Source organism: Gluconobacter vitians, from assembly GCF_015244565.1.
GTDB lineage: Bacteria > Pseudomonadota > Alphaproteobacteria > Acetobacterales > Acetobacteraceae > Gluconobacter > Gluconobacter vitians.
This window is the reverse complement of record NZ_JABCQG010000008.1, coordinates 57,040-114,710: the sequence shown is the minus strand read 5'-3', so window position 1 is coordinate 114,710 and position 57,671 is coordinate 57,040. Positions and strand designations below refer to the sequence as shown.

Sequence of the window (57,671 nt, the reverse complement as noted above, 5' to 3'; positions counted from 1 at the left end):
CGAATGTTCTGAGCGGCAATTATAATACCGGTATCGTAACTTAGTAACGGTTTGTCATGGTATTTTTCCGGGTTTTGTAACTGACCCGGCGAAGCTGAAATCCGAAAAAATGCTCCCCGACCTTTTCGCGGATTATTCACGATATGGAGGAGCGGGCAGCAGCTTCAGGAGAGGGTGGTATGCCATCCGAGCGTGGCGATCTGTCAGAACGGGTCTTCCGGAACGCCGAATCCGGGCGGTCGATCCGGATTCGGCTTGTTCCGATCGGACACCGATCACCAGAAGCCCTTTAGTGGAAACGGCAGGGCTGATCCACGGTCGGCTGTTCATCGGTCTGTATGACCATCAGGGTAACGGGGCCGTCTCCGACATTGCCAGCAAAATGCCCGACATGGCCCTTGGCGTCCTTGCGGCTCATCTGGTCCTCACCAAGGGAGACCTCTCCCGGACCCATGACAACCTTCTTTCCGTCCATGGCTGTCACATACCATGAACCCTGCAGCGGGATGATCCACTGCACTTTCGGGTCCGGATGCCAGCTTCCATCCCAGTGTGCGGGCTGCACGGTGGAGATGATCTGCGCGTTGCCTTCATGAACATGGTCCTGCCATTGCGGCCCTGCCGGCTTGGACATGGATTTCAGGTCATAGTTGTGAAACGGACAGCGGGTCATGTGGCTGATGCCGTCATGGTCCGTCCAGTTATGCCAGTACCAGGCGGTTGGCGGGGTCGGATCGGCCGCGTGTACCGGCCCGAAAGTTGCTGCTGCCAGAAGGGCTGCGGCGAATGGGAGGAAGCGGGTCATGCATCAGATCCTTCGCGCGGGGGTGGCTGGTAGCGGTCCATGGGGGCGATGTCGTTGAAGCGTTCCTGATGGGGGGTGGAAAGCAGCTCCACGATCATGCCCCAGGGGGTGCGGCCGTAGCAGAACATGTTCCCCGGCGCGGCTTCGAGGGAGGGCTGACCCTGCGGTTCGGTCAGGAGCGCGCCGCCGGCTTCCCGGAAACGGTGACAGGCGGCGTGGATGTCATCGACATAGACCGCGAAATGCTGGAGGCCCCAGTCGCAGAGGCGGGCGGCCTCGCGCTGGTCGGGGCCTTTCATTTCAAACAGCTCGATGCCCGGGCCATGTCCCAGCGCCATCATGCACATTTCGACCACGACGGTACCTGCGGGCAGGCCGAGGATCTTTTCCGTCTGCGGGCCTTTCTGTGGCTCGGTGCGGGTAACGTTGCGATAGAGCGCAACCGCGCCAAAGGCTTCTTCCAGAAAGCGGATGGCAGCTTCGATGTCCGGGACGGTGACGCCGACATGGTCAATGCCGCGCGGCAATCCTGAATGATCTGTGCTCAAGATGAGATCCTCCGTTGTGGAAGATCTCAACCCTTGAGGAAACGCACGGTTGCCATAATGCCTGTCACATTGCTGCAAACCGTGTCAGGGCGGTTCAGGCCTCGTCGATCGGGCGTTTGGGCAGCAGGGCCGGCACGAAGACCAGCGTGCAGAGCAGCGTACAGCCGAGCGACATCAGAAGCAGACGCCCCATGCTGGCCGTACCCGGATGGCCGGAGCGGGCGAGCGAGCCGAACGCCGTGGCGGTCGTCAGGGCGGAGAACAGCACCGCCCGCGCCGTGGGAGAGGTGAGCGGACCCTTCACACCCTCGCGCCAGTTCATGACGAAATAGATGTTGAACGACACACCCACGCCCAGCAGCAGCGGCAGGGCGATGATGTTGGCGTAGTTCAACGTCTCCGGCACCGTGACGACCAGAATGACCGTCAGCAGGGCGGACATCAGCAGCGGCGCCATGACAAGAGCCGCATCCAGCAGACGGCGCAGGACGACCAGCAGGATGATGGCGATCATGATGAGCGCGCAGATGGCCGCGACCGTGAAGGCATGGACGATCGTGTTGGCGCTCTCCGTGATTTCCATCGCAGGGCCGGCCACGTCCGGGTTAACGGAACGCAGCTCCCTGACGAAGCGGTGCAGCACCGGCGTCTCGGACATCTGGCCCTTGGGATGGATGGTCAGGCGGGCGCGGCCGTCAGGCAGGACATAGTCCTGACGCACATCCTGTGGGATGCTCTCCATCGTGACCGGCGTGGGCTGGAGCGCCGTGCGCAGCATCGATAGCTCGTCCGGCAGGAAGCGCGTCAGGGACGTGCTGGCCTGAAGCAGCGTGTTGTCCTGAGCCGTCGAGAGCGTGTGCAGGGCCTGACGGATCTTTTCCAGCGGGGCGGGCAGCTGATCCTTCACGGCATCCAGTTTCTGCGCGGCCGTGACGGCGGCAGCGCGGATGGCCGCAGCGTCCGGTGCCGGTGCCGGATTGGCGACCGTGATGGTCGGCAGCAGGATGGAGGCTGTGTCCTCGATCATGGCCAGCTTGGTCTTCTGATCATCGGGGACCAGAGCGCCGAGCCAAAGCACGTCATGCACGCTCGGCAGCTTCGAGAACGCTGCGGCCTGTCGGGCGGCTTCCGTCAGGTTCGGGGTCAGGACCTGTGCGCTGTAGGGCGTGGTGAGCGGGTTGGCTTCCAGCAGATGCAGCGCGCGCATGCCCTCGGTGTTGGGATCCTTGGTATGCAGCGGATCAGCATCGAACTTCAGGAGCGGCATGAGAGCCAGCCCCACAACTCCCAGAAGCGCGAAAACGCCGACGACCTGGCGGCGCTTGTGTCGCAGAAACGCGTCAGCGGGCGCCATGAACGCAAAGCCCGGCGTGCCATTGCCCAGTTTCGCATGGAAAATAGACAGCAGTGCCGGCAACAGCGTCATGGTGCAGAAAAAGGCGATCAGCATGCCGAAGCCTGCGATCAGGCCGAGCTGTGCCACACCGATGAAGCTCGTGGGATAGAATGCCAGAAAGCCCGCGGCTGTTGCGAGGGCAGCGACAAGGATCTGCGCACCGCTTTCCTGACCCGTCAGGATGATGGCGTCATGCAGGGACGGGTGCGAGCCGTCCGGGTTGCGCTGTCCACGCAGGCGCACACTGTACTGGATGGCGAAATCGACCGCGATGCCGACGAAGAGGATCGCGAAGGCTACCGAGATCAGGTTCAGCTCGCCGACCGCCAGAGCCGCAAAGCCTGTCGTCAGGAGCAGGCCGCTGATGAGGGTCAGCAGGATGGGGATGATGACGCGCGGGGAATGGACCGCAAGGATCAGCCAGACTGCGACGAGAACAAGCGAGATGATGAGGCCGAGCACCATGCCGTGTGCGACAGTGGAGAACTCTTCGTCAGACAGCTTCACTTCGCCAGTGATGATGCCCGAAGCTTCCTTCGTCTTCACGAATTCGAGATTGTTGATCGCCTGGCGCATGGCGGTCGTGGCGCTCTCGCCGGGCTGGAAGGAGCTGTAATCGAGCTTCGGCTGGGTGACGACGAACTCGTATTGCGAGCCCAGTTCGGCGAGCTTGCCGATCAGCAGGTTCTGCCAGGACATGTCCTGCGGGTGGCCGTTTGCCGCTGCGGTCAGGGAATTGGCGAAACCGTCCAGCGCGCCGTTGAAGCCGCTCGGGATGCCCTGTCCGGCCTTGATGCCTTCACCGATCAGCCCCAGCGCGCCGAACAGCCCGCGGGCAGACGGATCAGCCGCCAGCGTGCCCAGGAAGGGCTGTGCGGAGACGATCGAATCCAGCAGGGGCTCCAGATCCTTCGTATCAAGGAACAGGAAGCCGTGACTGTTATAGAAGGCATTGTCGCCGGGCAGACTGACCGTCTTGAAATGGGTATGATCCTGCGAGAGCGTCGCGGCAAGCTGTCGTGCGGCCAGCCGGCCCTGTTCGGGGATACGGCTGTCGATGATGGCGACAAGCTGGTTGCTGTCCTGCGGGAACAGGCGCGTCAGCTCCATGCTCCGCTTTTTCCACGGCAGGCTGTTGGCAAACATCTTGCTCGTGTCAGTGGTCACGCTGATCCGCGTGATACTTAACGCAACGCAGCCGGCACAGAGCAGTGCGAACAGGGCCAGAACGAGGGGCGCACGACGCGCGCAGACGGCATTCAGCCGACCGGTCAGATCCGAAAACATGGGGCCTACCCTTAACAGAACGGGCAGCGTTTCCCTACCCCATCCTGACATTTCAGCGATCCTGAGGCAGAAGGAAAGCCATGACATGGACTCTTCCCGGCCTCGCGACCTATGAAAGTGTGATTCGTAACAGTGTTTTCCGCGCTTCCGCGGCCCCCGTGGAAGACGAAGCTGCCGCCATGACCTTCTTTCGCGAGGTCGCCGTCCCGGACGCCACCCATAACTGCTGGGCCTTCAAAACGGGCCAGCGCTTCCGTTCCAGCGATGATGGAGAGCCCGGAGGCACGGCAGGGCGTCCGATTCTGTCTGCCATTGAAGGGCAGGATTTCGACAACGTGATGATCGTCGTCACGCGCTGGTATGGCGGTGTGCAGCTCGGGGCTGGGGGGCTCGTGCGGGCCTATGGCGGGGCGGCGTCGGCGTGTCTGCGCGAGGCGGAGCGGATCGAGCGGATCGAAACCGTGCCCCTGAGGTTTCACTGTCCGTTTTCGAGCTTTGCCATGGTGGAATCGAAAATCGAGGGCTGGCGGGCAAGCCGGACGGAATGTGAGTTCGATGGGGAAGGGGCCTGGATGACGCTGGCTGTCCCTGTGGAAGAGGCCGATGCCATCATGGACTGGCTGCGGGATCGGACGCGGGGGCAGATGGACATCACGCGGCTGGATTAAAACTAAATAGAATAGTTTTTATTATTTAAAACTATGACGATTGATGTTTTTGCAGCTCTGCATAATGTTCTGCGAACCCCGTCTGGAGTTCTCAGGCTATGTCGCGTCATCATTCGTACAGGAACCGCTCTCTCTTTGCCCTGATGGCGCTGGATATCTGCATGCCCCGGCTGTCCGTGGCAGCCGGAACGCCGGTATCGGCCACGCCGACTACGCAGACGGAAGAGTGGATTCACGTCCCGTCCACGGAACGGCCACCCATCCAGAACTATCCCCATGCCGGTGTCGTGGCACAGCCGCGTCGTGTCGTGGCCAGTCAGAACCATGCGCCGCAGGGGCGTCAGGGTCCGTGGGGCGCGTTCAGTTACGGCAACGGCGAGTCCGCTGGGTTTGGGCCGGTTGGCCGTTATGGTGTGGCGCCCTGGGCGGAAGACTGGAGCTTCCTGCGGGATAAAAGCCGCCGGGACGATCCGTTCGATCCGCTCAAGTTCATCGCTCTGAATGATGCAAAGACGATCTGGCTGTCCTTTTCCGGCGAGACGCGGCTGCGCAACTGGTACGAGGAGACGCCCTTTCTGGGAAAGAAGGGCGGCAGCAATTCCGGCCGTTTTGGCGTGCGGAACCTGTATGGCGCGGATCTGCATTTAGGTGAGCATGTCCGGCTGTTTGGTCAGCTCATCAACGCGGATGCCGCGGGCTGGAAGGGCTTTGGCTACAACACGACGTATCGCAAGCGGCTGGACCTTCAGCAGGCTTTCATCGAATTTAAAGGCAAATTGGCGGGCGCGCAGACCGGCTTCATGTTCGGCCGTCAGCAGTTCCTCGATGCGCCGTCCTATGTCCTATATAACCGCGAGACGCCCAACGTGCCGCTGTCGTGGAACGGTGGCCGTATCTATGCGATCTGGCCGAATATCCGGGTCGATGCGTTCGATTTCGTCCAGACCAAGACGGATGCGACCCTGATGTTCCACGACAAGGAAGATTACGGTACGCGCCTGTATGGCGGTGACATTACGGCTCTCGTGCCGCAGTTCTCCATTGGCGGGGAAACGGTCCATTCATTTCTGGACATCTTCTATTACGGGTACCGCTATGGTGGCAGCCTGTCGGTCGTGCCACTCGTCTCAGGTTCAATGAAAGGCACGTCCTCACGCGGGAATGTGGGATTCCGCTGGTATGGCACCGCCGCGTCCTTCGAATATTCGTTCGGTGGTCTCTATCAGGACGGGACGTTCCAGAAATCTGGCAGCGAGCACAAGAGTTCCGTTCAGGCCTATTCGGTCAATACGATCGTGGGATACCGCCATACGCCGTCGCCGCTCCACCCCTTCATCGGCGTGCAGGCGGATCTGTATTCCGGCGGGGCCGATGGAACGAACGGACCGGTCCGGACCTATATGGCGCCCTTCAATCCGCAGACGAACTATCTGGACACCACGACCTATATCCAGCCGTCAAATCTCGTCAGCCTCTCGCCGGTTTTCAGCGTCACGCCCTGGAAAGGCTTTGCGAGCATTCAGTTCAAGGTGCCGTTCATGTGGCGGGAAAATGCGGATGGTGCGATCTGGAATTCGTCCGGCCCGTACACATTCTCGAAAACCTATCACGGCGGCTATATCGGCGTGGTGCCGCAGGCGTCGCTCAAGCTCCAGCTGAACCGGCACCTGACCTGGCAGATCTATGGGGCACGGTTCATGGCCTCAAACGGGCTGCATGCGGCGGGTGGCAAAAGCGGAAGCTATGCCCAGTCCAATGTCGTGTTCCGGTTCTGAAAGCAGTTTTTCAGTTCAGGACCATGGGGCCTATGTCGTCCATCTCCTGAGGCACTGGAGGGAAAAGCGGGGAGAGGGCATTGAAAACAGCCCGTTCCGAGAAACGGGTTTTCAGAAGGTTCTGCCCCGCCGTAACCTGCTCCTGGCCCGTGGCAGGGTCCAGAAATGCGATGATCCGCTCTGCGAACGTGGAGGGTGTATCGGCGATGGAGTTTCGCCATATCGGGTCGGCAGGGTCTACCAGACCTTCGGCTGCGATCGGAGTCATGACGATCGGCAGACCGACCGCCCAGGCTTCGAGCACCTTGCCCTTGATCCCGGCCCCGAAGCGGAGCGGCGCAACACACAGGGAGACGTCTGCCAGAGCCTCTTCCAGATCCGGCACGGCCCCCATAATTTCCACGTCTTCTGCCGCCAGCATATGGACGGCATGCGGCATGGCGCTTCCGATCAGGCGGCACCGGATGCCCGGGACGGCCTCACGCAGAAGCGACATAATGGTCAGAACGAGCCATTTCGCCGCATCGAGATTGGGGTCATGGGCGAAATGCCCCACGAAGGCGATGACGGGAGTATCCGGGGACCGTCCTTTGCGGGGAAATACCGGCACGGTCCAGGGGGCGACATGCACGTTGGCTGTGGGGACGGTGCGTGACAGGCGCCCGGCTTCGACGGGTGAATGTGTCAGCACGAAATCCGCCAGCCAGGCACACATGTTTTCCCGGACCTCGAGACGGCTGGCGAACCGTTCGAGTTCGGGACGGGATTCCACGGCTGCCTGACGGGGGAGGCGCAGGGACGTCAGATCGGCCACGCTCCAGATCATCGTGGCGGTGGGCGCAAAGGCCCTCACCAAGGCGGAATAGCTCTCCGCATTGTTGAGCCGGTGCAGATAGACCACTTCAAGCCCGGCTCCCAGTTGCCTGAGCGCTTCTTCAGGGCAGGTGAAGACAGGCGGCATCAGACATTCGATCCCCTGCTGCTCCAGACGCAGGCGGTCCTCTTCGCCGGGAGGAAAGCGGGATGCCATGAAGCAGCATCGGTAGCCGAGGCTTTGGGCGGTATGAACATGCGACAGGAACGCGACCGAACCGGCATCCCGTTGGGGATCAGGAGCGCGGTCATCAATGAACAGGGCAACAGGCCGCAGCGAAGCAACATCGGCGAGGGCGTCACTGTCCTCAAGCCGGAGGCGCTGCATGCGCCGGGCCTGTGCACGCTCGTGCAATGCCGTCAGATCCGCACTTTCCCGTGCCCTGAGGCGGTCCGCCTCACTCACGAGAAATGCCAGAGCCCCGGCCCGTGCAACGGGTGTATCCAGTCCGTGCAGAATGCTGGAGACATGGGTCTTCAGCTCTGCGGACAGGACGTTGCCGGTTCCGGAAATCGTGCAGGGTGTGCCGAAGCGCTCATCGCCATGCCGGAGTTCGATCACATGATCCGTCAGGGGGGCGATCGCGGAAGAAAAGGCATAATGAAAGCCATGCCGTCCCGTGCCAAAGCCGGCATCGCGCAGATCGGCGCGGAAGCGGTTGGCAGGAACCCGTCCTGCAGGTTGGCCATCCACCCAGACTGTCAGCCACACTGTCCGGTCGGGGTTGAGCTGATCCCGGACCCAGCCTGCAATGTGATAGCGGTCCGCAAGATCGATCGACCCCATAAGGGATGCGGGCAGGGGCGGGATCCGGACCGGAGAGCCGGCCAGAGGACGGTCATCGCGGGCGTCAGTAAGTTCGATCAACGCCCCTTCATGCGGCAGGGGAACCGGCCAGGTTTTCTGAAAGGCGCAGTATCCGCCCCGTGCCGCGCCCTGAAGATCGGCCCTGAAACCGTCGGCGTCCGTTTCGTCCACCAGTTCGCCGTTGACGCGCACCTGAATCCGCACCGGAGTGTCCGGCGTGGCCAGATCAACGGCCCATCCGGCAAACTGTTCGCGGTCACAGAGATCGACATAGCCGACAAGAGGGGCAGTCAAAGTCGGGAAGTCCCTCAGGTTCAGGCGGCGCTGTCAGTCTGTGCCCTGTCCTGACGATTCAGGGCACGGGTGCGGAGACGATGGTGGATGACTGCCAGTTCGGCGCCGCCTTCAAGGCGGGGTGCGCAGTATTGCGGCGGCCGCTGGGTCTGGTCGGGATAGAGGATTTGGTATTCGTCGGCGTTATGGAACATCCCGCGCGAGCCGTCATCGAGAAAGCTTTCCGACGGTGCTCCCTCGGCCAGCAGAAGATCATGGCTTTCGAGCTCGACATGCACGTAGCGGATCGTCTCCGGCCGTTTGATCTGGATGATGGAAATCCCGTTTACGAGATGCAGGGCCGGGATGAGAAAACCGTCGATGAACATGGCATGCAGCGGTGAAATCACGAGATCGCGTTGCGGCAGTCCCTCCGCCAGCGCTCCGGCCTGGATCAGGACCGGCAGGATATCCCGGTTGCCGTAAGCAAACAGGGGATCATAGGCGCGCCGTCCGATCCAGTGAACCGGCCGGACTTTACCTGTCGCAGTGAGAATGGGATCTCCGATTTTCAGGTCCTCGACCGGCCGCTCTCCGCCGGGCGTCGCAATCAGGGTGCCCGGGCAGTAGCAGGGCGTGCCGAACCCCATTTCAAGGTAATTCCCGGCTGCGGCCTGGGTGAAATAGAGCGGCGATGTGAAGTCACCCTGAACGGCAATGTCCTTGACCATCGTCGTTCCGGAAAACACTTCCAGATTTCCGGTAGCACCGTCTTCGTCAGGAACAACCACGGCACTGAATGTTCCGTTCGTAGCGCTGACATCAGAAAAGATGAACGCGGCGGACGTGTGAACTGTAATGGGGTCGGAAAGCACGACATCAGCATCGTTCAGTTCAAGGACGCCTCCACTGTCGATGGAAATGTCAGAGAGGGTTGCGCTACCACGAGCGACAACGGTGCCCCCATTTGAAACCGTGACATTCCGGACGGTCCCGTCCACCATCAGCAGTCCGTCGGACTGGACGGTCACATTTTCGCTCGTTCCCTCAACATCCTGTTCGGCCTTGAAGCGAAGGGTTTCATAGTGCCAGGAATTTGCATCACTCCCGAGGAAGAAAAGTGCGGATGAGCCCTGAAGAACCGTATCGTTGGCCGAGGCTCCTGCGGCAATCGTGGAAATGGCATCCCCGTTAACCTGAACGCCGCTGACATATCCGCCGCTTTCAACGGTCTGATACGCTTCCAGTTCTTCGTCATAGTCCCGGCCGACGCCAACATAGGCATCGACGGCCGTCCCCTGGACGGTCGTATCAAAAGCGGTGCCACCGTTCTGAATGACCTGGCTGGCAGGAGCTTCTTCCGTCAGGATATAGCTGTCGTCACTATAGATTTCAGACAGGATTTGGGTGTGATCCGCGACGCCACCGGATTCTACAATCTGGGTCCCTGTCGTGACGGGGACATATGGGCCGACCATGGAATGCTCATATCCGTGCACGATCGTCGATACCGCAGATCCGAGCACATATTCCGTCACACCATTGATGGTCAGTCCCGAGACGGTAGCGCCCCCAACTACAGTAACAGAGCCATCAGCTCCCGTTTCGGTGCCTGACGAGGACTGGGCGGACGTTGATGACATGGTGTGTGCATTCCTTGCGTGGGAAGGACAATACTCACGCCGCGTCAGGTGCGGCCGGATGTCCGGATTTCAAGACTGTTGCTGTACCAGCCATAAACAGTCCGGTCCGGGATGTGTTGCAAATAAATCGTTAAAAACGATCAGCACAGCTCTGTGAAAACTAAGCGCTGTCCTTCTCCATTTACTTCGCCCCCGTTCTGAATATTCACGTTTCCGCTGTATCAGTTAACAGTCCGACCAGATCCGTCAGATGTCCGATCTCACGCAGCTTCAGTCCAGCGGGCGGCTTGACCCGCGCGGATGCTGCCGAAACACGCCGAGGCAGGATCGCCTCGCCGAAGCCCAGCTTGGCCACTTCTTTCAGGCGCAGATCGGACTGATTGACCTGCCGGATTTCACCCGACAGCCCGACTTCGCCAAAATAAGCGGCATTGGGGGATGTCGGTGTGCCTGTCGCAGCAGAGACGAGTGCGGCCGCCACAGCCAGATCGGCGGCCGGTTCATTTACGCGCAGACCGCCGGCGATGTTCAGATAGACGTCCATATTGGCGAGCTTGAGTCCGCAGCGGGCGTCCAGAACGGCCAGCAGCATATTCAGCCGGGACGTGTCCCAGCCCACGACCGCACGGCGTGGGGTGCCATCGCCAGCTTTGGGTGACAGCAGGGCCTGGATTTCCAGCAGGACGGGGCGCGTCCCCTCCAGTCCGGCAAAGACGGCTGATCCTGCGATATTGCCGCGTCGTTCCGCAAGGAACAGCGCGGACGGGTTGGGGACTTCGGTCAGCCCGATATCGGTCATGGCGAAGACGCCGATTTCGTCCGTCGCGCCAAAGCGGTTCTTGGCCGCACGCAGGATGCGGAACTGGTGCCCGCGGTCGCCTTCGAAATACATGACGGCATCGACCATGTGTTCCAGAACACGCGGTCCGGCGAGAGACCCTTCCTTTGTGACATGCCCGATCAGGATCAGTGCAAAGCCAAGCGTTTTGGCGAGACGGATCAGTTCAAATGCACTGGCCCGGACCTGTGAGACCGAACCCGGCGAGCTTTCCACGCTTTCCAGCCACATCGTCTGGATGGAATCGATGACCACGACCGTATGGGCACGGTCCTGTTCAAGCGATCCGACGATCTCGCCCACATTGATGGAGGATGCGAGGTCCAGCGAGTCCAGCATCTTGCTGTCGCGGTCCAGACCCAGCCGCTGGGCACGGATGCGGATCTGGTCCACTGATTCTTCGCCCGAGACATACAGGACGCGATGCCCGGACCGTGCCAGTGCGCAGGTGGTCTGGAGCATGAGTGTGGACTTGCCGATACCGGGATCACCGCCGACCAGCACGACGGAAGCCGGGACGAGACCCCCGCCCAGAACGCGGTCCAGTTCGGCAATGCTGGTCGTGATGCGCGGGGGCGGGCGGGTTTCACCATCCAGCCGGACCGTCTGAAGGCGCCCTGCGCTCAGCTTGCCGGTCTTGCGGGCTGTAGGCTCGATCTTTTCCTCGACCAGCGTGTTCCACTCGCCGCAGGCTTCGCACTTACCATTCCATTTCGGATAGGTGGCGCCACAGTTCTGGCAGACGTAACGGGTAGTCGGCTTTTTGGCCAAGACGGATCTCTTCGGACTGAGGGGAACAAAGCCAGTATATAGGGAGTGTCCCGGTGCTGATCCAGACGGGGCTTTGCCCCGGACCCCACCAAAGGTCTCGACCTTTGGAAACCTTTAAAATCAGGGTGCAGGGATCAAGATCCCTGCCGGGTCCGGGCAGCGCCCGGATGCTTACTTGTCGGTCCGCAGGATCAGGCGTGCCAGAAGGCGGGACACCATGATGATCAGCAGGAATCCGAGAAGCTGGATCAGCATGTTCGGATGGGCCGGCTGGTGTCGGAACATGATGTACAGAAGCGGCAGGGCAATCAGATAGCTCAGTCCGATGCGCTTCCAGATGACAGGATCGGTTTTGGGAAAGCGGGGGAGAATGCTCATTTGCGCAGCTCCATGGTGATGGGGCCTTCGCGCCGGCCGTGGGTGAACTGATCGACCATGGCATTGCCGGAATGCATGAGTTCGGACGCCTCACCCTGCCAGATCAGCCGCCCGTGATAGAGCATGGCCGCCCGGTTTCCGATCCGCTGGGCCGAGGCCATGTCATGGGTAATGGCGATGGCCGTAGAGCCGAGCTTTTGTACGCAGTCTACGATCAGCCCGTCGATCACAGCGCCCATGATCGGGTCCAGCCCGGTTGTGGGTTCGTCGAAGAACATGATGTTGGGGTTGCCCGCAATGGCGCGGGCCAGACCGACGCGTTTCTGCATGCCGCCCGACAATTCCGACGGGCTGAGATCACCGACGGAGGGATCAAGCCCGACCTGTTTGAGCAGGTCTCCGGCCATCTGGAGGGCCTGCGTGCGCGAGGGGGGCGGACCGTTGCGGTCGGAATGTTTGGCGCGGATGCCGAAGGCCACGTTCTCGCCAACGCTCATGCTGTCGAACAGGGCGGCGTTCTGGAACAGCATGCCGATCTGGCGGCGCAGGACGTCCTGGCGGGAGCGTGATGCCGTCAGGAGGTTTTCACCGTCGATCTCGATCGTGCCGGCGTCGGGTTCGATCAGGCCGAGGATGCAGCGCAGCAGGACGGACTTGCCGGAGCCGGAACCGCCGATGATGACCATGGACGTACCGGTCTCGACATCGAGGTCCACGCCATCGAGCACGATCTTGGAGCCGAAGGCCTTGTGCAGGCCGCGGATGCGGATCTTGGGCGTGCTTACGGGGGGAGTGCTCATTGTGAGAAGAACAGGTCCGTCAGGAGGTAATCGAACAGCAGCAGCAGGATGGATGCGCCAACAACGGCGGCCGTCGTGGCCGAGCCCACGCCTTCCGCGCCGCCCCGGCTGTTATAGCCGTTGTAGCAGCCCAGCAGCGCGATCAGGAATCCGAACACCGCCGCCTTCACCAGTCCCACGACGACATCCATCGTCTTGAGCGAGTCCAGTGTGGCCGTGATGTAGGTCGAGGGCGAGAAGCCGAGCTTGGCGACCGAAACCGTGAAACCGCCCATCACGCCCAGAATATCGGCCACCAGCACAAGGCAGGGCAGCGCGAGCGTCCCGGCCAGCAGGCGCGGCGTCACGAGATATTTCATCGGGTTGGTAGAGAGTGTGGTGAGCGCGTCGATCTGGTCGGTCACGCGCATGGTGCCTATCTGTGCGGACATGGCCGCGCCCACACGCCCGGCGACCATCAGCCCGGCCAGAACAGGCCCGAGTTCGCGGGTTACGGCGAGGACGACAATCCCGGCAATGGCGCTCTGCACATGATACTGCCCGAAGCCCACATAGGATTGCAGTGCGATGACGGCACCCGAGAACAGGGCGGTCAGGGCCACGACGGGCAGGGAGAAGAACCCCGTCTCGATCAGGCTGGAAAAGAAGATGCGCCAGTAAAAGGGCGGTCGCACCAGATGCGACAGGGCCTCCAGCGCGAACAGGGCGAGAGCACCTGCCTGTTTGATAAGGCCGAGAGCGGCACGGCCAAGGGCCGCTATGGGATCAAGAACGGCATTCACCCTTCAGCCCCTACCCTGCCAGCATCCGGACGTCAAAGTTTCCGTCCATCATACCGGTGAGAACCGTAGTTCATGCACGGCGTCCATCGGTCCGTTCCAGCTCACGGAACTGCCGCTCCAGGCTGAAATCGGGCGAGGTTACGAACTGCTCCATCAGACCAATTCGGCGCTCCATCCGCATCAGGCGGTCCTGAAGCCGGGCCAGCGGGTGTCCGGGCGGGACGGAATGCGAAAAGTCTTCAGGAGGTGCGGGCTGATAACCCCGGAAGCCCTGCACGGCATTTTTTACAACAGCCGCCACACCCGCTGCCGGAGTCTCACGCCATACCGGATCGCGCTGTGACCAGCTCCGTACGCCAGCAGCATAACCCGCAGCGGCCCTGTCCACGGTTTTTCTGAACGGCACGATGCCGGTCTTCCGGTAGCGTCGGAAGAGACGCACGAGCCAGATGATCAGGAAGATCTTCAGCAGAAGACCAATCACGCCATGGCCACCGGAATGATGGCTGGTGTGAGAAGAGGCAGTCTCCGCGTCACCGAAATGAAACTCCACGTGGGACTGGTTCAGAACATCTTTCAGCGTGTCGGACAGGACGGCGGATGTATCGGGTGTGGTCAGCGTTGTGATCCGGGCGCCCGACGTTTCGTCAACCGTGATGGAGCCGGAACCGAGCGCACGCTTCTTCAGGGTGTCCGTGACCCTGTCGAGGACGATGTCACCACTGCCCATCAGGGTCAGGTCCGCATCGCGGACGGTGCCGTTCAGTGTGGTGTCTGCCGAACCATAATTACGCACGGTCAGGACATCGGCATTGCCCTGATCAATCTGGATGTCGCCGGACGACATGGTCGTAAGGTCGGCGCCAGAGGCTGCGATGCTGCCAATATGCAGGTCACCGCTGGAAAAATCCTTAACGGAAACCCGGCCGCCCGCATGTCCGACCGATACGTCACCACTGCCGCCCATGGTGAGCGTCAGGCCGCTGACCTGATCAACGTCCAGATTGCCGCGCCCCGTAGTGGCTGTCAGGTCTCCGTTGACGCCTGTGATGCGATACGTGGTCGCCCGGTCATGGGGCATCTGGATCTCGATACCGGTCCGGGCCGGAACCATGACAACCGCGTCTGCTTCTTTCGTGCAGTCTGCTGCGGATGTGGTGAATGTCAGCCGGTCCGCATGACGTGTCAGGCGGCCGCTGCCCGAAACGAGACGGGTCTCCGGTCCGCCGATGATGGCGAGATGGTCAAGACAGGTCTTCGGGATGACGAGCGTCCCAGCGCTGGCTGCCGATGATTCAAGGGATGGCGGCGCAGGAGGGGCGGGCGGAGGCGGAGGCGCGGCCGCCGGAGCCGCCATGACAGGGCCTCCCATCAGCGCAATCAGGGCAAGAGGTGCCGACAGACGGGCGCGCATTCCTATTCTCCCTGCGAGTTCTTGCTCGTAGCAGGCGGTGCTGCCGGGGCAGGCGTCGGAGTTCCCGAAGAGGCAGGCACTGTGGAGGTATTCGGGGTGGATGTGGCGGTGCCCGACGCGCTGCCTTCCGGAGGAGCGGTGGCAGCATTGTTCTGTGGCGCCGGCGCAGAATCCGTATCCGGGGTCGTGGCAGGAGCAGCGTTTCCGGCCTGCTGCGAGGGCACCGGGGGGACTGCGGGAGGCGCTGCTTCAACAGAAGGTGCCTTTTCCGCCGTGGAAGACGACACGCCTGGCAGCGGGGCTGCAGTGGATGTTCCGCTCGGCTGACTGTTTCCCTGCTGGTTTTCCGGCTGCGTGTTCGTCGGAGCCGTTGGCAGGACCGGTGTTTGTGGCGCGGTGGGAGCAGCGGGTGCGGGAACAGGAGCGGGTGTCGGCACGACTGGTGCGGGGACGGTCGAGGCGGCGCTGGTGGCGGGGGTCTCGACGGGAGCAGCCGGTAGCGGTGCCGGTGTCGGAGGCGCAGTCACCGCAGCGGGTGGAGGCGTCGTCGGACGATAGATTACACCGTTCTGCGCGCCGACACGTACTGTGCCCTTGCCCGAGCGCACCATAGGCCCGGAGACGGCTTCGATATTGACCTCGCCTGTGCCGTTGGCCGCGACGGTTGCGACGGTCGCATGACCCAGAATGGTGGCACTGGCCTGATCGGCCGTCACCAGCGTCAGGGCATCAATACTGCTGCCGGAAAGGGTCATGGTCGCATTCTGCGTCAGCTGCGCAGAAAGGGCGGCGAGCTGCGCGGTGTCGGCCGTCAGGGTCGAGGCTCCCGACGCCACGATCTGCGCTGCACGTTCCAGCGCCTTGATATGGACATTGGAGGCGCCCTGCATGTTCAGATCGAGCGACTGCGTGTCCTCGATGTCCATGGTTGTGGAATCGAGGCTCGCATCCAGCGAGGCAAGCTTTCCGGTGATGACGAAATGCGTGTCGTGGCTGTCATGGATGGTCAGGCCGGTGCTCGGGGAAATGCTGATCGTCAGCTTCCCGCTGGGCGCGCAGGCTTTCGTGGCGATGGAAATGCGGCTTTCCGCTTCTTCCTTGCCCGTATGCATCGCAACCTGGGCCATGCTGCTCGAATCAAGGGTCGCCCCGTCCTTCATGCCGGGATCGACCACGACCTTCACCTGTCCCGTGCAGGGGATGGACAGGTCCAGGTCTTCTCCGGAGAGGGTCATCCGTGCCGCATGGGCTGCGGGCGCCAGCAGGACCGTGCCCGCCAGCAGCGCCAGTAGCGCCGGGCGGCGACCATAAAAGGGGACGGGGCGGCGTGTCATCGTGCGTTCCTTGCTCTCCAGCCCGGGATATCCTCGTCGAGGATGCGTTCGAGCTGGTCGATCCTTTCTTCCAGACGCGTAGCATGCGCTTCGGCCTGTGTCAGGGCGGCCTGAAGCATGGGGTCCTGCTGGGGGGAAGACTTTTGCTTTGCGATGGATTTTGCCGCGTTGGCAACGATGGCGACCATGGGCAGAAAAATAAGCAGAAGAGCGAGTGTGTTAAAGTTATTCATTCCGGAGTTCCTGTGGCGGATGAATGATCAGCCTGCATTTTTCTTTTCGGCAACACGGCGCTTGAGGGTCTCGAACTCGCTTTCCACGACCGCATCGGTTTCGAGGGCCGCAAGTTCCTCCTGAAGTGTCGGATGTCCGGTACGACGTCCCAGATCATACGCCTCGGCCTTGCCTTCGAGTTCATCAAGAGCGCGTTCCACCTGATCGAAACGGTTCAGTGTGTCGTCGATGCGGGTGTCATAGAGCTTCTCGCGGGTCTTCAGACGGCCCTGTGCAGTGCGGGCGCGGATGGAGAGCGCCTTTTCGCGAGATTTGGCATCGGCGATCTTGGCCTGAAGCTTGGAGATGTCGTCGTTCTGCTGGTCCAGCCCGTCGGAGATCTGGGCGATCTGCTGCTCCAGCGCCTCGCGGGACTGTTCGACGCTGTGGCGGGCGGCGAGGGCTGCCTTGGCCAGATCGTCACGGCCGCGCTCGATGGCGAGGCCGGCCTTGCGGTGCCACTCGTCTTCCTCATGCATCATGGTGCGGACGCGGCGTTCAAGCTGCTTGCGCTCGGCGATCGTGCGGACGGCCTGACTGCGGACCTCGACCAGCGTGTCTTCCATTTCCTGGATCACCAGGCGGATCATCTTCTGCGGGTCCTCGGCGGTGGCGAGAATCGCATTGAGATTGGAGTTCACGATATCTGCGAGGCGAGAGAAAATACCCATGATGCTTTCCTTCCTGTTGGAGAGACTTAGGACAGAATGCCTGCCCTTGTCAGCGATGCTGTTTTGAGGGTGTTATGAACTGAAGACCGAAACAGGGGCGTGAGAGACCAGAAAATGGCGAGAAGCACCGATATGGACGAGGTGCCGACCCCGATCGGGCGGGCTCCGGCATTTCTGGGAATGCTGGATCAGGTCTCCCGTCTGGCGCCCCTGAAGCGGCCGGTTCTCGTGATCGGCGAGCGTGGGACGGGCAAGGAACTGGTCGCCGCGCGTCTGGCGCTGCTGTCGGACCGGTGGGACCGGCCGCTGGTGAAGCTCAACTGCGCGGCCCTGCCCGAAGCGCTGCTGGACAGCGAACTGTTCGGTCATGAGGCGGGTGCCTTTACGGGCGCGCAGAAGCGCCGCCTGTCCCGTTTCGAGCGGGCGGACGGGGGCACGATGTTTCTCGACGAGATCGGCACCGCGTCGCAGGCCGTGCAGGAAAAGCTGCTGCGAGTGATCGAATACGGCAGTTTCGAGCGCGTGGGGGGCAGCGAGACCATTCGGGTGGATGTGCGGCTGATCGGGGCGACCAATGCCGATCTGCCCGCCATGGCGCGGGAAGGGCGCTTCCGGGCGGATCTGCTGGACCGGCTGGCCTTCGATGTCGTGAACATTCCGCCGCTGCGCGCGCGTCCCGAGGATATTCCGCTGCTGGCCGGGCATTTCGCCACCCGCATGAGCGCAGAGCTGGGGCGGAAGGTTTTCGCAGGCTTTACGGACCGGGCGCTGGAACGTCTGCAGTCCTATGACTGGCCCGGTAATGTGCGCGAACTGCGCAATGTGGTCGAGCGCAGTGTCTATCGGATGGACCGTCCGGAAAAGGCCTTGGACGAGATCGTGCTGGACCCGTTCGTGACGCCAGACTGGCAGGCTCCGGTTTCTCCGGCTGAAAAGCCGGTTTCGTCCATGGCGGATGCCGGTCCCCTGACATTCCCGCGTGATTTTGGTGCGGATATCAGCGCCCATGAACGCAGCCTGCTGGAAGCTGCCCTGCGAGAAGCACAGTTCAGTCAGAGGCGCGCCGCCGAGCTGCTTGGCCTGACCTACTACCAGTTCCGCCATCACCTGCGGCTGCATGGTCTGGCGGACAAGGAGGCCCGCAAAGCGCTGGGTCCGAAGGGGTGACAACATATCCATGACCATTGCTGATGCATGAACCGTGCCAGATCATGCTGGGTCGGCTTTTTATGTTATTGCACTAACTTCACTGAAAAGCTGAAATGGTGTTTCAGGCCATTTTGTGGGTCAGGACGCCAATTATGAAAAGGTAAGATGGTTCCTGCTCTAAAAAACGCTAACCAAAAGTGATTTAATCACCAAACAAAAAAGTTATATCAAATAAAATAGTTTATTTTTACGGATGATGCGCCTATGTCTCGGGGCGTGCCACGCAGGTGGCATGACTGATCTGGACACGGTTAGGTGCAGTACATGCCTCTCTTACAGACGGAATTGGATCACCTTCGCCAGATCCCGGAAGAGCGGGTCCTGAAGGAGACTCTGGGTCTGCTACAGGGACGTGTGGCCGTCATTTCGTCTTTCGGGGCGGAGACGGCTGTTCTGCTGGATCTTGTGGCGCAGATTGATCCTTCGGTTCCGGTTTTCTTTCTGGATACGAAGCGGCATTTCCCGGAAACGCTGGAATATCGTGACAGGCTGGCGCGCAGGCTTGGCCTTTCGGACGTGAGGAGTCTCGCGCCCACGCCAAAGGCGCTGCAGGACCGTGATCCACAGGATCAGCTCGCGGATTTCGATCCGGATGCCTGTTGTGCGCTGCGCAAGGTCGAGCCGCTGGATCTGGTGCTGCCGGATTTCGATGTCTGGATCACGGGGCGCAAGCGCAGCCAGTCCGCGACACGGGCGGCGCTTCCGCTGGTTGATCCGCAGCCTGATGGCAGCGTGAAGCTCAACCCGCTGGCGGGTTGGGGGCCCGAGAAAATCGAAGCGCAGATGCAGCGCCGGGATCTGCCGCGGCACCCTCTGGTTGCAAAAGGTTACACCTCGATCGGTTGTGCTCCATGCACAAGGGCGGTCAAGGATGGTGAAGATGGACGGGCGGGCCGCTGGGCCGGTCTGGCCAAGACGGAATGCGGCATTCACAGGCCGGCATGACTACGGAGCGGATAATGACGCAAACACGGATCCTGTCCCGGGATCAGTCCACCACCGGTTTGGCACAGCCGCGTATCATGGATGATCTGGACCAGCTCGAGGCCCAGAGCATTTTCATCCTGCGCGAGGCCTATCGCAAGCTGAAGCCCCTGTCCCTGCTGTGGTCGCTGGGCAAGGACAGCAACGTGATGGTCTGGCTGGCGCGCAAGGCGTTCATGGGGCATGTCCCGTTCCCGGTCATGCATGTCGATACCGAGAAGAAATTCCCGGAAATGTATGCCTTCCGCGACGAATATACGAAGAAGTGGAACCTGGACCTGCTGCTGGGCTACTGCCCGCCGGTTGAGGAAATCGACCCGTCCCTGCCGCCGGCTGCCCGCTCCGCTGCGCGCAAAACGGCCGGTCTGGCCGCGATGATCGACAAGCACAAGTTCCGGGGCGTCATTGCCGGCATCCGTCGTGACGAGCAGGCGACCCGTGCGAAGGAGCGCGTGTTCAGCCCGCGCGGTGCCGGGCATCGCTGGGACGTGCGCAACCAGCCACCCGAGTTCTGGGACCAGTATGCCACGCCGTATGAAGATGGCATGCATATCCGCGTCCATCCGCTGCTGGCGTGGCGGGAAATCGACATCTGGCGCTACATCGAGCGCGAGGGCATTCCGCTGGTGGATCTGTATTTCGCCAAAGACGGCAAGCGTTACCGCTCGCTGGGCGATCAGGACATCACCAATCCGATCGAGAGCAATGCCTCCACCGTAGCGGAAGTGATTGCCGAACTGGAAACCAGCCGGACCTCCGAGCGCGCGGGGCGTGCAATGGATCATGAGTCCGAGGACGTGTTCGAGCGTCTGCGTGTAGCGGGATATCTGTGAAAATGGGTGACAACATCGTGACCGAGAGCTTTTCGGAAATCCACCGCGCTGCAGCGACGCCCATCGTCATCGTCGGGCATGTCGATCATGGCAAGTCCACGCTGATCGGGCGCCTTCTGTACGACACCGACAGCCTGCAGGACGGCAAGCTGGCGCAGATCGTCGAGAGCAGCCGCAAGCGTGGTCTGGCGGTGGAGTGGAGCTTCCTGCTCGACTCCCTTCAGATCGAACGTGATCAGGGCGTGACCGTCGATTCCACACGCATTCCGTTCCGTCTGGGCTCGCGTGAGTTCGTAATTGTCGATGCGCCGGGCCATCGCCAGTTCCTGCGCAACATGATCACTGGGGCCGCCGATGCGGAAGCTGCCGTGCTGGTCGTGGACGCCAAGGAAGGCGCGCAGGAACAGACGCGGCGTCATGCCATGCTGCTGCGCCTGATCGGCATCCGCCATGTGATCGTGCTGCTCAACAAGTCCGACATCCTGGGCTTTGACGAGGCGCAGATCGTCAAGGTCGAGTCCGATGTGCGCCAGCTTCTGGGCCGTCTGGAAATCGAGGTCGAGGCTGTGGTGCCTGCCTCCGCCCGTGATGGCGACAACATCGCCAGCCGCTCCGAGCGGTCGCTCTGGTACAAGGGTCCGACGCTGGTTGAAGCGTTGGCCAATGTTCCGCCGCCGGCCTCGCGTGCGGCGCTGCCGTTCCGGATGCCGGTGCAGGATGTCTATCGTTTTGATGGCATCCGCTATGTGGCGGGCCGGATTGAGCGTGGGACCGTCCGTGCGGGTGATCGTCTGAGCATCGGCGCGCAGGGACAGGTTGCGACCGTGGCGGAAGTCTGCCGCTGGCATGCGCCGGAGCTTCCGGTCGCGGGTGCAGGTGAGTCCATTGCCCTGCGTCTGGAGCCGGATCTGGTGCCGGATCGTGGTGATCTGCTGTTTCCGGCTGATGACAAGGCCGCGGCCCCGGAGCGTTCGGCCCGGATCCGCACGCGTCTGTTCTGGCTGCGTGGCGAGCCTTTGCGTGTGGGCGAGAGCTTTACGCTGCGTCTGGCCACGGCCGAGCATGACGTGACAGTAGCCTCCATCGACGCCGTGGTTGATCTGGAAGACCTGACCCTGCGTGAAGGCGACAGCGTCCCGCCGGACGGGTTTGCGGAAATCACGCTGGCGGCGTCCCATGCCGTGCTGTTCGACCCGTTCTCGCCTGGCTTCGGCGACGGGCGCGGCGTTCTGGTGGACCGTTACCAGCGCATTGTTGGTGGGGCGCCGCTGATCGGTCCGGCTGAACTGGCGGATGGCGAACATGCCATCCATCCGACGGCCAGCCGTGTGTCTGCCGCCCGTCAGGTGCAGGCACGAGGTCACAAGAGCGGTGTGTTCTGGCTGACGGGGCTGCCCGGTTCGGGCAAGAGCACGGTGGCCCGTGCGGCTGAACTGGCGCTGTCCGAACAGGCGATCAATGCAACGGTTCTGGACGGGGACACCCTGCGGGCCGGGCTGTGCAGCGATCTTGGGTTCTCGCCGGAAGACCGTCACGAGAATATCCGCCGTGCGGCGCATGTCGCGAAGATTCTGGCCGAGAGCGGGCAGGTCGTGATCGTGGCGCTGGTCTCGCCGCTTCAGGCGGACCGGGCACAGGCGCGGCAGATCGTGGGCGAGAACTTCCATGAAGTCTTCGTCGATACGCCGCTGGAAACCTGCGAAAAGCGGGACCCCAAGGGGCTGTACGCCGCGGCACGCGCTGGAAAGATCCCGGAATTCACCGGCATCTCTGCGCCTTATGAAGCGCCGGTTTCCCCGGAACTGCGGCTGCCTGCGGACCGTCCGGAACAGGAGGCCATCAACACCCTGACGGCGTTTATCCTGCGGATTGTCCAGCCGTAAGAATACTCTTACTCCCAAGGCTTCTGTCTGACCCCCTTTCCGCAAGGAGAGGGGGTTTTTTCATGCGCGCCCTGCCATGACAGGTTTCGGAAGAACACGAAAAATTTCACGCAAAAAACGAAAACCATCACTTTTCTGATGTTACTTTTAGAATGTGGAGCGTTAAAGCAGACGAATTGTCTTCAGAACAACGGCCTGCGGTTTCGCGGCGGAAGGGTTCACGATGCAGAACAGGAACGGGTCCAGAAAGCTGAGCGGATATGCTCTGACGAATTTCATTGCGACCATCTCGGCCACGGGAGGGCTGCTGTTCGGGTACGATACCGGCATCATTTCTTCCGCCCTGCTTCAGCTTCGCAACCAGTTCCATCTGGATACGCTTGGCGCGGAAGTCGTCACATCAGCCATCATTCTGGGCGCGCTGCTTGGCTGTCTCGGGGCGGGTGGTATTTCCGACCGGATCGGTCGCCGGCGGACGGTGATGATTGCAGCAGCCCTGTTCCTGGTGGGGACCGTGGTTGTCGCGTCCGCGCAAAGTGTAGCGGTTCTGATCATTGCCCGGCTGATCCTGGGTCTGGCCATCGGTGCAGCCTCGCAGATTGTGCCGATCTATATCGCGGAAATCTCGCCTCCCGAGCGTCGCGGCCGCCTTGTCGTCGGGTTCCAGTTGGCCGTGGTCTCCGGCATTACGGTTTCTTTCATTACCGGCTATCTCCTGCGGGATTTCAGCTGGCGTCTGATGTTTGGCATCGGGATGCTGCCTGCGCTCATTCTCTTCTTTGGCATGGCGTTTCTGCCTAACAGCCCGCGCTGGCTGGCCCTGAACGGGCAGACGGAAGAAGCCCGTGTGGTCCTGCGGCGTGTGCGCATATCCGATGAGGCCGCTGACCGTGAGCTGGCCGAGATTGTCGAAAACCACGATGTACAGGCTCCCTGGTCCGAGCTGGCGAAACCCTGGGTGCGTCCTGCGCTGACAGCGTCCGTGGGGATTGCGCTTCTGTGCCAGTTCACGGGCATCAATGCCGTCATGTATTACGCGCCGACGATCTTTGCCGATGCGGGGTTCGGGCAGGATTCCGCCCTGCTGACCTCCGTGGCTGTCGGGTTCGGAATGGTTTTTGCCACGGTGTTCGGGGGCTGGGCCGTCGATACCTGGGGACGGCGTACACTGCTTCTGCGACTGCTGCCGGGAGCCGTAGTGGCGCTGGCCGTACTGGGCATGGCGTTTGCCATGCACCTCACCGGTGGTATCGGGGCGTGGATCACGGTCGCGGCTGTGATGGCCTACACCATTTTCAATACGGGCAGTCTGTCGGTCGCCATCTGGCTGGTGGGGGCGGAAGTCTATCCGCTGTCCTGCCGTGGCAAGGGTATGAGCCTCGTTGCCGGAAGCCACTGGGGCGCGGATCTGATCATTTCCCTGACCACGCTGTCACTGGTGCAGATGCTGGGTGCCGGGTGGACGTTCTGGCTGTTTGCGGCCGTCAATGCTTTCGCGTTCTGGTTCGTGCTGCGCTACGTGCCCGAGACCAAGGGCCAGTCGCTTGAGGAACTGGAGCGGCGCCTGCGGAACGGAACATTCGCGCCGGTGGATCGCGCGGCAGCCCGGGCCGAAGCCCGGGCCCAGTAATGCAGCCTTTCAGGGGCGCCCGATCGAGCGGTAATCGAACCCGGCCTCGCGCATGAGGTCGGGGCTCCAGATGTTGCGCAGATCCGCGATGGCATTGCCACGCATGGCGCTGCGCAGTCGGGCGGGGTCGAGTGCGCGGAACATATTCCATTCTGTCAGGACTACCACAACGTCTGCTTCCTGGGCAGCGGCCAGCGCATCGTCGCAATAACGCACGTTTTGGGGCAGAAGCGCACGGGCGGCATCCATGCCTTCGGGATCGAACACCTGAAGGGTGGCACCGGCCTCATGCAGCCGGGCCAGAATGGGCAGGGAGGCCGCCTCGCGCATGTCGTCCGTATCGGGCTTGAACGTCAGGCCAAGGATGCCGATGGTCTTGCCCTCAAGGCTGCCACCAGCCTGAGCGATGATGCGTTCGGCCATGCCCGTTTTGCGGGCTTCGTTAATGGCGACCGTAGCTTCCACGAGTCTTGTAGGCGCGCCGGCATCCTGTGCGATGGCGGTCAGGGCGCGGGTATCCTTGGGGAAGCAGGAGCCGCCATAGCCCGGGCCAGGGCTGAGGAAGCGGCTGCCGATCCGCTGGTCGAGACCGATGCCACGTGCGACGTCGTGGATATTACCGCCGACTTTTTCGCACAGATCGGCCATCTCGTTGATGAAAGTGACCTTCATCGCCAGGAAGGCATTGGCGGCGTATTTGGTCAGTTCGGCCGTTTCCAGATCTGTGAGGACAATCGGCGCCTGAATGGCCAGCAGCGGGCGATAAAGCTGTTCAATCAGTCCCTGTGCCCGTGCGCCGCCGTCCGGTCCCGAACGGTCAATGCCGACAATGACGCGGTCCGGACGCATGAAGTCCTCAATGGCATTGCCTTCGCGGAGGAACTCGGGATTGGAGGCGACATCGAACGTCAGGTCCGGGCGGGTCTGACGCAGGATGCGGGCGACTTCGCGGCCTGTGCCCACGGGTACCGTGGATTTCGTGACGACCAGCAGATCCGTTCTAGCTGCGCGGGCAATTTCTTCGGCTGCGGCATAGACATAGGTCAGGTCGGCATGCCCATCCCCCCGTCGCGTGGGCGTTCCGACCGCGATGAAGACCGCGTCTGCGTCGCTCATGGCTGCCCCGAGGTCGTCTCCGAACGTCAGGCGTCCGGCTTCGACATTGCTGGCGACGAGGGTGTCCAGTCCGGGTTCGTAGATGGGAATGCGGCCTGCAGTAAGGGCGGCGAGTTTTTTCGGGTCTTGTTCCACGATGGCGACGTCGGCTCCGAACTCGGCGAAGCACGCGCCCGAGACGAGACCGACATATCCGCCACCGACCATTGCAATACGCATATTGGGACCCTCTTCTTTACGGTCCGACGTGCATAGCCGGGGGCAGGATGGGGTGCAAATCGGCCTCAGCGCGTGGGGCGTGCACAGGCATTCGAGGCCGCAAAGCCCTGCAGGACGGGCGGGAGGTTCGTAACCTCGTTTGAATCCGCGAGCATGGTCCGGCCTTCCTTGGACCATTTGGCCAGGGAAAGGATCGGGGCGTCAAAGCGGCCACTGACGCGGACGGGCACGTCCAGAGCGAAGAAGCTGGTGGAGAAGGGGCGGCTGGCGAAGACGAGATCGAGCCACCTGCGGTTGAGGTCGAAATTCGCTTTGGCGGCGATCGTGCCGGCACCGGTCCGCAGACGGAGCGGCACGACCACACCGATGCCCTGATGCATCTGCAGGACGCCGAGCAGGCAGGTGATCGGGGTCACGCCCTTGGCGTGGCGGAACAGCAGGCGCAGATCCATCGAGGCGGCCTCGACGATCTCACGGGCGATTTCGCCCTTTTCCATGCTGACGGCAGCCGTCAGGTCGGCACGGCTCATGGCTTCGTTGAGGGTATGGACGTTGTTGGCGCTGGCGGTGATGCGCAGGCTCAAGGTGCCTTGAACGGGAACAGGTGCGAGACCTGCGACGCGGCGCAGGCGGTCGATGTCGCCGTGGGTGAGGGCGACTTCGGCGGCGATGCGTGAGGATTTCCCATCGGCTTCGATATGGCCGTTGGCGCTCAGTGAGGCACCCACATAGCCGAGGCGCAGGACAGGGACATCGATACGGTTGGGGATCTGGGCGGCCTGGATCTTCAGGTTCGCAAAATCGAGCTTGTTGTAGATCAGCTGTCTGGCGGCAAGATCGAAATGGACCAGCGGGTCCGGATCGGGTGGGGTGAGGAGCAGCAGGTCGGCATGGGTCGTGGAGGGGCTCTTCTTGCTGCCTTTTGAGCCGGAAGGCGCGAGGATGGGCATCAGGCCGTTAATGTCGAGGCGGCCAAAACCGATCTTTGCCGTAACGTCATCGGGTTTGCCGTGGCTGCCTTCGACAAGCGTGAAGTCGCCGTCTTCCATCGTGCTGGTCTGGATGGTGCCGTTCGCCTTGCGGAAATGCCAGTTATCGCCGGAATGGCTGAAATCTCCGGACAGCGTCAGTTTGACGGGCGCATGGTCACCCTTCATGCCGGCGACGCTGAACAATGTGTCGGATGTAGGCGTGGTGACGGTGGTGTGGCCTTCCACGCCGTCAAAATCCATCGGGTCCGTCAGGGTGCCCGTAAAGTCCGAGGTCATGTCGCCGGACGTGACATGGGCCCTGGTGCCGTAGGGACGTTGAGGCGTTTTGCGAAGCTCGCGGATGGGCTCCATTTCGGCGGAAATATTTACGGGCGTGCCATTATAGGCGCCTGCGAGCGTCATGGTGAACGGGCTGGTATCGCTGGTCGAGGCGAGTTCGACCTTTTCAAGCGTGGCCTTGTAGGACGCACCATTGGCCGAGCGGTAGGTGACGTCGCTATCGAGGATCGTGGCGTTGCGCAGGCCCGGAGCGTCGTGCAGATCTGGAGCAGCATTGGCTTTGGCACGTTCTTCGGGAGAAAGCGGCGGCCGTGGTTCATTCTGATGGGGGCCGAAACGCCAGTTGGGCAGATGCGCCGGCGTGCGCTCGAACAGGCCCGAGAACTTCGAAATGACGACATTGCGCGTTTCTGGCGGTCCCCAGATCAGGGAGGTCAGGCGAATTTGCGCACCGAGATGGCCGAGCGTGACCATCTGCGGGCGCGTGCCGCTGGCGATATTGGCGATGGAGACGTCATCGGCCTCGATCGTCAGCCAGGTGCCGGGATGGACGTGCAGGGCGCCGATATGGACGGTGCGGTCGAGCTTTTTTTCCAGCTTCGCGGTGGCGAAGGCAGCGAGGTCCTTATGGTCGATCCAGATCCATCCTGCGCCGAACAGGGCCAGAAGGAGAACGGTCAGGGACAGGATGGAAACCAGAAACCAGCGCAGCAAGAGACAGTCTTTCAGGGATTCTTCAGTGAGGCCGGACAATACCGGGAAGTTTCTGAAAGGGAAACTCTGTGTGAAAGACTGGAGGATACAGGAATTATTTCAGGAAAGGCCTCAGAGATAAAAAGGCCCGTCCCTTTTGATTTCCCGGACGGCGGTTGTGTTACTGGAACTCAGCCCTGAATTTTTCGACGGCATGCAGGGCGCAGGCTTCGTCCTTGTCACCGCCGGGTGCGCCGGAAACGCCAAGTCCGCCAAGGATGGCGTGATCGCTCGTGCGGCGCAGGGTGACGCCACCGGGAACGAACAGGACTTCGGGGATGGTGTTCAGGGCGCCGTTCGCCGGGCCGGTGACGCCTGCGGCGATCAGTTCGCTGGTCGTATTCTTGTTGAAGGCCAGACCGTAGGAATAGGCCGTGTAAGCCTTGCGATAGGAGACGGAGAGCGATTGCAGGGGAACGGTGTCGCCCTTGATGACGGCCTGTTCATGGCCGCTCGTGTCCACGACGGTGGCGGTCACGGAATAGCCCTGTGCGGCGCAGATGCGGACGGCTTCGGAGGCCAGGGCCGCGGCGGTGGACCAGTCGAGTTTCTGGCTCGTGATAATATGGGAGCTGGCAGCGGGCTGGGCAAAAGCGGCGGGGCAGAGAAACGCCACTGCGAGTGCTGCTGCGGGAAGGAGCGGTTTTGCGTCTGGAAGCATCAGCCGGTTCTCTCGTTGTGGAACGGCAAGCATGCTGTCTGCGGGGCGTGGCTCGCAATCGGGAATGCGGGCATGCACGCAATGGTGTTGAGAAATGAAGGGCCTCTCCTGAACCGGAGTTCAGGAGAGAGTAGTTGTGTTGTTTAGAAAGCGGCCTGGATACGGGCTGCGATGGAGTTGCCGGTGCGACCGGCGGTGTTGGTGGCCTGGTTGCTGCGGGACACGATGAAGTGGCTGTAGTCCAGCTTCAGGGCGAAATGACGGTTCGGGTACCAGTTCAGGCCGCCGGTCCAGACGGTCTGCTGGCCGCCGCGGATGACGTTCTTGGCGTTTGCGTCGTTGAGATTGCTGTTGAGGTCGATGACGCTGTAATGGCCGACGACTTCAAGTGCGCCCCACTGGTTGAGGGCCGGATTGAATTCCTCGGAAGCCTTCACGCCTGGAGCGCCGAATGCGCCTTCCTTGTAGTTGTACATCCGCGGGTTGCCGAACAGGGTGTAAGCGGCGGATCCGTACCAGCCCTGGAAACTTGCGGTTTTCAGACCCGGAGCTGAGCGTTCCACACCAACGTGATAGTACTCACCCTTGACGATCAGGCGGCGCCAGCGCAGCCCGAGTTCCGGACCGGCGGCCCAGACCTGTGCGGCGTTGCTGATGCCACCGGTCGCGGCCAGATTGGCTTCGCCGATGTCGAACTCGGGACGCTGTCCGAAAGATGTCGAACGGGTGCAGTGGTTCGGATCGGAGCCTGTGTTGCAGGCCACCTTGAAGGCCGACATTGCGGAAGCGCCAACATGCAGGTCCACATCCTTGGTGGCGATCGGACGACCGGCGACGCGGAATACGGCGCCCGTCTGGCTGTCGACCGTGGAGCCGCTGCCGCCACCATAATAGGTGGAGCTCATGTCAGAGGCGTTGCGATGGCCCCATTCCTGACCCGTGAAGTAACCGGCGACCCACCAGCGCTTCTCGTAATGCAGGCCACCGACGCTGAAGCGGGCGTCGCCTGCGGCGATGTTACGCACCATGTCGGTGATGCTCGGACGCTCGAGCGTGAAGAAGTCGTTGGAGCTTTCGGAATCTTCCTCGGTCACGCGTGGCTGGAAGTAACCGACGGTCAGGACCGTGTTGTGCAGACCGGTATAGTTCAGGTTGCCTTCATAGAGGCCGACGTAACCGTCGTTATGGTTCGCGCCGAAGTCAGGCGTGACGGCTGCGACCCAGTTCTTGTAGCGGAACATGAACGGGATACGCAGACGGCGCTGGTTGGATGTGAAGCCGTTGAAGGCGCCGCGCGTCTCGCCGGGGCGGGGTCCGGAATTGAAGAAGCCGCCGAAGTCTTCATGATAAGCAAGGCCGATCGAGAGGGCATAGGCGCCGTCAGACGACTGGATCGTGGGGCGACCATTCGGGAAGCCGACCTTGATGCCGCCGACGCTGACTTCTTCGTCCTGCGCGGTGGCGCGCTGGAAGTCTGCCCAGGAGGAGACATCCGCGCGGTCTGACGGCGGACGGCCGTCATCCGCACCCGGCTTGGCCTGACGGACGCTGATGAACGGCTGTGCGGCCGGACGCGGCTGTCCGATATAGCGGCCACGCTGGGCGTAGGGGTTGTTTTCGGCTTCTTCCCGCTGGCGGGCCAGAACGGCGCGGGCGCGCTTCACTTCTTCAGCATGCTCTTTCTTCATGGCGGAGAGCTGTGCCTGCATGGCCTGGATCTGCCGTTCCATGATCTGCATCTGGTCGGCGGCCCGGGCATGGCCACAAAGAGGAAGAAGTGAAACCAGGGTCGTCGTGGCCAAAAGCGCCCTGGGGAGGGCCGTGGTCCGGCGGAAAGAAAAAACCATTGCTGCGGTGCGTCCTTCTGGGGAGGGCGTGTGTTCCGCAGTTCAGGTATCTGATTCGTATTTTGAAATAATGGGAAGGTTTCATGACGGAAACATGACAGTTCCATGACAGTCCGGGCTTAAAGCGCGGGAAACTGCGGTTTTCAGATTTCGTATGTCAGTTTTGTTGCGGAAGCGGGCCAGGCTGGTAATCAGCGGGAAGAAAGGTGTGACATTTTGGCACTTCCCGGTCTCCAGACCCTGTCATGAAACTATCACGCATGGCCCACTGTTTCTGTTTTCTGGTCAGCGTTACTAAGGGCGCAGTTTTCACGCCCCATAAGGGATTCCCATGATCAAGAGCAGAGCTCCGCTATTCGGTCTTCTTGTTGCCACGGCCCTTGGCACTGCTGCCATGACCTCGTCCTCTGCACAGGCTGCGGACATCACTGGCGCAGGGTCCAGCTTCGCCGCACCGATCTATGGTGCGTGGGGCACGGCGGCCAAGAGCCAGACCGGTATTGCCGTGAACTACCAGAGCGTGGGCTCCAGCGCCGGTCAGGATCAGGTCATTGCCCGGACGGTTGATTTCGGTGCATCCGACAAGCCGATGAGCGGCGACCGTCTGGCCAAGGAAAAGCTGTACCAGTTCCCGACCGTCATGAGCGGCATCGTGGTCGTGGCAAACGTACCGGGGATCGCACCGGGGCAGCTCCGTCTCGATGGTCCGACGCTGGCCGGTCTGTATGACGGCGAGATCACGACCTGGGATGACGACCGCATCAAGGCCCTGAACCCGGGTCTGAAGCTGCCGGACACGGATGTGGCACCGATCCACCGTGCCGATGGTTCGGGCACAAGCTACGTCTTCACGTCCTATCTGTCGCAGGTTTCCCCGACCTGGAAGCAGAAGCTCGGCGCCGGCACGTCCATCGCCTGGCCGGGCGGTTCGGGTGCGCGTGGCAATGACGGCATTGCCGCCATGGTGCGCCAGACGGAAGGTGGTGTGGGTTACGTCGAGTACTCCTATGCCGCGCAGAATCACCTCAACATCGCCAAGATGAAGAACCACAGCGGTGCCTTCGTGGAGCCGACGCTGGCCAGCTTCGCCGAAGCTGCCAAGGCTGCTGACTGGGCCCATGCCGATCACTATGCAGTGAACCTGCTGGATACGGATGGTGCCTCTTCCTGGCCGATCGTGACGGCAACATTCGTTCTGGTGCCGGTCGATGCCGCCCAGAAAGAGTCCGGCAAGGCTGTGCGCAACTTCTTTACGTGGGGTTTCCAGCATGGTGACGCGGATAATGCCCGCCTCGACTATGTCGGTCTTCCGCAGAACGTGAAGACGGACATTCTGGCCAACTGGCCGAAGTAAGGTCTGCGTTTCCGTCCGAAGGCACCGGCCGGCCCTGAATTCAGGGCTGGTCAGTCCGGGCAAAAAGGCGTTGAGTATGGAAACGGGCTTCTCCAGCAGGGGAAGCCCGTTTTCGGTTTTCTGATAGTCCAGCCATGGTGCCTGCGTGTCCGCTACGTCGCTTTCCGAACAGACGTCCCCGCCGGGGATGAATGCCCTGACCCGTGTGCTGATCGGTGTGATCTTCATTCTGGGGCCCGTTTCGACAGACATGTATCTGCCGGCCTTCCCGGCGCTGGAGCATGATCTGGGGCATGGGGCCGGATCGGCACAGCTGACGCTGACGGCCTGGCTGGCGGGGCTGGCGATCGGGCAGTTCACCCTGGGGCCACTCTGTGACCGCTATGGGCGCAAGCTGCCGCTTCTGTGCGGGCTGGTGGTGTATGCTCTTGCTTCGGTCGGACTGGCGCTGACGACCAGTTTTCACATGTTCTGTGTGCTGCGCTTTGTTGCGGCTCTGGGAGGGGCGATCAGTTCCGTCGCACCTCGTGCGATGGTGCGGGACGTGGCGACCGGGGCGGCGGGTGTAAAGCTCATGTCGCAGCTGATGCTGATTTTCGGTCTGGGGCCTCTGCTAGCGCCCTCGATCGGGAGCTTTCTGCTGGATCTGGGGAACTGGCGGCTGATCTTCTGGGCGAATGTCGCTTTTGGCATCGTGATGTTCTTCGGCACGCTGTTCCTGCTGCCTGAGACGCTGCCTCTGGACCGGCGTTTTGCGTTGCCAGTCAGCGGAATGGTGGCCCGTTACAGGGATCTGCTGCGGGAGCCGCTATTCTGTTCGGCGGTGATGGTCGTCAGCTTCGGGACGTTCACGATGTTCGCCTATCTGTCGAACGCGCCGGCGCTGTTCGAGGGCATCCTGCATTTCTCGCCGCATCTGTTCGCCATTCTCTTCGGGCTGAACGGTGTGGGCTTCATTCTGGGCTCGCAGATCAATGCACGGCTGGCCAACCGGTTCCTGTTCACGCGGGTGATGGAGTTCGGGATGCTGGCGGTGCTGGTGTTCTGTATTCTGGCCGTTCTGATCTGTCTGGCGGGCTTTGCGGGGCCAAAAGATCCGTGGATCCTGTGCACGCTGATCTGGTGCACGACATTTTCGCTGGGCTTCATCGGACCGAATGCGGGCATCCTGGCACTGACGCATCATGGGCATCAGGCGGGCGCGGCTTCGGCACTGATGGGAACGATGAACTGGACGATCGCCGGTCTGGCGGGCGTCATGATGTCCTTTCTGCCGACACACTGGGTCGGATCGACATCGGTCGGGATGCTGGTTGGGATCAGCTTCTGCTGGCTGTGCGATCTGTGGCGCCGCCGGCTGGACCCGGAATCCTACCTCTCGGTCCGTCACTGAACGCGATACGCGTCAGCCGGAAAAGATCAGGAGCGGGACGCCCGGCACGATGGCCGGGCTTGTCCCGAGATAACTGTGATCAGCTCTCGGAAACGCGGTCGGAAGCGACCGTAGCGATCATCAGGGCGCCGATCATCGGGACGAAGGCAACCATCGAGAACTGTGCGAGCAGGCTGGTGGGAAGGCCGATCAGGTGGATCAGGGTCATGGACGTCATTTGGAAAATCTCCGTGTGGTTTTGTTTGCCGTCTTTGCGGCGTGCAGCGGGAGAAACTCCAGAATCGGGGTCCAAAGCAACAAATACAGATGCAGGGTCAGCCCTGCATTCCATGCATAAATGCGTTTTAAACTTTTACCTTCTTTGCGGAGACGCTGTTTTTGTTTCCGTCAGGCGATTATTTCGCTTTTGTTAAAGTAAAGTTGCGTGCGCTTGTGGATCGGTATTTCTTTCGGGAAAGGGTACCGTTCCGGGTGGTTTTTGAAATAAAATTGCGCGGATGGTTATTCCGCGTCGAGGCTCAGATCCGTGTCGCGGCGCAGTCCGTGCCAGCTCAGCAGGGTGTCGGCGAGGAAAAACATCAGCGATCCGACGGTGCAGGCGAGAGCTATGCCGAAAAGTGCGAGCAGCCATGCTGACGTCGAGGCGTCCCGGATCGAGCCGACGAACAGCGCCATGGCCGCACCGCAGGTCGAGGCGCCGCCGATCGCGTTGAGGAGAATCGCGGCATCCAGCACGAAGACGCGGCGGTGCAGGCGGGTCTGCTGGGTGCGGAGACGTTCGGGGGTGTTGAGTGGATCGGCCGGCGCATCATCCGTAGCGGGTGTGCTGAGCTTCTTGCGGACGTCTTCGAGATGATCGGCAACGCGGGCCAGGCGTGTGTTGAAGACGTTGATGAGCGTGCCGATGCCCGAGAGCATGAAGACGGGAGTGAGCGCGACCTGAATCAGGTGGGCGGCACTGTCGACGGGATCGGGATCGTAGGAAATCGGAAAAGCCATAGTGTCTTATACTGCATGATCCGATTGCGGAAAGACGCAGGGTCCGGAAAAGGCGCCTCTGGCAAAAGAGGGGGCAGATGGAGTAGGGAAGGGCAGCCATTACAAGAGATGTCCCGGCCCTGATGCTGTTTCTCCGTCGCCTGTCCTGTCGTGTCGCCCTGCTCTGTGTGGGACTGGGGCTGTCTGTTCCGGCGGTGCGGGCGCAGGCCGTGATGGACGCGCCACCGCATTGCAGTGGAATAGCACTTCAGGCCGAGTTCGCCTGCCGGAGCTGGACCGAGGTGGCGCGGGATGTGAAGGCGGGGACAGATACCATCATCATTCCCGTAGGCGGGACCGAGCAGAGCGGTCCTTATATGGCGGTCGGCAAGCATAATGTGCGGGCGCAGGTTCTGGCGGATGCCATTGCGCTTCAGGCCGGGCATACGCTGGTGGCCCCTGTTGTGGCGTATGTGCCGGAAGGCTCAACGAGTCCGCGCACGTCTCACATGAAGTTTCCGGGCACGATTTCTGTGCCGCCCGCCGTGTTCGAAGGACTGCTCAAAGGCGCTGCGGAGAGTTTCCGCGTTCAGGGGTTCAAGCGGATCGTGCTGCTGGGCGATCATGGCGGATACCAGTCTTTCATGGCGCAGGTGGCGCAGGAGCTGAACCGGGCCTGGAAGGGCCAAGCGGCCGTGCTTTACCTGCGCGATTACTATGAAGTTGTTCCTCACCAATATGCTGATGCCCTGCGTGCGCAGGGGCATGCGGCAGAGGTGGGGCTTCATGCGGAGTTGAGCGATACGTCGCTGATGCTGGCGGTTGATCCGTCGCTTGTGCGTCAGGATGCGTTGCGCGCGGCTCCGAAACCGGGTGCGGCCGAGGGCGTCTATGGTGGCGATCCGCGGCGCGCATCGGCCGGGCTCGGCCGGATCGGCACGGACATGCAGATCCGGACCGCGGTTGCGGCAATCCAGTCTTTCCAAAGGAGCCATCCATGACATTCAAGACTCCTCTTCTGGTAGCGATGACGCTGCTGGGAGCTGCCGCGGCCCATGCGCAGGAATATTCCCCGAGTGCCCCGATGGTGCCGGTTCCGGCTGATGCTTCCGCACCTGTTGCGGCGCCGGTCGCGGCCTCCGGTATCCAGACGATTCCGGGCATGCCGCCGGTGATTGACCCGAAGAACATCTATAGCGAGACGACACCGTCCCATATCTCGCCGGCGATTGCGCAGGACCCGGCCCGCATCTATGTGCCGAACCTGCGCGGGGACAGCGTGTCCGTTATCGATCCGGCGTCCTTTCAGGTCGTGGACACATTCCGGGTCGGGCATTCGCCGCAGCATGTGGTGCCGTCTTGGGATCTGCGGATGCTGTGGGTGACGAATAACAGCGAAGGCCGTCCGGACGGGTCGCTGACGCCGATCAATCCGGCGACGGCCAAGCCGGGCCCGTCCATTGCCGTGGATGATCCGTACAACATGTATTTCACGCCGGACGGGAAATACGCGATTACGGTGGCCGAGGCGCATAAGCGCCTGGACTTCCGCGACCCGCATACGATGGAGCTGAAGGGCTCGGTCGAGACGCCGGAATGCAAGGGCGTCAATCACGCCGATTTCTCCATCGACGGCAAATACGCGATCTTCACCTGCGAGTTCGGCGGTTATGTCGCCAAGGTCGATACAGTGAACCTGAAAATGATCGGGATGCTGAAGCTGTCCAAGGGTGGCATGCCGCAGGACATTCTGACGGCGCCGGATGGTCACAAGTTCTATGTGGCGGACATGATGGCGGATGGCGTGTTCGTTGTGGACGGGGATTCCTTCAAGGAAACCGGCTTCATCCCGACGGGTATCGGCACGCATGGCCTGTATCCGAGCCGTGACGGCAAGCTGATGTATGTCGCCAATCGTGGCTCACACCGCATTCATGGTCCGAAGCATGGTCCGGGTGGCGTATCGATCATCGATTTCGCGACGGACAAGGTCATCAAGACGTGGATGATCCCCGGTGGCGGTAGCCCGGACATGGGCAATGTCAGCGCGGACGGCAAGCTGCTTTGGCTGTCGGGCCGGTTTGATGACGTGGTCTATGCGATCGATACCGATACGGGAGCGATGCGCAAGATCCCGGTCGGCGCAGAGCCGCATGGCCTGACGGTCTGGCCGCAGCCGGGACGCTACAGCGTCGGGCATACGGGCATCCTGCGGTAAGGTCCGCGGGAGTGATGGATTGAAAAAGGGAGACAGTGTTCTGTCTCCCTTTTTTGTCTTGTGGACGAAAGGCGCTCTCAGCGTCGGTTCGGTGTCGCCGGTTCCTTGGAAAAGAAGCGGTCAATCGCGGGGCCGATGAAGTAACCGATGATCCCGGTGATCAGGACGGAGGGCCAGGCCCAGCCGGCGTAGTCTTTGAAGAAATCCTGGTTTTCCAGGTAGGTCATGACGGCGATGTCGATCAGGACGAGCGTCCACAATGTTGTGGACAGGAAGGGCTGGAGCCATGCGTGGCGGACTGTACGGGTCATGGATGCCTCTCCGGGTTACGAGATCGAGACGTGGAAGACGAAGATCATCCCGCAGATGAAGGCGCCGAGCAGCGGGAGCCAGCAGGTGTGCAGGTGGTTGTGGTCGTCCATGTAGGAATAGGCCAGCGCGAGCGCCACATAGACATGCGCAAACACGAGGCCGAGGACCATTCCAATAAAGCGCTTTTTCAGGACCCGCTCTTCCTGACGGTTCTTCTCGGCCAGCGCGGCCGGATCGGGGCGCGCCATTGGTGCAGCCCCAGGATCAGTCGCAGGAGTGGTTTTCTGATCGGGGGCGGACGAATCTGATGAGACCAGGACAAGAGACATCGCTGGATTCCTTGGCATGATCCTCGCCGTTTGGCGGGCGATGCGGGGCCACAGGAAAATCGGGCCGGGAAATCGTCTGCGTGGCAGCGGTGAGGAGGGTTCTCGATAATACGGAGACAGGATGATCCTGTCGGAACCTTAAATCAAGACTTTATTTAATTGATTAATAATTATGGGCGAAGCATGCCGGAATGGCATTGCCTCGCCCATGGTTCGGTCTGGGGATCAGGCCGGTGCGTTGCCCTCCGGCTTGCCGTTGTCCTGGGCTGGTGGTGTTGGCGCGGCGGGAGCGTCGTTAGCAGGGGATGGCAGGCGCACGTCGGCGGCGATACGCATGGCGTTGCCCGGTGGAGTTGTGGAATAGGCCGTGGGTGTATAAAATTTGATCCCGGCATTCGCGAAACGGTTAGCTACGCGGCGGTAGAACTCGCGTTTGACCTTCCATTTCATCATTGGTGCGGTTCTGATCGTTCCGATCAGCACTGCGCCGTTGCTGTCGCTGGTATCGACTCCCAGATCATTATATCCGGTCAGCAGAAGTGGACCGAATACGGCATCTTGCTGCATCTCTTTGATGGTATCGGCCATCAGGGCGACCACACGCGGCAGATCTTCGGAATTGTCAACCTGCTGCTTGATGACGATCTGGTTGTAGCCTCGCGCGGTGTTGGCAATGGAGGATACAGACGAGAATGGAATGATGTGAAGGTCGCCATCAAAGTCGCGCACTTTCACCGTACGGATGGAAAGGTTTTCCACCGTTCCAGCTACACCGCTGGTTGTCACCCAGTCGCCGACCTGAATGGCGTCTTCGACGAGCATGAAAAAGCCCGTGATGAAGTCCTTGACCAGGCTCTGCGAACCGAAGGCGATGGCGGCACCCATGATGCCTGCGCCGGTGAGCAGCGGGGTAACATTGATACCGATCTGGGATAGTGTCGTGACCGCGACGATGATGATGATGACCGCCAGAAGGACGGTGCGGATGATCGGCATGACGGTCCGCAGGCGTGTTGCCCTCGATATCTGATCCGATTTTTCGAAGCGGTTGAGCTGCTGGCTCAGCAGGGCGTTGATGATTTCCCAGATCGTGACGGCCACGGTGAGGGCGACCAGCATCGTCAGGACGGCATCCATCAGGTGACGGCCGATGGCGTTGTGAAGGAAGAAGCCGAATGTGGGCAGGCCCCAGGCTTCGGTCATGGCGATGAGGGTCAGGAACAAGAGGACGCCGGTCAGGATCCTGCGGGCGAAAGGATAGTAGCGGTCGGCGCGTTTCTGCAGATCGGGAAAACGTTCGGTCAGGGCCGGATTAATGCGGAAGAAGCGGTCCTGCAATCCATAAGCCATGACCGCCACAAGCCGGGAGGCGACCAGGATGCCGATGGTGATGCCGGTGGTGTCGAGAATCCAGCGGTAGCCGCCCGGAAGATGGGCAGCCCAGACAATCCACAGCGATATGTCGAGGAACATGGCCGGGACCCACCACAGCCGGGTAAGGGCGACGATAAAGGTCCACATCGCGGTGTCGGGAACGGCGCGGGGTTGCAGGGCGCGGCTGACGAGGTGACGGATGCGCCAGATGAAAATGGCGATCAGAATGTGTTCGATCAGGACTACGCCGCGGATCATGGCGTCCGTGCCGCGCGGTGACAGGTTGAACTGGCCGCCCAGTGTGGAGAGGCAGAAAATGATGGCGGGAGCGGCGACCAGCACGTTCCACCAGCGGGTCAGCAGGAAGGCGGTGGCGTCCGTGGCGGGCAGGAGGCGGATGGTGGGGGACCGTGGTGCGAAGCCGGTTTCGACGAACAGATACAGGCAGCGGGCGGCCGCGTAGCAGTTGGCCAGCGTCATGATGACGTTGTCGGTCTTCGCATTCCAGGGGAAGATCAGAATGGCGAGATAGGCCACTGCCAGGAAGGCGAGGACCGGGACGGCCTTCAGGGCGAAATGTCCCAGCGCGTAAGGGACGCGGGCGAGGAAGCGCAGGGTTTCGACCTGTCGGCGCTGGTCTGCAGCACGGGTCTGGCTGGAGCCATCGACGATGGGTTCCTGCGGGGTGTCTTCTTCGGTTGCGACTGCGCTGCGCTGTTCGCGGTTCTCGGCATTCTGCGTGAGTTGCCGGAGCGGCTTGCGGAGGCTGAGGGCGACAACCCGTTCCAGGGCGATGCCGCACAGCATGACGATGAGCCCGCCTCCGAAGGCGTGCAGGATCGTGGTGCGGCTGTCTGCCGAGGCCAGCATCCTGTGGGCCCAGTGGCCGACGATTGCAAGGTCGCTGAACAGTCCGAGGAAATTATGCAGATAACCGAGAGCCTGAAGGCGGATGCTGCTCAGGCCGGTATGGATATCGGGCGGGACTTCGGCGACCGGCTTGGCGGGTGTAACTTTTGCAGGAGCCGCTTTGGGGGCCGCTGCCACCGGAGCCGCGGGTGCTGGTGTTGTGGCGGGCGTCTCGACCTGAAGGCCACGGGCCATCAGGGAGAGGGTATGGGTGAAGGATTCCCGCTCCTTGGGATTGTTCAGGACGTTGAGGAGCTGCTGCGCTTCCTGCTTGTTGAGGGGAGCGTCCGTTGTGGTCGTGGTGCTGTCCGCCGCCATGGCGGGCGCCAGAGACGTCAGGAGGCTGAGGGCCAGAAAGAGAAGGATACCGGGGAGGGACCGTCCGGTCCGTGGCGCGGAGAATGAAGCGGGATCGGGACGGGGTATCAACGGCATCGGTCTGGAGAGTCCTTCAGAGTACGCGTTCTGGAGTGGGTTTTGTGACATGCACAGGGCACAGTCTGTTGACGCAAACATGGCACAAGGCGGCGGCCCTGTCCCGCCCTCTTCATGCGGGCGGCCTATTCGGATATGGAGGCTTCGTGCTGTGCGAGCCGGTCGAGTGCATCGGCGTTGCGGATGGCCCAGTGATAGAGCAGCTCGACAGGTTCCACGAAGGTCTTTCCGAGTTCCGTCAGGCTGTAATCGACATGGGGTGGCATGATCTGCCGGACATTGCGCCGGATGAGGCCCTGCGATTCAAGATCACGAAGAGTCTGGATCATCATTTTTTTCGACAGATCGGGGATGCTGCGCTGGAGCTTTCCGGGGCGGGCCGTACCACCCAGAAGATGCAGCGTGTGCAGTATCATGGTGGTCCATTTACCGCTGAAAAGCCTCAGAATCCGGCGCGGCGCACAGTCTTCGGCGAAAGGTGCCTGACGGTAGTGATCGGGCAGCGGCGATGTCATGGAGTGGGAACCTTCTGGTCACCAGGGCACGAAAAGGTGCCGTCTGGTGGAATTGGGGATGTCGTATCAGATGTGGAGCAGACCCTGTTTTCTGCAAAGGAAAAATCCCATGACCTCTTCTGTTCCTGCTGTGGCACCAGTTCGGACCGCCCTGGTGGTCGGGGCGACAGGTATTGTCGGCCAGAATCTTGCGGCGCGTCTCGTGGCCGAGGGGTGGACGGTGCATGGTCTGGCCCGTCGGCCACGCCATGATGTGGCGGGCGTGCTGCCGGTGGCGGCCGATCTGCTGGATCCGTCGTCGCTCGCCGAAGCGCTGAAGGATCTGCGGCCAAGCCATGTGTTCTTCTGCTCCTGGATGCGTCAGGCGACCGAGGAAGAGAACTGCCGCGTCAATGCGGCGATGGTGCGCAACCTGTTCGCAGCCTTGCCGGAGCCGGGGCTTCTGGTTCACGCGGCGCTGACGACCGGCATGAAGCATTATCTTGGCCCGTTCGAGGCCTATGCGTCGGGAGAGCCGCCCGTGACGCCGTTCCGGGAGGAGGTGCCCCGACTGGATCTGCGGAATTTCTACTACGATCAGGAAGACGCGCTCTACGAAGCGGCCGAGCGCCATGGCTTTTCGTGGAGCGTGCATCGTCCGCATACGGTGATCGGCTATGCGGTCGGCAATGCGATGAATATGGGTAGCACGCTGGCGGTCTATGCGACGATCTGCCGGGAAACCGGTCGGCCGTTCGTCTTTCCGGGATCGCCGGTGCAGTGGGATGGGCTGACCGATCTGACGGATGCGCGGCAACTGGCGCGGCAGCTGCTCTGGGCGTCCACGTCTGCGGCGGGCCGGAACGAGGCGTTCAATATTGTGAATGGCGATCTGGTGCGCTGGAAATGGCTCTGGCCGCGTTTGGCAGTATGGTTCGGGATTGAGGCTGCGCCTTATCCGGGGCATGCGACCTCGCTTGAGGAAACGCTTTCGGGTGATGCGGAACTCTGGGAGCAGATTGCCGCGAAATACGGTCTGACGGAGAGCCGGATCGGGCGGTTGGCCTCGGCCTGGCATACGGATGCGGATCTGGGGCGGCCGGTCGAATGTGTGACGGATATGAGCAAGAGCCGCCGCGCCGGGTTTTTGGATTACCAGTACACGCCGGACTCTTTTACCGATCTGTTCACCCGTCTGCGGGCGGAACGACTGATCCCGTAACGGGCGGTTCTTAGGGCTTTTGCAGTTTGGCTACCGTAAAGGTCCTGTTTTCCGTTTCAGTCAGTGATATGGTTGCGGTTCTGTCCTGATTGTTGGAATGAGCCTGTCTTGCATCGAGTGTTCAGCATGTCCGCCCTGCTTCTGGCAGGGTTTCTTGGTCTGGGGTCTGCGTCCGCGCTGGCAGCGGAGAGCGCGCCCGTCACGTCCGGGAATGATACCGCAACCCTTGTCACGGATCGCGATGCGGTCGGGCCGGACCAGCATCTGCGTGTCGGGTTGCGGCTTCAGCTCAAGCCGGGATGGCATACCTACTGGATCAATCCGGGCGATGCCGGAGATACGCCGACGCTGGATGTGACCGCTAACGGCGGCGCGACGGGCAAGGGCGGTCCGATCCACTGGCCGGTGCCGGTGCGGATCAGTGAAGGCGGCCTCATGTCCTACGCCTATGTCAATGAGGTGACGCTCCCGGAGGATCTGGTTCTCAAGGGTTCGGGTGGCACGACGCTTCATGCGCATGGGGAATGGCTTGTCTGTGCGCAGGTCTGCATTCCTGAAAGCGGTGATTTCACACTGACTCTGCCAGCTTCGGCGCAGGACGCTCCGGAAGGGGCGCAGGCGGCCCTGTTCCACAAGGCGGATGCGGCGATGCCGGTGGCGTCCCCGTTTGCGGCCAGTGTGTCAGCAGATGGTGTTCTGACGCTTTCGGGCAAGGGGCTCTCTGCGGCGTCCGTGTCGCAGGCGTGGTTCCTGCCGCAGGATGGGGGCGTGATCGACCAGGTGGCAGATCAGCCATTGCATGTATCGGACGGACAACTGACGCTGGGGCTCAAATTCCTGAAATCGGCGCATCGGGACAGGCCGCTGGCGGGTGTTGTCGTGCTCAAGGATGCGGCGGGGCAGGAAAGTCCGTTGCAGATCGAGGCGCGGCCGGTTGGGGGAGTAGCTGTGGCACCTGCGCCTGTGCAAACTGCTTCGGCTCCGGGTCAGGCCTCGGGTGCGGAGGTTCCGACGGGCGCGGGATGGCTGCGGGTTCTGCTCTTTGCCTTTGTCGGCGGGCTGATCCTGAACCTGATGCCCTGCGTGTTTCCGGTTCTGGCGATGAAGGCGCTGTCTCTGGCGAAAATGGGCGGTGCCGGACGGGGTGTGCAGCTTCAGAGCGCGCTGTTCTACACGATCGGGGTGATGGGCGCCTTTGCGGCTCTGGGGATTGTCATGATCGGGCTGCGTCTGGCCGGGTCTGCGGCCGGATGGGGCTTTCAGTTCCAGTCGCCGGGATTTGTGGTCGGGGTATGCTGGCTGCTGTTCCTGATGGGGCTGAATCTGCTGGGTGTGTTTGAAGTCAGCGCCGGGCGTCTGGGTCAGGTTCAGACCGGGAGTGGTCGCGGCGGTGACATGATGACGGGGTTGCTGGCGGTCATCGTGGCGACGCCCTGCACCGCACCGTTCATGGGGGTCGCTATTGCAGGCGCACTGGGTGGACCGCCGGTGATGGGCGTTCTGGTGTTCCTGTCGATGGGGCTTGGGCTGGCGTTTCCGTATATTCTGGTGGCCGGGGTTCCGGGCGTGGCGTCGCGGATGCCGAAGCCGGGAGCCTGGATGGGGATTCTCAAGCAGGTTCTGGCGTTCCCGCTGTTTGCAACCTGTGTGTGGCTGCTCTGGGTCGCAGCGATTCAGCGGGGTGTGACCTTCGTGGCGCTGACAGCCGGGGGCGTTGTTCTGCTTGGGTTTGCGGGCTGGATCTATGGCGTCGGGCAGCGGCGGTCCATGCTGGAAGGTGGTCGGGGAACAGTGGCGTTCTGCCGTGTTGTGGCCGTGTTATGCGTCGTGGTTTGCGGTGCGGCGCTGGCGCAGGGATTGCGGGCCGCGCCTGCTCCCGTGGCGGCCGGAGCAGCGGAAGCGGGTGTCGAACCGTTCTCCGAGGCGCGTCTGGCGGAGCTTCGGGCGCAGGGCAAGCCGGTGTTTATCGACATGACGGCGTCCTGGTGCATTACCTGCATGGTCAATGAGCGTGTGGCGCTGGATGTGCCGTCCGTTCGGGAGGCTTTCCGGTCCCGTGGGATTGTGTTCCTCAAGGGCGACTGGACGAATCGCAATGCCGCAATTGCCGCGTTCCTCAAGGCGCATGGGCGCGATGGCGTGCCGTTCTATATGTATTACGCCCCGCATCAGGACGGTGTGGTGCTGCCGCAGATCCTGACGCCGGGCATCGTGATCTCGACGATCGGGAAATAAGCGCACTGCTTTCCTGAGTTTTAAAAACCCTGTTCCCGGTCCGGGAGCAGGGTTTTTCATATCCGGCGGCTTTAGCGGCCCGTGTTTCGGGGATCGTCCTGCGGGTTCACGTAAGTCATGCTGAACGGTCCCATGCCTGAGACCTGAAGCACTGCGCCCTGGCTGCCGGCCTTGATGGCGTGGGGCACGTTGACCGGCAGATGCACAAACCCACCCGGGCCGAGGTGGCGCTGCTGTGTGGTGGCCAGACTCTGCCCCACGAAATGCTGGATATCGCCACTGATGACGGTAAGCATTTCGTCCAGATTATGGGTATGGGGCGGGATGAACGATCCCGAGGGCATCATGACACGCAGGGTGAAGGGACCCGGCTTGCTGGTATCGCCGGTCAGGATGGCCATTTTCGTTCCATGCGGGAACATGACGGGAGCCGGCTGCCATTTCACGGCATCCGAGCCCGGAATGACGGTGACGGTGGACTGGTCCGGCGCTGGTTCCGTCGGAACCGGGGCGCTGTGTGCGAATGGCGTTGCAGCCAGTGTCGCGCAGAGCAACAGTGCTGATCGGATAGGGTGTTTTGTGAAAATGCTTCCGGGGGGCATGGCGGTCTCCTCCGTCCCGTAAGGGCGTATGCGTGCCGTCTTGCAGCAACGCGCTGGAGGAGAGCCGGTTTGGAACAGGGAACCGGTGGGTAATCAGAAGGCGGTGGAGACGGTGCCGGTCATGGCAAAGCGCGGGGCGACCATGAAGGAGTTTCCGTAGCCGGTATAGGACGCCATGTTGCCGCTATAGACGGTGCTCGGGTCCTTGGCGCTGTAAACTGCGCCCATGGCACCGGTGCGAACGACGGAACTGGTCAGGTTGGTGAAGTTCAGGCGGAAGGTCGGGGACTTTGCGAACATGAACGGCTTGAAGTGATAGCCCAGTGAGAGCGTATCGGTGACATAGCCCGGAATACGCTGGTCGCCGGCGATGCTGACGGATTGCGGGCCGGTATAATGCACGGAGCCGTTCGCGAAGAAGCCCTTATAGGTATAGGTCAGGCCGAAATTCGCGATGACATGCGGGGCCATGACAGCCTGCGTGCCCTTGGAATGCAGCATCGTGTTCAGATACGGATCGAAAACGTTGCTGTCCTGCGAAGCGTGCAGATATTCGATCGAGGCGTAGGGGCTGAAGCCGTGGATGGGACGTGCTGCGACCATCACGTCAAAACCGCGCATCTGCTGGTTGCCAACATTGAACGGCTTGTAGCTGTTCATGCCGATATACTGGTCCACGATGCGGTTCGTGACGTTGTAGTTGAAGAAGGCAACGTCCGCGATGATGTGGTCGTCATGATACCGGTAGCCGAGTTCTTCCTTGATGGAATACTGGTTCTTGGGGATCGCAACACTGGTGTACAGCCAGCCGAGATCGACCGCGCTGGGCTGACGGTAATCGCCTTCCACGTTCAGATAGACCTGATGGTGGTTGTTGATGCGATAGCCGATCGAAAGCTGCGGCAGGGGTGCCGTGCGGTTGCCTTCCTGACGGCCGTAATAGTCCTTGTTCCAGATGTTCGTCATGACGAACTTGAAGCCGGCATCGATCGTCAGGTGATCGTTGAAATACTTGGCGGTGTCATGCACGAACAGCGAGTGGATTTCGTAACCTGCCGTCTGCTTGTCGCCAGCAGAAATCAGATAGGCCGCGTTGTTCGGGCTGGCCGCATTGCCGTCCGGCATCTGATAGCTGGTGGGGTAGGACTGGATCGTCTGGGTGTTCTCATACCAGTAGCCGACCGAGAACGTGTTGTGACGGTCGATTTCCCAGTTGAGTTTCGCGACCGTACCGACCGAGCGGTATTCGTTCTGCAGGAAGTAATTGGTCAGGCCGCGCGTGGCACCGGTCTCGTCGGTCGTGGTGCCACCCGGCGAGGCGTCCCAGCCCTGCCCGAAGCTGAAATACGGGTGGATGTCGAGCGACAGGCGGGATGGCAGGGCGATATGAACCGGAGCCGAGATGAAGATCTGGTTCCAGTGATCGTTATTGTTGCCCCAGTAGTTGTTGCTCGTCTTGTCGTTCGTACGGCCATAGCCCTGACCTGTGTGCTTGTAGCGGAAGAACTGGTCGGAGGTCGGGTAGTTGTCGATGATGAAGTCGGCCGAGTTCCAGGACAGGAAGAACTTGGCATTGGAGCCGTTCTTCCAGTCTTTCTGCAGGCCGAAATCGATATGTTTGCGCTGGTTGATGCCAGCGCCCATCCAGGATCGGGCATGCGTGTTGGAGAACGAGAAATAGCCGCGCACGCCGCTATGGCCGATCTCGCCGGATTCGAGGCGGATGAACTCGCGCGACAGGTTGTTGGTACCGTAGGAGAAGTCGATCAGGCCACCACGTTTCTGGGCAGGGGTGCGGGTTTCCTCGGCCATGACGCCACCGGCAGCCGACATGACAGGAAGATCCGTCGCGGAAGAACCCGGCGTGACGCTGACGCTCTCAAGGTTTTCGGAATCGACGTTTTCGCTGAGATACTTGGCGGCTGCGGCGGGGGCTCCATCCACCATCAGGCCCATATCGAGATCGGTCAGGCCGCGGGACTGGATCTGTCCGCCTTCCATGCCCGACGAATCCGGGGTGGTGACGTTAAGGCTCGGCAGGTTCTGGACCAGGTCAAGCGCGGTGCTGGTCGGCGCGCGCATGTCGATGAACTGCTTGCTGACGGTCTGGACGGCATGGGGAGCCGTCTCAACGCGCATCATGCCGCCGCCACCGTTCAGGGCGCGGCGAGAGGACGTGACGGAGACCGTTTCGGCAGCGGAGGCATCAAGCGCATGCGGGCGCGGGGAGGCCTTTGCGCGGACCGGAGTAGTGGCAGGGCGCGTCGTGCTGTGTCCGGGCGCGTGGTGTCGCGAAGCGGAATGTTTCGTTACCTGCGCGGCGCGGGCGCTCGTGCCGAAAGCGACGAGGACGCTGCCGGCAAGGCAGGTGACTGCAAGAAGCTGGCGTCGGTAGCCCGATGACCAACGGTTGTCTTTCATGCTGCCGGGCTCCTGTCCTGTCGAAACGAAAGGTTCACTTTGGGAACGGTATTTATTCGAAACGTGGATGTAAAACGGATGGCCTATCTGCATCAAAGATAAAATGCAGGGCAGGCCATTGCCGTTTTTAGGGTGGTGCAAAAATGTGACAGTCTATGTCTCCCAATGGCCGCATTATGCGAGGGGCTGCAAGGCTACTGCGCGGCAGGAGACAGGAACTCTTTTTCAAGCTCGGAAATCACCAGCCGTGCGGCGCCCGAAAGCTGGCGGGAATGATCAACGCACAAAGCCAGTGTCAGGGGCGAGAGATCGTGGTTGGAAATGGGAATAAAGGCCAGTTCACCGCGGGTGACTTCGTCCATAACGTCGAGCGCACTCAGGATTCCAAGGCCGATACCTTCACGCACCAGGGACTTGATCATCTGGATATTGTCGGACGTCGCAGCTGCCTGAATGTCGAGATTGCTGTCGATTTCGAGAATCTCGATCTGGCGTTGAAGGGCGAGCGGGGCTTCGGGCATGATCATGGGATAGTTCATGGCCAGGCTGAAGCGGGCGCTTTTGCGTTCGGCAACAGGATGGTTTGGCAGGCAGACGAATCCGAGCGGGAAATCCTTGTGGGCCCGGACCAGAAGGCCGCGGGCATGCGTCGGATTGAGCAGCAGGGCGACATCGACCGAGCCGTCGATCAGGGCATTCTGAATGCGGCTGTTGTCGAGGACATGGGTGCAGATGGTGATGCCGGGATGGGTCGTGCGCATGGCGCGGAGCAGGCGGGGCAGGAAACCGCGGGTCAGGGCGTCTGGGACGGCGATGTCCACCTGTCCCCGGCGCAGGCCGCGCATGTCCTCGATCTGGACGCACATATTGGTCAGATCCCGCGACCACTGTTTGCCATGCGCATAGAGCAGTTCGCCGGTTGCCGTCAGGCGCAGGCCGGTGGGGAGACGCTCGAACAGGGGGGTGCCGAGGGACTCTTCACCCTGAAGGATCTGCCGGTCGATGGCCGAGGCGGCGATGCGCAGATGTTCGGAGGCCCGGCGGATCGATCCGTGCTGGGCAACGGCAAGAAAGTAACGCAGGAAGCGTGAGAAGACAGGCATGAAATAACTGCTCTCTTTTTGCGAACGGGAGATGCGTTTTTATGGAGTATACGCCCTTACAACGGTATGAAACTATCCCGACCGACAGGTGACCTGTCATTTTGTTGCGGAAAGACGATCTGGCGGCATCCGGATGCTGCTTTGTCCGTACCGGTTTTTTGGGATTTGACCACATGACATCCACCGTTTCTCCCGTCGATGCTCTGGCTGCGCTTTCGGAGCGTGTGCGGGAGGATCTGGCGAAAATCCGCTATGCGACCGGCAACTGGAGCCTGACGCAGGAGCGGGACGGGAAGGCGGTTCTGGATGTGGCCATCATTGGCGCGGGACAGGGGGGCATCACGTCCTGCTTCGGTCTGCGCCGGCAGGGTGTGACCAATGTGGAAGTGTTTGAAAAGGCTTCCAAAGGCGGCGAAGGACCGTGGGTGACGTTTGCGCGCATGATTACCCTGCGCACGCCCAAGCATGTGACGGGGCCGGACCTCGGGATTCCGAATCTCACGCCGCAGTCCTGGTTTGAGGCGCGTTATGGAGCGAAGGCCTGGGAGGATCTGGACAAGATTTCCCGCCATGACTGGCAGGCCTATCTGGACTGGGTGCGGGAGACGCTCGACATCCCAGTCGTGAACGATCAGGAACTGGTGCATGTCGGCTGGGACAACGGGCTGCTGCGGCTGACGTTCCGCAATGCGGCCGGTCAGGAAACGGTACGTCTGGCGCGGCGGATGGTGCTGGCGACCGGCATCGAGGGCGGCGGGATGTGGCATGTGCCGGCCTTCATTTCCGATACGCTGCCGAAATCCGTTTATGCGCACACGCATGAAGACATTGATTTCGAGGCCCTGAAGGGCAAGCGGATCGGTGTTCTGGGCGCAGGGGCTTCAGCGTTCGACAATGCCGCCACGGCTCTGGAAAAGGGTGCGGGGCGGGTGGGTCTGTGCCTGCGTCGTGCGAAAATTCCGGCCATCAATCCGTACCGCTGGATGGAAAATGCGGGTTTCCTCGCGCATTTCTCGGAGCTGCCGGATCTGACGCGCTGGCGTTTCATGCGACAGATCTACAGCCTGAACCAGCCGCCGCCGCAGGACACGTTCTGGCGCTGTCGCCGTCATGAGAACTTCGCCTTCCATCCCGGAACGCCCTGGACGGCGACGCGGATGGACGGGGATGAGGTCGTGGTGACGACGCCGCAGGGCGAGATGCGGTTTGATTTCCTGATCATCGGGACGGGGTTCTCGATCGATTTGTCGCAGCGGCCGGAAACGCAGGATTTTGCGTCTTCGGTCATGCTATGGCGCGATCACTTCACGCCGCCGGCTGGTGAAGAAAGCGAGCTTCTGGGCAGTCATCCGTATCTGGGCGCGCGGTTCCAGTTTCTGCCAAAAGACAAGGCAGATCCGAAGGCGCCGATGCTGGCGGCGATCTACAATTTCACGTTCGGGGCCATGCCGAGCATGGGTCTTTCCGGCGCGTCCATCAGCGGGATGCGTTTTGGCGTGGAGAAGCTGGCGCGGGGCATTGCGCGGGATCTGTTCGTCGAGGATGGGGAGAAGCATCTGGCGAGCCTGCTGGCCTATGACACGGAAGAACTTGTCAGCCTCGATCCGCCGGTGCTTTGAGAAGGGAGACACCCATGACGCAGGACCGCTACCCGCGGGACATGATCGGTTATGGCCGCACGCCGCCTGACCCGAAATGGCCGAATGGCGCGCGCATCGCCGTGCAGTTCGTCATCAATTACGAGGAAGGGGCCGAGAACTCGGTTCTGCATGGCGATGCGGGATCGGAAGCGTTCCTCTCCGAAATGGTTGGCACGAAATCCATTATCGGCGCGCGCTGTGCGCAGATGGAGAGCCTGTACGAATATGGCAGCCGGGCCGGGTTCTGGCGGCTGCGTCGTCTGTTCGATGAAGCCGGGATGCCGGTGACGGTGTTTGGCGTGGCGAAGGCGCTGGCCCGCAATCCGGATGCTGTGGCGGCCATGAAGGAGAGTGGCTGGGAGATTGCGTCTCACGGTCTGCGCTGGATCGATTATCAGGATTTCCCCGAAGACGTGGAGCGGGCGCATATCCGCGAGGCGATTGCGCTGCATACCGAAGTGACCGGTGAACGGCCCCTGGGCTGGTACCAGGGACGCACGAGCCCAAACACGGCGCGTCTGGTCGCGGAGGAAGGCGGGTTTGTTTACGACGCCGATTCCTATGCGGATGATCTGCCGTATTATGATCGGACCAATGGGCGCACCAACGGCCGTGCGCAGCTGATCGTGCCCTATACGCTTGATGCCAATGACATGAAGTTCGCAGCGCTGAACGGTTTTACGGAAGGCGAGCAGTTCTTCGTCTATCTGCGCGATGCATTCGACATGCTGTATCGCGAGGGCGGACGGATGATGTCGATCGGGCTGCATTGTCGCCTCGCGGGTAAACCGGCGCGTGCGATGGGACTGCTGAAGTTTCTGAAGCATATCCAGAAGCATGAGGATGTGTGGGTGGCGACGCGGCTGGATATCGCGCGGCACTGGCTGTCTGTGCATCCGGCATGAAGATTTCGGACGTCAATGCGCTGTCGGATGAAGCGTTTGTCGCGCAGTTCGGTGGGCTTTACGAACATTCGCCCTGGGTGGCGGAAGAAGCGTTGAAGGCGCGGCCTTTTGTGGATTTGGACGCGATGCTGTCCGCGTTTGCGCAGACTGTACGGTCTGCGGGAGCAGAGGCGCAGCTTGCGCTGGTGCGGGCGCATCCGGAGCTTGGGCACCGGGCCGGGATTGATCCGGATCTGACGGAACATTCCGTTTCGGAACAGGCGTCGGCGGGGCTGGATCGTCTGACGCCTGCGGAATATGAGCGTTTCCGGGGGCTGAATGACGCGTATCGTGCGCGGTTTTCCATGCCGTTCGTAATCTGTGTGCGCAAAGTGGCCGCACCCGGGAAAGCTGCGAAAACCGTTATCATGGATGAAATGGAGCGCCGTCTGGCTGGCACTCCCGAAAAGGAACTGACCGAGGCGCTGACGCAGATTGATGCGATTGCAGCGCTTCGTCTGAAGGATCTGGTTGCGTCATGAGTTCTCTGTCCACGCATGTTCTCGATACGGTTTCCGGCAAGCCGGCCGCAGGTGTGAAGCTGCGTCTTCTGCAAGGGGAACGGGTTCTGTTTGAAGGGCAGACCAATACGGATGGGCGTTGCCCGGAACTGCGGGATGTTGCAGTTTCGAAAGGGACGTATTGTCTGGAGTTCCGGATTAGTGATTACTTCCGCAAAGGCGGTCAGGTCCTGTCCGATCCGCCATTTCTGGATGTGGTGCCGATCGTGTTCGGGCTGGCGGCGGAGGCCCATGCGCATGTGCCACTGCTGGCGGCGCCGTTCGGATATTCCACCTATCGCGGAAGCTGAGGGCTTTTCATGACTGCCGAGAACGCCGCGACGACCGGTCTGCATCCCGTTGACGAGAAACTGCCGGTCTGGCGGCTTGGGGCCTATGGATTGCAGCATGTGCTGGCGTTCTATTCGGCGGCGGTTATCGTACCGATCCTCGTGGCGGGTGCGCTGCATCTGCCGCGCGAGACGCTGATCCATCTGATTGATGCGGATCTGTTCACCTGCGGGATTGCGTCGCTGCTTCAGGCGGTGGGGTTCGGCCCGGTCGGGGTTCGGCTGCCGCTGTTGCAGGGCGTGACGTTCACGGCCGTGGGGCCGATGATTGCGATTGGTTCTGCTGTCGGGGGCGGGACGCCGGGGCTGCTGTCCATTTACGGGTCCGTCATCGTGGCGGGGTTCGTGACGCTCCTGATGGCGCGGCATTTTGCTGGGCTGGTGCGATTTTTCCCACCGGTCGTGACGGGGTCGATCATTCTCATCATCGGTCTGGCGCTGCTACCAGTGGCGGCGAATGACATTGTCTCGGGTGCCAGTCCGTCCGTGATGCAGGACCATGTTCCGCTCCGGAGCATCTGGTACGGGCTGGGGACACTGGCCTCCATTCTGGTGATCCAGCGGCTGTTCCGCGGGTTTATTGCCACGATCGCCGTGCTGATCGGACTGGTTCTGGGCACGCTGGTGGCCTGGATGCTGGGGGATGCGAATTTCGGGGATGTGGCATCTGCGCCGCTTCTGTCCATCACGCATCCGTTCTATTTCGGGATGCCGACATTTCATCCGGTCTCGATCCTGTCGATGGTGATCGTCATGACAATTTCCATGATCGAGACGATCGGCAACGTCTATGCGACGGGCGAAATCGTCGACAAGCCGATCACGTCCGAAGACATTGCCCGCACGCTGCGTGCCGATGGGATCGCAACCATGCTGGGCGGCGTGCTCAACTCCTTTCCCTATACGTGCTTTGCCGAAAATGTTGGTCTGGTGCGGATGACGGGAGTGAAGAGCCGCTGGGTCGTGGCGGCTGCGGCGGTCATCATGATGATGCTTGGCTGCCTGCCGCGTCTGGGCGCGCTGGTCGCTGCAGTGCCACTGCCGGTTCTGGGTGGGGCAGCGCTGGCGATGTTCGCGACCGTGGCCGTGGTGGGGGTGCAGACGCTGTCGCGGGTGGATTTTAACCGGCAGAGCAATGTGATTATCGTTGGCACCAGCATCGGGCTGAGCATGCTGGCGACGGCCCAGCCGCATATCTCCGATACGTTTCCGATGTGGGCGAAGATCGTGTTTGGCAGCGGGATTACGCTTGGGTCCCTGTCAGCGATCCTGCTGCACCTGATTTTCAACGTGAAGCGGACAATTCATGAGGCGGCGTATGCGACGGATGTGCCGCGTGAGGCGCTGATTGATGAGCGGATCCGGGAGGGGTGAGGCTCAGGGCTCTGCCCTGAAACCCGCCAAAGGCCGGGGGCCTTTGGAAACCAATTCATGAAATCAGGCTGCAGGGATTGAGATCCCTGCCGGGCCCGGGCAGAGCCCGGAACGTCACGTCAGAATCCTGTCTGGGCGGAAAAATAAAAGCCGGTCTGATCCTTGTAAGTCGCGATCGTACCCAGAGACACATAGGCCAGCGTCACGTTCAGGTGCTTGTTGACGAAATAGCTGGTGTAAACGTCGAACCAGTTGCTTTCGTCGGTGAAGCGCTGATTGCGCGGCTTGGTGCGGTATTCGACGCCGACGACCAGGCCGGGGATGAAGGACGGCAAATAGCCGAGTGAGCCTTCGAACTGGGCATGATAGTTGTTGTCCTTGTCACCGCCGAAGCCGAGGATGCCCCACTCGTTCCCTTTGGTGAAGCGGACGGTGGTGTCGATCAGGATGCCGACTTTCGGGAACAGCTTGGTGACGGCGAGATAGGCGTCTCCACCATCCGTGTGCATCGAGCCGACTTCGTGGATGACCTTGCCATCACTGTCATGCTTGTACATGCCGCCGATGGCGACCTGCGGGATCAGGGTATTGTCCGCGACATGACCGAAAAGGCGAACCTTCGCACCCGCGACGTCGAGATCGAACTGGTAGCCATTGCCGATGCCAAGTTTTGCGCCGGTGCCGCGGGTCTGGAAGAAGTTGTGGGTGTAGGAGATCTCGACGCGGTCGAGGAAACCCATCGAAGCGCCGACATTCTGGTCCCAGTAGCTGGTGAGGTTCACATAGCTGTAGTGCAGGGCCATGCCAGCACTCTTGTTGGAGCCATAGCCGCCGATGGTAGCCCAGCTTGCGATGCCACCGCCGCTGGCCCCTTCGAGCGAGGACAGGCCGCTCGTTCCCAGCGCGCGCTGTCCGTCAAAGAGGGTGCGGAACATGGACTGCCCGTTGCTGTTTCCGTCATTGCCAAGCGTAACCTGCGGTGCGCTGTCGGCGGCATGTGCGGTCTGGCTTGCAGTCACAAAGACACCGACGGACAAGACGGCTGTCAGGGACATCAGGGAACGGAAAGACTGCGCGGGATACAGAGAACGGTGCATAGTACCTGCTTTTAAGTCGCGAGCCCGAGGATGAGCCGGAATATTCTCGCAGATTAAATACCGCTCCCAGTATTACCGCTGCGACTCTGAAAAATAATTAAGGTAACCCTAGAGTTCAAAATTTTTTCAGAGTCAAAGTAAAAATGACACCGAGTGTCTTTTTTTGGGTCTGGGTGTGTTCCAGAAACTTCAGGCAGCGTTTCGTTTGTGCAGGAGCTGTCCGGCGACATAGGTCGCTGCAATGCTGCGGTCGTCGCCCAGCATGGTGAGAGCGAAGAGGCGATCGGCAAGGGTTTCGGCAGTTTGGGCGCGGATCCGGCCCAAAGGTGTGGCGGCAGGATCGAAAATACAGAGATCGGCGTAGAGACCGGGCCTGATACTGCCGATCCGGTGTTCGAGGCCGAGGGACTGCGCACCGCCAGCCGTGGCGAGCCAGAGTCCCTGTGCGGGATGGAGTTTCGTCTGAAGCCCCTGAGCAACCTTGTAGGCATCGGACAGGACCTGAAGCAGGGACAGGGCAGGCCCGGCGCCGATATCGCTGCCGATCCCGACATGGACACGGCGTTCAGGATTGAGAGCCTTGAAGAGCGGGAACGAGCCGCTGCCGAGGAACTGGTTCGAGCCGGGGCAGTGCGCGATGGAGCAGCCGGTGTCATGGCAGCGCTGGAAATCGGCTTCTTCGGCATGGACGGCATGGGCGAGGATCGCGCGTGGGCGGAGAAGACCGGCCTTGTCGTACACGTCCAGATAGGAGGCGCGGTCGGGGAAGAGCTCGCGGACCCAGGCGATTTCGGAACGGTTTTCCAGCAGATGGGTCTGCATGAACAGGTCGGGTTTTGTGGCGAGCAGGGCGCCTGCGAGATCGAGCTGTTCGGGGGTGCTGGTGGGGGCGAAGCGCGGGGTGACGGCATAAAGCTGCCGCCCGCGATTGTGCCAGCGGGCGATGAGTTCGGCGGACTGGTCATAGCCGCTCTGGGCGGTGTCGCGCAGGTTTTCGGGGGCATTGCGGTCCATCAGGACCTTGCCGGCGATCATGCAGGTGTTGAGGCGCTCGGATTCCTCAAAGAAAGCATCCACGGACTGGGGATGGACGGTGCAGTACACGGCAGCCGTGGTGGTGCCGACGCGCAGGAGCTCGCTCAGGAACTGCCGGGCGACAGCGCGGGCATAGGTGATGTCGGCGTAGCGGGCTTCGGCGGGGAAGACGTAGTTTTCCAGCCATTCCAGAAGCTGCTCGCCGTAAGACGCGATGACCGGAAGCTGCGGGTAGTGGACATGCGTGTCGATCATGCCGGCGGAAATCAGCATGTCGGGATAATGGTCCACGGCTGTTCCGGCGGGGATGGTGTTGCGCAGACTGTCCCATGAGCCGGCAGCGGTGATGAGACCGTTTTCGATCAGGATCAGGCCGTCGGGCTCGTGATGGAGGGCCTCCATGGGATCGACGGTGAACGGATCGGCATGGAAGGTCAGGTAGGGGCCGCGAATGGCTCTGGTCTGGGTCATGAAGCTACCTTATCGCAGGCATTCTGGCGGGGGGAGCAGGTTTGTGGGGATGCCTGCGGATTGGCAGTCCGGGACGGGTGTCTTACAACATTTTCAGGGGGAGCCGGCCTGCGTGTGTGTTCTTCCGTATGAGCCACGGAGTATCCGCCAATGATGTCGAGTGATCCTGTTATGTCCCCTGTTGCACTGGATGTTCCGGAAGGGCTTGTCGCTCCCCTGGATGGTAAAACAAGTGGCACGGCTGCCGTGCCTGTGCCGGAGACGGCGGATGTGACGGATTCCGGCATTGGCGGTAATGACGGTTCGGCGTCTTCATCGTCCAAAGCCATTGAGGGGCCGTATCACGCGCCATCGCTTCAGCCGGTCATCAAGGGCGCTCGGGGTGTCCGGTTCGACTTCAATGATGGCGCTCGTGTCATGTTGCCGTCACTGGAAGGAGAAAAAATCCCGGCCGGAGCGCAGTGGCATGTGCGGCTTTCGGACCATGTGACCGGGAATGTGCTGTTTGATGCGCGCCTGAAGGGCGGCATGGTCTCCTCTACCAAGAAATTCTTCGTCCCGTTCACGGTGGATGTCTGGCTGGAGCAGCCGGGATCGGAGCCGGAACTGGTCGTGCATCATGACCTGGCACTGTCCGGGCAGCCGGTTCTCGTCCAGCTTCCGGTTGGAACGCTCGGCGATACGCTGGCCTGGCTGCCGGCGGCCCGGCGTCTGGCACAGGAGAGCGGTGCAAAAGTGACGTGTTCGGTGTCCGAGGCGATCCTGCCGCTTGTGGTCAGTGCCAATCCGGAACTGACGCTTGTCGGACATGACCGCATGAAAGCAGACCCGGATTTTACGGCCCGGTTCTATGCGACCTACAATATCGGGCTGTTTTTCACGGACAAGGATAATACCCGCCAGCCGACGGACTTCCGGCATGTCGGTCTGCACAGAACGGCGGCCTATATTCTGGGCGTTGATCCCTGGAATGACACACCGCCGGGCATCACCATTCCTGACGGTGAGACGCCGCCCGTTGCCGAGCCATATGTCGTGATTGCCACGCAGGCCAGTACGCAGTGCAAGTACTGGAATAATCCCGGCGGCTGGCATGACGTGATCGCGTTTCTGAAAAAGGCGGGATATCGCGTCATCTGCATTGACCAGAAGCCGTATCACGGGACGGGCTACGTCTATAACCACATTCCGCATGGCGCCGAGGATCAGACCGGCAGCCGGCCGCTGACGGAGCGTGCACGCTGGCTGAAACATGCGAGCTTCTTCATTGGTCTGTCGAGCGGGCTGGCCTGGCTGGCGCATGCGGCGGGTACGCCGGTCGTGATGATTTCAGGGTTTACGCATCCGGATAACGAGTTCGCCACGCCCTATCGGGTCATTAACTGGCACACCTGCAATTCCTGCTGGAACGATCCGGCCTTTCAGTTCGATCACAAGGACTTCTTCTGGTGCCCGCGCCATAAGGGGACGGACCGGCAGTTCGAGTGCTCGCGGCTGATTACCGGGACGCAGGTGATCCATACGATCCGGCGTCTGATGAAGGACCGGGGCCTTGCAGGGGCAGACAGCCAGCGTCCTGCGGTGGGATAAAGCCTCTGGAAATGCCGTCTGTGCTGGCATGGCAGGCGTGGCCCTGATATTTGCAGGGCCCAGAGTGTTCCACCTGATCGCGGTTCTGTCTGCGGTCCCCATGTCCCGGATGGTTGCCCCATGTCTGATGCGCCTGATGCCCTAGAACCGACCCGCATTGTCGCGCTGTATCATTTCACGCCGTTCGAAGACCCGGCCGCATTGCGCGGGCCGCTGCTTGATCTATGCGAGAAGGAAGGCATCAAGGGAATCCTACTTCTGGCGCGTGAGGGGATCAACGGCACGATTGCCGGGACGGATGAGGGTATGGAGCGCGTGATGGCGCATATCCGTGCGCTGCCGGGCTGTGCGGATCTGGAGAGCAAGGACTCCCGCGCTCCGGAACTGCCATTCCGTCGCATGAAGGTGCGGCTGAAAAAGGAAATCGTCACGATGGGCGAGCCGGATATCGACCCGCGTCAGGGCGTGGGGCGGTATGTGGCGCCGGAGGACTGGAACGCGCTGATTTCCGATCCGGATACGATCCTGATCGATACACGCAACGATTACGAAGTGACGATCGGGACGTTCAAAGGCGCCGAAGATCCTAAAACAAAATCATTCCGCGAATTTCCTGAATGGTTTCGCAAACGGCGACAGGAACTGGAAGCGGAAGGCCGTCTGCCGAAGATCGCGATGTTCTGCACGGGGGGCATCCGCTGCGAGAAATCGACATCCTTTGCGCGGGCTGAAGGTGTGGACGAGGTCTATCACCTCAAGGGCGGCATCCTGAAATATCTGGAGACCGTTCCGGAAGAAGAGAGCCTGTGGGAAGGCGAGTGCTTCGTGTTTGACCAGCGTGTTTCTGTGAAGCACGGGCTGGAGATCGGGACGTATGATGTCTGCCATGCCTGCCGTCGGCCGCTGAACGCGCACGACAAGGCCTCGCCGCTGTTTGTACAGGGTGTGTCGTGCCCGCATTGCCATAACGAACGGACGGAAGAACAGCGCCGCCGCTATGCCGAACGTGAGCGTCAGGAAGCGTTGGCACAGGCGCGGCGGGCCCGGCATCTGGGCGTCCGCCAGAAGTGACGGCGGTCTCGCCGGTCGCTGAGGATGTTTCGCAGCGGCCGGATGTGGCCCGGCGGATGTTCCGGATTGCGGGGCGCTATGCGCTGATCAATGCCCTGACCGCCATCCCTCTGCATCTTCTGATTGATGCAGAGGGGTTCGGGGCCACTGGAACGTGGCAGCCAGGGGCCGTGGCCTCCGTCGCTCTCGGCGTTCTGCTTGCGCCCGTCATGGAAACGTTTCTGTTTTTCTGGCTGCCGATCGTGTTGGTACGGAAGGTGCTGGGGCAGCGGTCCGTGACGCCGTTTGTGGCGTGGCTCGGTTGCGTGGGGCCATTTTCCTTCACTCATTACGGCGGCAGTTTGGGGCGAAGTGCTCTGACTGCGCTCTGTACCGGGCTGGTGAGCGGAAGCTGCTTCTATTTCTGTTTCCTGACTGCCGAGAAGGATGTGGGGATCAGCCCTTTCTGGACGACAGCTCTGTGCCATGCCCTGTTCA

Annotated in this window: 49 protein-coding genes (1 of these 49 running past the window's edge); 21 read left to right on the top strand and 28 right to left on the bottom strand. The window is 61.4% G+C overall.

Annotated elements, in window-relative coordinates; all coding sequences use genetic code 11:
- Positions 1–289: 289 nt before the first annotated feature.
- From HKD24_RS07950 to HKD24_RS07940, 3 genes are all read right to left on the bottom strand, one after another.
- Entirely contained in the window at positions 290–805 is a 516-nt protein-coding gene (locus HKD24_RS07950) for a cupin domain-containing protein (protein ID WP_194259810.1), read from the bottom strand.
- Positions 802–1,353, bottom strand: a complete 552-nt coding sequence (locus HKD24_RS07945; RefSeq protein ID WP_194259808.1) for a VOC family protein — start codon at positions 1,351–1,353, stop codon at positions 802–804. Before HKD24_RS07945 ends, HKD24_RS07950 begins: the two co-directional genes overlap by 4 nt.
- A gap of 94 nt (positions 1,354–1,447) precedes the next feature.
- Entirely contained in the window at positions 1,448–4,036 is a 2,589-nt protein-coding gene (locus tag HKD24_RS07940) for an MMPL family transporter (protein ID WP_194259806.1), read from the bottom strand.
- A gap of 80 nt (positions 4,037–4,116) precedes the next feature.
- Between HKD24_RS07940 and HKD24_RS07935 the strand changes: the two genes are divergently transcribed.
- Positions 4,117–4,704 (top strand): IMPACT family protein, encoded by a 588-nt coding sequence (locus HKD24_RS07935; RefSeq protein WP_194259805.1) that lies wholly within the window; start codon positions 4,117–4,119, stop codon positions 4,702–4,704.
- 98 nt (positions 4,705–4,802) lie between these two features.
- Positions 4,803–6,479 (top strand): alginate export family protein, encoded by a 1,677-nt coding sequence (locus HKD24_RS07930; protein ID WP_194259803.1) that lies wholly within the window; start codon positions 4,803–4,805, stop codon positions 6,477–6,479.
- Positions 6,480–6,489: 10 nt separating this feature from the next.
- On the opposite strand, the gene HKD24_RS07925 is transcribed toward HKD24_RS07930, so the two are convergent.
- From HKD24_RS07925 to pspA, 10 genes are all read right to left on the bottom strand, one after another.
- Complete coding sequence (locus HKD24_RS07925; RefSeq protein WP_194259801.1) at positions 6,490–8,454, bottom strand: glycosyltransferase; 1,965 nt, start codon at positions 8,452–8,454, stop codon at positions 6,490–6,492.
- 20 nt (positions 8,455–8,474) lie between these two features.
- Complete coding sequence (locus HKD24_RS07920; protein WP_194259800.1) at positions 8,475–10,076, bottom strand: Hint domain-containing protein; 1,602 nt, start codon at positions 10,074–10,076, stop codon at positions 8,475–8,477.
- A gap of 205 nt (positions 10,077–10,281) precedes the next feature.
- Positions 10,282–11,685 (bottom strand): DNA repair protein RadA, encoded by a 1,404-nt coding sequence (radA, locus tag HKD24_RS07915; protein ID WP_194259798.1) that lies wholly within the window; start codon positions 11,683–11,685, stop codon positions 10,282–10,284.
- 171 nt (positions 11,686–11,856) lie between these two features.
- Positions 11,857–12,063, bottom strand: a complete 207-nt coding sequence (locus tag HKD24_RS07910; protein ID WP_062510935.1) for a hypothetical protein — start codon at positions 12,061–12,063, stop codon at positions 11,857–11,859.
- Positions 12,060–12,863, bottom strand: a complete 804-nt coding sequence (locus tag HKD24_RS07905) for an ABC transporter ATP-binding protein (RefSeq protein ID WP_194259796.1) — start codon at positions 12,861–12,863, stop codon at positions 12,060–12,062. Before HKD24_RS07905 ends, HKD24_RS07910 begins: the two co-directional genes overlap by 4 nt.
- Positions 12,860–13,645: an MlaE family ABC transporter permease gene (locus HKD24_RS07900; RefSeq protein ID WP_011252502.1), complete on the bottom strand. Its 786-nt coding sequence runs from the start codon at positions 13,643–13,645 to the stop codon at positions 12,860–12,862. Before HKD24_RS07900 ends, HKD24_RS07905 begins: the two co-directional genes overlap by 4 nt.
- A 70-nt stretch (positions 13,646–13,715) precedes the next feature.
- Positions 13,716–15,059 carry a GIN domain-containing protein gene (locus tag HKD24_RS07895; RefSeq protein WP_194259794.1) on the bottom strand — a complete coding sequence of 448 codons (1,344 nt, stop codon included), beginning with the start codon at positions 15,057–15,059 and terminating at the stop codon, positions 13,716–13,718.
- Between the two features lie 2 nt (positions 15,060–15,061).
- On the bottom strand, positions 15,062–16,393 hold the full coding sequence (locus tag HKD24_RS07890; protein ID WP_194259792.1) for a RodZ family helix-turn-helix domain-containing protein: 1,332 nt from the start codon (positions 16,391–16,393) through the stop codon (positions 15,062–15,064).
- Positions 16,390–16,626, bottom strand: coding sequence for an envelope stress response membrane protein PspB (gene pspB, locus HKD24_RS07885; protein ID WP_194259790.1), 237 nt, complete (start codon positions 16,624–16,626; stop codon positions 16,390–16,392). Before pspB ends, HKD24_RS07890 begins: the two co-directional genes overlap by 4 nt.
- A gap of 27 nt (positions 16,627–16,653) precedes the next feature.
- Positions 16,654–17,337, bottom strand: a complete 684-nt coding sequence (pspA, locus tag HKD24_RS07880; RefSeq protein ID WP_194259788.1) for a phage shock protein PspA — start codon at positions 17,335–17,337, stop codon at positions 16,654–16,656.
- 114 nt (positions 17,338–17,451) lie between these two features.
- Between pspA and pspF the strand changes: the two genes are divergently transcribed.
- The 5 genes from pspF (at position 17,452) to HKD24_RS07855 (ending at position 23,876) form a co-directional block, all read left to right on the top strand.
- Positions 17,452–18,504 (top strand): phage shock protein operon transcriptional activator, encoded by a 1,053-nt coding sequence (gene pspF / locus HKD24_RS07875; RefSeq protein ID WP_194259787.1) that lies wholly within the window; start codon positions 17,452–17,454, stop codon positions 18,502–18,504.
- 306 nt (positions 18,505–18,810) lie between these two features.
- A complete protein-coding gene (locus HKD24_RS07870) occupies positions 18,811–19,491 on the top strand; it encodes a phosphoadenylyl-sulfate reductase (RefSeq protein WP_194259786.1) in 681 nt (226 codons plus the stop codon).
- A gap of 77 nt (positions 19,492–19,568) precedes the next feature.
- Positions 19,569–20,363: a sulfate adenylyltransferase subunit CysD gene (cysD, locus tag HKD24_RS07865; protein ID WP_024716878.1), complete on the top strand. Its 795-nt coding sequence runs from the start codon at positions 19,569–19,571 to the stop codon at positions 20,361–20,363.
- A gap of 2 nt (positions 20,364–20,365) precedes the next feature.
- Positions 20,366–22,246, top strand: a complete 1,881-nt coding sequence (cysC, locus tag HKD24_RS07860; protein WP_194259785.1) for an adenylyl-sulfate kinase — start codon at positions 20,366–20,368, stop codon at positions 22,244–22,246.
- A gap of 223 nt (positions 22,247–22,469) precedes the next feature.
- The gene (locus tag HKD24_RS07855; protein WP_194259784.1) at positions 22,470–23,876 is read left to right on the top strand and encodes a sugar porter family MFS transporter; all 1,407 of its coding nucleotides are present in this window, start codon (positions 22,470–22,472) and stop codon (positions 23,874–23,876) included.
- A 9-nt stretch (positions 23,877–23,885) separates the two neighbouring features.
- Here HKD24_RS07855 and HKD24_RS07850 read toward each other — a convergent pair whose 3' ends face one another.
- From HKD24_RS07850 to HKD24_RS07835, 4 genes are all read right to left on the bottom strand, one after another.
- Positions 23,886–25,211 carry a UDP-glucose dehydrogenase family protein gene (locus HKD24_RS07850; RefSeq protein ID WP_194259783.1) on the bottom strand — a complete coding sequence of 442 codons (1,326 nt, stop codon included), beginning with the start codon at positions 25,209–25,211 and terminating at the stop codon, positions 23,886–23,888.
- A gap of 65 nt (positions 25,212–25,276) precedes the next feature.
- Positions 25,277–27,196, bottom strand: coding sequence for an AsmA family protein (locus HKD24_RS07845; protein WP_194259782.1), 1,920 nt, complete (start codon positions 27,194–27,196; stop codon positions 25,277–25,279).
- Positions 27,197–27,356: 160 nt separating this feature from the next.
- The gene (locus HKD24_RS07840; RefSeq protein WP_194259781.1) at positions 27,357–27,896 is read right to left on the bottom strand and encodes a GlcG/HbpS family heme-binding protein; all 540 of its coding nucleotides are present in this window, start codon (positions 27,894–27,896) and stop codon (positions 27,357–27,359) included.
- Positions 27,897–28,039: 143 nt separating this feature from the next.
- Positions 28,040–29,743: a porin gene (locus HKD24_RS07835; protein ID WP_194259780.1), complete on the bottom strand. Its 1,704-nt coding sequence runs from the start codon at positions 29,741–29,743 to the stop codon at positions 28,040–28,042.
- 331 nt (positions 29,744–30,074) lie between these two features.
- On the opposite strand from HKD24_RS07835, the gene pstS reads away from it, so the two are divergent.
- Both pstS and HKD24_RS07825 read left to right on the top strand, forming a co-directional pair.
- Positions 30,075–31,097, top strand: coding sequence for a phosphate ABC transporter substrate-binding protein PstS (pstS, locus tag HKD24_RS07830; protein ID WP_194259779.1), 1,023 nt, complete (start codon positions 30,075–30,077; stop codon positions 31,095–31,097).
- 145 nt (positions 31,098–31,242) lie between these two features.
- A complete protein-coding gene (locus tag HKD24_RS07825; protein WP_194259778.1) occupies positions 31,243–32,490 on the top strand; it encodes a multidrug effflux MFS transporter in 1,248 nt (415 codons plus the stop codon).
- A gap of 79 nt (positions 32,491–32,569) precedes the next feature.
- On the opposite strand, the gene HKD24_RS07820 is transcribed toward HKD24_RS07825, so the two are convergent.
- Together HKD24_RS07820 and HKD24_RS07815 are read right to left on the bottom strand one after the other, a co-directional pair.
- Positions 32,570–32,707: a hypothetical protein gene (locus HKD24_RS07820; RefSeq protein WP_153429664.1), complete on the bottom strand. Its 138-nt coding sequence runs from the start codon at positions 32,705–32,707 to the stop codon at positions 32,570–32,572.
- Positions 32,708–32,991: 284 nt separating this feature from the next.
- A complete protein-coding gene (locus HKD24_RS07815; RefSeq protein WP_194259777.1) occupies positions 32,992–33,489 on the bottom strand; it encodes a DUF2721 domain-containing protein in 498 nt (165 codons plus the stop codon).
- A 122-nt stretch (positions 33,490–33,611) separates the two neighbouring features.
- On the opposite strand from HKD24_RS07815, the gene HKD24_RS07810 reads away from it, so the two are divergent.
- Together HKD24_RS07810 and HKD24_RS07805 are read left to right on the top strand one after the other, a co-directional pair.
- Positions 33,612–34,469 (top strand): creatininase family protein, encoded by an 858-nt coding sequence (locus HKD24_RS07810; RefSeq protein WP_194259776.1) that lies wholly within the window; start codon positions 33,612–33,614, stop codon positions 34,467–34,469.
- Positions 34,466–35,686, top strand: a complete 1,221-nt coding sequence (locus HKD24_RS07805; protein ID WP_194259775.1) for a YncE family protein — start codon at positions 34,466–34,468, stop codon at positions 35,684–35,686. Before HKD24_RS07810 ends, HKD24_RS07805 begins: the two co-directional genes overlap by 4 nt.
- A 77-nt stretch (positions 35,687–35,763) precedes the next feature.
- On the opposite strand, the gene HKD24_RS07800 is transcribed toward HKD24_RS07805, so the two are convergent.
- From HKD24_RS07800 to HKD24_RS07785, 4 genes are all read right to left on the bottom strand, one after another.
- Positions 35,764–35,997, bottom strand: coding sequence for a hypothetical protein (locus HKD24_RS07800; protein ID WP_194259774.1), 234 nt, complete (start codon positions 35,995–35,997; stop codon positions 35,764–35,766).
- Positions 35,998–36,012: 15 nt separating this feature from the next.
- On the bottom strand, positions 36,013–36,327 hold the full coding sequence (locus HKD24_RS07795; protein WP_194259773.1) for a hypothetical protein: 315 nt from the start codon (positions 36,325–36,327) through the stop codon (positions 36,013–36,015).
- Between the two features lie 225 nt (positions 36,328–36,552).
- Positions 36,553–39,045: a mechanosensitive ion channel family protein gene (locus tag HKD24_RS07790; protein WP_228124254.1), complete on the bottom strand. Its 2,493-nt coding sequence runs from the start codon at positions 39,043–39,045 to the stop codon at positions 36,553–36,555.
- Between the two features lie 125 nt (positions 39,046–39,170).
- Complete coding sequence (locus HKD24_RS07785; protein ID WP_194259772.1) at positions 39,171–39,560, bottom strand: winged helix-turn-helix transcriptional regulator; 390 nt, start codon at positions 39,558–39,560, stop codon at positions 39,171–39,173.
- 109 nt (positions 39,561–39,669) lie between these two features.
- On the opposite strand from HKD24_RS07785, the gene HKD24_RS07780 reads away from it, so the two are divergent.
- Positions 39,670–40,761: an SDR family oxidoreductase gene (locus HKD24_RS07780; protein WP_194259771.1), complete on the top strand. Its 1,092-nt coding sequence runs from the start codon at positions 39,670–39,672 to the stop codon at positions 40,759–40,761.
- Positions 40,762–40,887: 126 nt separating this feature from the next.
- On the top strand, positions 40,888–42,996 hold the full coding sequence (locus HKD24_RS07775) for a protein-disulfide reductase DsbD family protein (RefSeq protein WP_194259770.1): 2,109 nt from the start codon (positions 40,888–40,890) through the stop codon (positions 42,994–42,996).
- A 71-nt stretch (positions 42,997–43,067) separates the two neighbouring features.
- Here HKD24_RS07775 and HKD24_RS07770 read toward each other — a convergent pair whose 3' ends face one another.
- The 3 genes from HKD24_RS07770 to HKD24_RS07760 form a co-directional block, all read right to left on the bottom strand.
- Entirely contained in the window at positions 43,068–43,598 is a 531-nt protein-coding gene (locus tag HKD24_RS07770; protein ID WP_194259769.1) for a cupin domain-containing protein, read from the bottom strand.
- Positions 43,599–43,691: 93 nt separating this feature from the next.
- Positions 43,692–46,019 (bottom strand): TonB-dependent receptor, encoded by a 2,328-nt coding sequence (locus HKD24_RS07765; protein ID WP_194259768.1) that lies wholly within the window; start codon positions 46,017–46,019, stop codon positions 43,692–43,694.
- A 194-nt stretch (positions 46,020–46,213) separates the two neighbouring features.
- Complete coding sequence (locus HKD24_RS07760) at positions 46,214–47,122, bottom strand: LysR family transcriptional regulator (RefSeq protein WP_062510987.1); 909 nt, start codon at positions 47,120–47,122, stop codon at positions 46,214–46,216.
- A 173-nt stretch (positions 47,123–47,295) separates the two neighbouring features.
- Here HKD24_RS07760 and HKD24_RS07755 point away from each other — a divergent pair, with 173 nt between their 5' ends.
- Genes HKD24_RS07755 through HKD24_RS07735 form a run of 5 tightly spaced genes read left to right on the top strand, consistent with a single transcriptional unit; the run spans position 47,296 to position 51,930 of the window.
- Positions 47,296–48,741 carry a SidA/IucD/PvdA family monooxygenase gene (locus HKD24_RS07755; protein WP_194259767.1) on the top strand — a complete coding sequence of 482 codons (1,446 nt, stop codon included), beginning with the start codon at positions 47,296–47,298 and terminating at the stop codon, positions 48,739–48,741.
- A gap of 14 nt (positions 48,742–48,755) precedes the next feature.
- The gene (gene puuE / locus HKD24_RS07750) at positions 48,756–49,667 is read left to right on the top strand and encodes an allantoinase PuuE (RefSeq protein ID WP_194259766.1); all 912 of its coding nucleotides are present in this window, start codon (positions 48,756–48,758) and stop codon (positions 49,665–49,667) included.
- Positions 49,664–50,188 carry a 2-oxo-4-hydroxy-4-carboxy-5-ureidoimidazoline decarboxylase gene (uraD, locus tag HKD24_RS07745; RefSeq protein WP_194259765.1) on the top strand — a complete coding sequence of 175 codons (525 nt, stop codon included), beginning with the start codon at positions 49,664–49,666 and terminating at the stop codon, positions 50,186–50,188. Before puuE ends, uraD begins: the two co-directional genes overlap by 4 nt.
- The gene (gene uraH, locus HKD24_RS07740; protein WP_194259764.1) at positions 50,185–50,517 is read left to right on the top strand and encodes a hydroxyisourate hydrolase; all 333 of its coding nucleotides are present in this window, start codon (positions 50,185–50,187) and stop codon (positions 50,515–50,517) included. Before uraD ends, uraH begins: the two co-directional genes overlap by 4 nt.
- A gap of 9 nt (positions 50,518–50,526) precedes the next feature.
- Positions 50,527–51,930 (top strand): nucleobase:cation symporter-2 family protein, encoded by a 1,404-nt coding sequence (locus HKD24_RS07735; protein ID WP_062449248.1) that lies wholly within the window; start codon positions 50,527–50,529, stop codon positions 51,928–51,930.
- Positions 51,931–52,049: 119 nt separating this feature from the next.
- Here the strand turns inward: HKD24_RS07735 and HKD24_RS07730 are convergent, their stop codons facing one another.
- Together HKD24_RS07730 and guaD are read right to left on the bottom strand one after the other, a co-directional pair.
- Positions 52,050–53,027, bottom strand: a complete 978-nt coding sequence (locus HKD24_RS07730; RefSeq protein ID WP_194259763.1) for a DUF3034 family protein — start codon at positions 53,025–53,027, stop codon at positions 52,050–52,052.
- 189 nt (positions 53,028–53,216) lie between these two features.
- Complete coding sequence (guaD, locus tag HKD24_RS07725) at positions 53,217–54,533, bottom strand: guanine deaminase (RefSeq protein ID WP_194259762.1); 1,317 nt, start codon at positions 54,531–54,533, stop codon at positions 53,217–53,219.
- Between the two features lie 150 nt (positions 54,534–54,683).
- Between guaD and HKD24_RS07720 the strand changes: the two genes are divergently transcribed.
- The 3 genes from HKD24_RS07720 to HKD24_RS07710 form a co-directional block, all read left to right on the top strand.
- The gene (locus HKD24_RS07720) at positions 54,684–56,123 is read left to right on the top strand and encodes an autotransporter strand-loop-strand O-heptosyltransferase (protein WP_228124253.1); all 1,440 of its coding nucleotides are present in this window, start codon (positions 54,684–54,686) and stop codon (positions 56,121–56,123) included.
- A gap of 120 nt (positions 56,124–56,243) precedes the next feature.
- Positions 56,244–57,194 carry an oxygen-dependent tRNA uridine(34) hydroxylase TrhO gene (trhO, locus tag HKD24_RS07715; protein WP_194259761.1) on the top strand — a complete coding sequence of 317 codons (951 nt, stop codon included), beginning with the start codon at positions 56,244–56,246 and terminating at the stop codon, positions 57,192–57,194.
- Positions 57,191–57,671 carry the 5' portion of a hypothetical protein gene (locus HKD24_RS07710; protein ID WP_322783297.1) on the top strand. 56 nt of this gene lie beyond the right edge of the window, so only the first 481 of its 537 coding nucleotides appear in the window; it begins with the start codon at positions 57,191–57,193; its stop codon lies off the right edge, out of view. Before trhO ends, HKD24_RS07710 begins: the two co-directional genes overlap by 4 nt.

Excerpts from the sequence above, each read along its gene's own strand:
- HKD24_RS07950 (WP_194259810.1), bottom strand. The coding sequence starts at position 805 with ATGACCCGCTTCCTCCCATTCGCCGCAGCCCTTCTGGCAGCAGCAACT.
- HKD24_RS07940 (WP_194259806.1), bottom strand. The coding sequence starts at position 4,036 with ATGTTTTCGGATCTGACCGGTCGGCTGAATGCCGTCTGCGCGCGTCGT.
- HKD24_RS07935 (WP_194259805.1), top strand. The coding sequence starts at position 4,117 with ATGACATGGACTCTTCCCGGCCTCGCGACCTATGAAAGTGTGATTCGT.
- HKD24_RS07930 (WP_194259803.1), top strand. The coding sequence starts at position 4,803 with ATGTCGCGTCATCATTCGTACAGGAACCGCTCTCTCTTTGCCCTGATG.
- HKD24_RS07920 (WP_194259800.1), bottom strand. The coding sequence starts at position 10,076 with ATGTCATCAACGTCCGCCCAGTCCTCGTCAGGCACCGAAACGGGAGCT.
- HKD24_RS07910 (WP_062510935.1), bottom strand. The coding sequence starts at position 12,063 with ATGAGCATTCTCCCCCGCTTTCCCAAAACCGATCCTGTCATCTGGAAG.
- HKD24_RS07905 (WP_194259796.1), bottom strand. The coding sequence starts at position 12,863 with ATGAGCACTCCCCCCGTAAGCACGCCCAAGATCCGCATCCGCGGCCTG.
- HKD24_RS07895 (WP_194259794.1), bottom strand. The coding sequence starts at position 15,059 with ATGCGCGCCCGTCTGTCGGCACCTCTTGCCCTGATTGCGCTGATGGGA.
- HKD24_RS07890 (WP_194259792.1), bottom strand. The coding sequence starts at position 16,393 with ATGACACGCCGCCCCGTCCCCTTTTATGGTCGCCGCCCGGCGCTACTG.
- pspB (WP_194259790.1), bottom strand. The coding sequence starts at position 16,626 with ATGAATAACTTTAACACACTCGCTCTTCTGCTTATTTTTCTGCCCATG.
- pspA (WP_194259788.1), bottom strand. The coding sequence starts at position 17,337 with ATGGGTATTTTCTCTCGCCTCGCAGATATCGTGAACTCCAATCTCAAT.
- pspF (WP_194259787.1), top strand. The coding sequence starts at position 17,452 with ATGGCGAGAAGCACCGATATGGACGAGGTGCCGACCCCGATCGGGCGG.
- HKD24_RS07870 (WP_194259786.1), top strand. The coding sequence starts at position 18,811 with ATGCCTCTCTTACAGACGGAATTGGATCACCTTCGCCAGATCCCGGAA.
- cysD (WP_024716878.1), top strand. The coding sequence starts at position 19,569 with ATGGATGATCTGGACCAGCTCGAGGCCCAGAGCATTTTCATCCTGCGC.
- cysC (WP_194259785.1), top strand. The coding sequence starts at position 20,366 with ATGGGTGACAACATCGTGACCGAGAGCTTTTCGGAAATCCACCGCGCT.
- HKD24_RS07855 (WP_194259784.1), top strand. The coding sequence starts at position 22,470 with ATGCAGAACAGGAACGGGTCCAGAAAGCTGAGCGGATATGCTCTGACG.
- HKD24_RS07850 (WP_194259783.1), bottom strand. The coding sequence starts at position 25,211 with ATGCGTATTGCAATGGTCGGTGGCGGATATGTCGGTCTCGTCTCGGGC.
- HKD24_RS07840 (WP_194259781.1), bottom strand. The coding sequence starts at position 27,896 with ATGCTTCCAGACGCAAAACCGCTCCTTCCCGCAGCAGCACTCGCAGTG.
- HKD24_RS07835 (WP_194259780.1), bottom strand. The coding sequence starts at position 29,743 with ATGGTTTTTTCTTTCCGCCGGACCACGGCCCTCCCCAGGGCGCTTTTG.
- pstS (WP_194259779.1), top strand. The coding sequence starts at position 30,075 with ATGATCAAGAGCAGAGCTCCGCTATTCGGTCTTCTTGTTGCCACGGCC.
- HKD24_RS07820 (WP_153429664.1), bottom strand. The coding sequence starts at position 32,707 with ATGACGTCCATGACCCTGATCCACCTGATCGGCCTTCCCACCAGCCTG.
- HKD24_RS07815 (WP_194259777.1), bottom strand. The coding sequence starts at position 33,489 with ATGGCTTTTCCGATTTCCTACGATCCCGATCCCGTCGACAGTGCCGCC.
- HKD24_RS07810 (WP_194259776.1), top strand. The coding sequence starts at position 33,612 with ATGCTGTTTCTCCGTCGCCTGTCCTGTCGTGTCGCCCTGCTCTGTGTG.
- HKD24_RS07805 (WP_194259775.1), top strand. The coding sequence starts at position 34,466 with ATGACATTCAAGACTCCTCTTCTGGTAGCGATGACGCTGCTGGGAGCT.
- HKD24_RS07800 (WP_194259774.1), bottom strand. The coding sequence starts at position 35,997 with ATGACCCGTACAGTCCGCCACGCATGGCTCCAGCCCTTCCTGTCCACA.
- HKD24_RS07795 (WP_194259773.1), bottom strand. The coding sequence starts at position 36,327 with ATGTCTCTTGTCCTGGTCTCATCAGATTCGTCCGCCCCCGATCAGAAA.
- HKD24_RS07790 (WP_228124254.1), bottom strand. The coding sequence starts at position 39,045 with ATGCCGTTGATACCCCGTCCCGATCCCGCTTCATTCTCCGCGCCACGG.
- HKD24_RS07785 (WP_194259772.1), bottom strand. The coding sequence starts at position 39,560 with ATGACATCGCCGCTGCCCGATCACTACCGTCAGGCACCTTTCGCCGAA.
- HKD24_RS07780 (WP_194259771.1), top strand. The coding sequence starts at position 39,670 with ATGACCTCTTCTGTTCCTGCTGTGGCACCAGTTCGGACCGCCCTGGTG.
- HKD24_RS07775 (WP_194259770.1), top strand. The coding sequence starts at position 40,888 with ATGTCCGCCCTGCTTCTGGCAGGGTTTCTTGGTCTGGGGTCTGCGTCC.
- HKD24_RS07770 (WP_194259769.1), bottom strand. The coding sequence starts at position 43,598 with ATGCCCCCCGGAAGCATTTTCACAAAACACCCTATCCGATCAGCACTG.
- HKD24_RS07765 (WP_194259768.1), bottom strand. The coding sequence starts at position 46,019 with ATGAAAGACAACCGTTGGTCATCGGGCTACCGACGCCAGCTTCTTGCA.
- HKD24_RS07760 (WP_062510987.1), bottom strand. The coding sequence starts at position 47,122 with ATGCCTGTCTTCTCACGCTTCCTGCGTTACTTTCTTGCCGTTGCCCAG.
- HKD24_RS07755 (WP_194259767.1), top strand. The coding sequence starts at position 47,296 with ATGACATCCACCGTTTCTCCCGTCGATGCTCTGGCTGCGCTTTCGGAG.
- puuE (WP_194259766.1), top strand. The coding sequence starts at position 48,756 with ATGACGCAGGACCGCTACCCGCGGGACATGATCGGTTATGGCCGCACG.
- uraD (WP_194259765.1), top strand. The coding sequence starts at position 49,664 with ATGAAGATTTCGGACGTCAATGCGCTGTCGGATGAAGCGTTTGTCGCG.
- uraH (WP_194259764.1), top strand. The coding sequence starts at position 50,185 with ATGAGTTCTCTGTCCACGCATGTTCTCGATACGGTTTCCGGCAAGCCG.
- HKD24_RS07735 (WP_062449248.1), top strand. The coding sequence starts at position 50,527 with ATGACTGCCGAGAACGCCGCGACGACCGGTCTGCATCCCGTTGACGAG.
- HKD24_RS07730 (WP_194259763.1), bottom strand. The coding sequence starts at position 53,027 with ATGCACCGTTCTCTGTATCCCGCGCAGTCTTTCCGTTCCCTGATGTCC.
- guaD (WP_194259762.1), bottom strand. The coding sequence starts at position 54,533 with ATGACCCAGACCAGAGCCATTCGCGGCCCCTACCTGACCTTCCATGCC.
- HKD24_RS07720 (WP_228124253.1), top strand. The coding sequence starts at position 54,684 with ATGATGTCGAGTGATCCTGTTATGTCCCCTGTTGCACTGGATGTTCCG.
- trhO (WP_194259761.1), top strand. The coding sequence starts at position 56,244 with ATGTCTGATGCGCCTGATGCCCTAGAACCGACCCGCATTGTCGCGCTG.